Origin of the sequence: Vibrio cionasavignyae (assembly GCF_050337155.1) — a bacterium.
Lineage (GTDB): Bacteria > Pseudomonadota > Gammaproteobacteria > Enterobacterales > Vibrionaceae > Vibrio > Vibrio nomapromontoriensis.
This window is the reverse complement of sequence record NZ_JAKJSR010000028.1, coordinates 1-57,671: the sequence shown is the minus strand read 5'-3', so window position 1 is coordinate 57,671 and position 57,671 is coordinate 1. Positions and strand designations below refer to the sequence as shown.

Annotated in this window: 50 protein-coding genes and 1 tRNA gene (1 of these 51 running past the window's edge); 22 read left to right on the top strand and 29 right to left on the bottom strand. The window is 44.0% G+C overall.

All coding sequences use genetic code 11. The annotated features are described in order from the left end of the window. A protein-coding gene (nhaD, locus tag L4D74_RS20955) for a sodium:proton antiporter NhaD (RefSeq protein WP_428754464.1) crosses the window boundary here: on the bottom strand, positions 1-302 show its beginning. Its footprint begins 1,156 nt before the window's first position; 302 of the gene's 1,458 nt are visible here — the first part of the coding sequence; it begins with the start codon at positions 300-302; its stop codon lies off the left edge, out of view. A 169-nt stretch (positions 303-471) separates the two neighbouring features. On the opposite strand from nhaD, the gene L4D74_RS20950 reads away from it, so the two are divergent. Next, complete coding sequence (locus L4D74_RS20950) at positions 472-1,035, top strand: SPOR domain-containing protein (protein WP_428754463.1); 564 nt, start codon at positions 472-474, stop codon at positions 1,033-1,035. 42 nt (positions 1,036-1,077) lie between these two features. Here the strand turns inward: L4D74_RS20950 and L4D74_RS20945 are convergent, their stop codons facing one another. From L4D74_RS20945 to L4D74_RS20925, 5 genes are all read right to left on the bottom strand, one after another. Further along, positions 1,078-1,944, bottom strand: coding sequence for a glycerol kinase (locus L4D74_RS20945; protein WP_265676003.1), 867 nt, complete (start codon positions 1,942-1,944; stop codon positions 1,078-1,080). A 7-nt stretch (positions 1,945-1,951) separates the two neighbouring features. Further along, a complete protein-coding gene (gene thiE, locus L4D74_RS20940; protein ID WP_265676002.1) occupies positions 1,952-2,587 on the bottom strand; it encodes a thiamine phosphate synthase in 636 nt (211 codons plus the stop codon). 8 nt (positions 2,588-2,595) lie between these two features. After that, positions 2,596-3,387: a hydroxyethylthiazole kinase gene (gene thiM / locus L4D74_RS20935; RefSeq protein WP_428754462.1), complete on the bottom strand. Its 792-nt coding sequence runs from the start codon at positions 3,385-3,387 to the stop codon at positions 2,596-2,598. Positions 3,388-3,639: 252 nt separating this feature from the next. Continuing rightward, on the bottom strand, positions 3,640-5,835 hold the full coding sequence (locus tag L4D74_RS20930) for a TonB-dependent receptor domain-containing protein (RefSeq protein ID WP_428754461.1): 2,196 nt from the start codon (positions 5,833-5,835) through the stop codon (positions 3,640-3,642). Between the two features lie 183 nt (positions 5,836-6,018). Next, positions 6,019-6,975, bottom strand: a complete 957-nt coding sequence (locus L4D74_RS20925) for an AEC family transporter (RefSeq protein WP_428754460.1) — start codon at positions 6,973-6,975, stop codon at positions 6,019-6,021. A 180-nt stretch (positions 6,976-7,155) separates the two neighbouring features. On the opposite strand from L4D74_RS20925, the gene L4D74_RS20920 reads away from it, so the two are divergent. The 3 genes from L4D74_RS20920 to L4D74_RS20910 all read left to right on the top strand — a co-directional run bounded on the left by L4D74_RS20920 (position 7,156) and on the right by L4D74_RS20910 (position 10,411). After that, the gene (locus L4D74_RS20920) at positions 7,156-7,752 is read left to right on the top strand and encodes a TetR/AcrR family transcriptional regulator (protein WP_428754459.1); all 597 of its coding nucleotides are present in this window, start codon (positions 7,156-7,158) and stop codon (positions 7,750-7,752) included. Between the two features lie 83 nt (positions 7,753-7,835). Next, a complete protein-coding gene (locus tag L4D74_RS20915; protein WP_428754458.1) occupies positions 7,836-8,705 on the top strand; it encodes an alpha/beta fold hydrolase in 870 nt (289 codons plus the stop codon). Positions 8,706-9,022: 317 nt separating this feature from the next. Then, positions 9,023-10,411, top strand: coding sequence for an SLC13 family permease (locus L4D74_RS20910; RefSeq protein WP_428754457.1), 1,389 nt, complete (start codon positions 9,023-9,025; stop codon positions 10,409-10,411). Between the two features lie 122 nt (positions 10,412-10,533). On the opposite strand, the gene L4D74_RS20905 is transcribed toward L4D74_RS20910, so the two are convergent. From L4D74_RS20905 to L4D74_RS20895, 3 genes are all read right to left on the bottom strand, one after another. Then, the gene (locus L4D74_RS20905) at positions 10,534-11,148 is read right to left on the bottom strand and encodes an SGNH/GDSL hydrolase family protein (protein ID WP_428754456.1); all 615 of its coding nucleotides are present in this window, start codon (positions 11,146-11,148) and stop codon (positions 10,534-10,536) included. Between the two features lie 134 nt (positions 11,149-11,282). Further along, positions 11,283-11,945, bottom strand: a complete 663-nt coding sequence (locus L4D74_RS20900) for a DUF2057 family protein (RefSeq protein WP_428754455.1) — start codon at positions 11,943-11,945, stop codon at positions 11,283-11,285. Positions 11,946-12,066: 121 nt separating this feature from the next. After that, the gene (locus L4D74_RS20895) at positions 12,067-12,498 is read right to left on the bottom strand and encodes a PACE efflux transporter (protein WP_428754454.1); all 432 of its coding nucleotides are present in this window, start codon (positions 12,496-12,498) and stop codon (positions 12,067-12,069) included. 431 nt (positions 12,499-12,929) lie between these two features. Here L4D74_RS20895 and L4D74_RS20890 point away from each other — a divergent pair, with 431 nt between their 5' ends. After that, entirely contained in the window at positions 12,930-14,123 is a 1,194-nt protein-coding gene (locus tag L4D74_RS20890; RefSeq protein ID WP_428754453.1) for a BamA/TamA family outer membrane protein, read from the top strand. A gap of 125 nt (positions 14,124-14,248) precedes the next feature. After that, on the top strand, positions 14,249-15,124 hold the full coding sequence (locus L4D74_RS20885; RefSeq protein WP_428754452.1) for a LysR family transcriptional regulator: 876 nt from the start codon (positions 14,249-14,251) through the stop codon (positions 15,122-15,124). A gap of 148 nt (positions 15,125-15,272) precedes the next feature. Here the strand turns inward: L4D74_RS20885 and L4D74_RS20880 are convergent, their stop codons facing one another. After that, on the bottom strand, positions 15,273-17,147 hold the full coding sequence (locus L4D74_RS20880; protein ID WP_428754451.1) for a sensor domain-containing diguanylate cyclase: 1,875 nt from the start codon (positions 17,145-17,147) through the stop codon (positions 15,273-15,275). A gap of 159 nt (positions 17,148-17,306) precedes the next feature. Further along, a complete protein-coding gene (gene glgX / locus L4D74_RS20875; RefSeq protein ID WP_428754450.1) occupies positions 17,307-19,268 on the bottom strand; it encodes a glycogen debranching protein GlgX in 1,962 nt (653 codons plus the stop codon). A 433-nt stretch (positions 19,269-19,701) separates the two neighbouring features. Here glgX and L4D74_RS20870 point away from each other — a divergent pair, with 433 nt between their 5' ends. The 4 genes from L4D74_RS20870 (at position 19,702) to L4D74_RS20855 (ending at position 24,496) form a co-directional block, all read left to right on the top strand. Continuing rightward, the gene (locus L4D74_RS20870) at positions 19,702-21,042 is read left to right on the top strand and encodes a carbohydrate porin (protein WP_428754449.1); all 1,341 of its coding nucleotides are present in this window, start codon (positions 19,702-19,704) and stop codon (positions 21,040-21,042) included. Positions 21,043-21,121: 79 nt separating this feature from the next. Continuing rightward, positions 21,122-21,934, top strand: a complete 813-nt coding sequence (locus L4D74_RS20865) for a MalM family protein (protein WP_428754448.1) — start codon at positions 21,122-21,124, stop codon at positions 21,932-21,934. A 263-nt stretch (positions 21,935-22,197) separates the two neighbouring features. After that, positions 22,198-23,436: a tetratricopeptide repeat protein gene (locus L4D74_RS20860; protein WP_428754447.1), complete on the top strand. Its 1,239-nt coding sequence runs from the start codon at positions 22,198-22,200 to the stop codon at positions 23,434-23,436. A gap of 346 nt (positions 23,437-23,782) precedes the next feature. Then, entirely contained in the window at positions 23,783-24,496 is a 714-nt protein-coding gene (locus tag L4D74_RS20855; RefSeq protein ID WP_428754446.1) for an oligogalacturonate-specific porin KdgM family protein, read from the top strand. A 121-nt stretch (positions 24,497-24,617) separates the two neighbouring features. On the opposite strand, the gene L4D74_RS20850 is transcribed toward L4D74_RS20855, so the two are convergent. The 3 genes from L4D74_RS20850 to L4D74_RS20840 are packed head-to-tail and all read right to left on the bottom strand — an operon-like array spanning position 24,618 to position 27,598. Beyond that, the gene (locus tag L4D74_RS20850; RefSeq protein WP_428754445.1) at positions 24,618-25,718 is read right to left on the bottom strand and encodes an ABC transporter permease; all 1,101 of its coding nucleotides are present in this window, start codon (positions 25,716-25,718) and stop codon (positions 24,618-24,620) included. Then, positions 25,715-26,641: an ABC transporter ATP-binding protein gene (locus tag L4D74_RS20845; protein ID WP_428754444.1), complete on the bottom strand. Its 927-nt coding sequence runs from the start codon at positions 26,639-26,641 to the stop codon at positions 25,715-25,717. Before L4D74_RS20845 ends, L4D74_RS20850 begins: the two co-directional genes overlap by 4 nt. Beyond that, positions 26,642-27,598: an HlyD family secretion protein gene (locus L4D74_RS20840; RefSeq protein WP_428754443.1), complete on the bottom strand. Its 957-nt coding sequence runs from the start codon at positions 27,596-27,598 to the stop codon at positions 26,642-26,644. Positions 27,599-28,038: 440 nt separating this feature from the next. Between L4D74_RS20840 and L4D74_RS20835 the strand changes: the two genes are divergently transcribed. The 4 genes from L4D74_RS20835 (at position 28,039) to napH (ending at position 31,199) form a co-directional block, all read left to right on the top strand. Continuing rightward, the gene (locus L4D74_RS20835; protein WP_428754442.1) at positions 28,039-28,992 is read left to right on the top strand and encodes a M23 family metallopeptidase; all 954 of its coding nucleotides are present in this window, start codon (positions 28,039-28,041) and stop codon (positions 28,990-28,992) included. Continuing rightward, positions 28,896-29,330 (top strand): bactofilin family protein, encoded by a 435-nt coding sequence (locus L4D74_RS20830; protein WP_428754441.1) that lies wholly within the window; start codon positions 28,896-28,898, stop codon positions 29,328-29,330. The genes L4D74_RS20835 and L4D74_RS20830 overlap by 97 nt, the downstream gene beginning before the upstream one ends. Before the next feature lie 253 nt (positions 29,331-29,583). Further along, positions 29,584-30,351 (top strand): ferredoxin-type protein NapG, encoded by a 768-nt coding sequence (gene napG, locus L4D74_RS20825; protein WP_428754440.1) that lies wholly within the window; start codon positions 29,584-29,586, stop codon positions 30,349-30,351. Positions 30,352-30,353: 2 nt separating this feature from the next. Then, positions 30,354-31,199 (top strand): quinol dehydrogenase ferredoxin subunit NapH, encoded by an 846-nt coding sequence (napH, locus tag L4D74_RS20820; RefSeq protein ID WP_428754439.1) that lies wholly within the window; start codon positions 30,354-30,356, stop codon positions 31,197-31,199. Positions 31,200-31,302: 103 nt separating this feature from the next. On the opposite strand, the gene L4D74_RS20815 is transcribed toward napH, so the two are convergent. From L4D74_RS20815 to L4D74_RS20790, 6 genes are all read right to left on the bottom strand, one after another. Next, a complete protein-coding gene (locus L4D74_RS20815; RefSeq protein ID WP_428754438.1) occupies positions 31,303-32,085 on the bottom strand; it encodes a hypothetical protein in 783 nt (260 codons plus the stop codon). A 53-nt stretch (positions 32,086-32,138) separates the two neighbouring features. Continuing rightward, positions 32,139-32,492: a hypothetical protein gene (locus tag L4D74_RS20810; RefSeq protein WP_428754437.1), complete on the bottom strand. Its 354-nt coding sequence runs from the start codon at positions 32,490-32,492 to the stop codon at positions 32,139-32,141. Positions 32,493-32,562: 70 nt separating this feature from the next. Then, entirely contained in the window at positions 32,563-33,309 is a 747-nt protein-coding gene (locus tag L4D74_RS20805; protein ID WP_428754436.1) for a Crp/Fnr family transcriptional regulator, read from the bottom strand. 475 nt (positions 33,310-33,784) lie between these two features. Next, positions 33,785-34,387: a 2OG-Fe(II) oxygenase gene (locus tag L4D74_RS20800; RefSeq protein WP_428754435.1), complete on the bottom strand. Its 603-nt coding sequence runs from the start codon at positions 34,385-34,387 to the stop codon at positions 33,785-33,787. A 186-nt stretch (positions 34,388-34,573) separates the two neighbouring features. Continuing rightward, positions 34,574-36,376: a choice-of-anchor I family protein gene (locus L4D74_RS20795; RefSeq protein WP_428754434.1), complete on the bottom strand. Its 1,803-nt coding sequence runs from the start codon at positions 36,374-36,376 to the stop codon at positions 34,574-34,576. 227 nt (positions 36,377-36,603) lie between these two features. Further along, entirely contained in the window at positions 36,604-38,415 is a 1,812-nt protein-coding gene (locus tag L4D74_RS20790) for a PLP-dependent transferase (protein ID WP_428754433.1), read from the bottom strand. A 142-nt stretch (positions 38,416-38,557) separates the two neighbouring features. Here L4D74_RS20790 and L4D74_RS20785 point away from each other — a divergent pair, with 142 nt between their 5' ends. Beyond that, positions 38,558-39,010 carry an Lrp/AsnC family transcriptional regulator gene (locus L4D74_RS20785; protein ID WP_265675972.1) on the top strand — a complete coding sequence of 151 codons (453 nt, stop codon included), beginning with the start codon at positions 38,558-38,560 and terminating at the stop codon, positions 39,008-39,010. Positions 39,011-39,124: 114 nt separating this feature from the next. Here the strand turns inward: L4D74_RS20785 and L4D74_RS20780 are convergent, their stop codons facing one another. From L4D74_RS20780 to L4D74_RS20755, 6 genes are all read right to left on the bottom strand, one after another. Then, positions 39,125-40,456 (bottom strand): anaerobic C4-dicarboxylate transporter, encoded by a 1,332-nt coding sequence (locus L4D74_RS20780; RefSeq protein WP_428754432.1) that lies wholly within the window; start codon positions 40,454-40,456, stop codon positions 39,125-39,127. Positions 40,457-40,761: 305 nt separating this feature from the next. Next, on the bottom strand, positions 40,762-41,244 hold the full coding sequence (locus L4D74_RS20775; RefSeq protein WP_428754431.1) for a DM13 domain-containing protein: 483 nt from the start codon (positions 41,242-41,244) through the stop codon (positions 40,762-40,764). A 198-nt stretch (positions 41,245-41,442) separates the two neighbouring features. Continuing rightward, positions 41,443-42,288 carry a LysR family transcriptional regulator gene (locus tag L4D74_RS20770; protein ID WP_428754430.1) on the bottom strand — a complete coding sequence of 282 codons (846 nt, stop codon included), beginning with the start codon at positions 42,286-42,288 and terminating at the stop codon, positions 41,443-41,445. Between the two features lie 412 nt (positions 42,289-42,700). Beyond that, positions 42,701-43,732, bottom strand: a complete 1,032-nt coding sequence (locus L4D74_RS20765; RefSeq protein ID WP_428754429.1) for an HlyD family secretion protein — start codon at positions 43,730-43,732, stop codon at positions 42,701-42,703. Then, positions 43,729-44,187, bottom strand: a complete 459-nt coding sequence (locus L4D74_RS20760; RefSeq protein WP_428754428.1) for a magnesium transporter — start codon at positions 44,185-44,187, stop codon at positions 43,729-43,731. The genes L4D74_RS20765 and L4D74_RS20760 overlap by 4 nt, the downstream gene beginning before the upstream one ends. 1 nt (position 44,188) lies before the next feature. After that, positions 44,189-44,356, bottom strand: a complete 168-nt coding sequence (locus tag L4D74_RS20755; protein WP_428754427.1) for a hypothetical protein — start codon at positions 44,354-44,356, stop codon at positions 44,189-44,191. Positions 44,357-44,798: 442 nt separating this feature from the next. Between L4D74_RS20755 and L4D74_RS20750 the strand changes: the two genes are divergently transcribed. Then, positions 44,799-44,882, top strand: a tRNA-Leu gene (locus tag L4D74_RS20750). Positions 44,883-44,943: 61 nt separating this feature from the next. Then, entirely contained in the window at positions 44,944-45,558 is a 615-nt protein-coding gene (locus tag L4D74_RS20745) for a DUF2913 family protein (RefSeq protein ID WP_428754503.1), read from the top strand. Here the strand turns inward: L4D74_RS20745 and L4D74_RS20740 are convergent. Together L4D74_RS20740 and glgC are read right to left on the bottom strand one after the other, a co-directional pair. Next, positions 45,547-46,131: a TetR/AcrR family transcriptional regulator gene (locus tag L4D74_RS20740; RefSeq protein WP_428754426.1), complete on the bottom strand. Its 585-nt coding sequence runs from the start codon at positions 46,129-46,131 to the stop codon at positions 45,547-45,549. The two genes, L4D74_RS20745 and L4D74_RS20740, sit on opposite strands and share 12 nt — an antisense overlap. 191 nt (positions 46,132-46,322) lie before the next feature. Then, positions 46,323-47,636 carry a glucose-1-phosphate adenylyltransferase gene (gene glgC, locus L4D74_RS20735; RefSeq protein WP_428754425.1) on the bottom strand — a complete coding sequence of 438 codons (1,314 nt, stop codon included), beginning with the start codon at positions 47,634-47,636 and terminating at the stop codon, positions 46,323-46,325. 530 nt (positions 47,637-48,166) lie between these two features. Between glgC and L4D74_RS20730 the strand changes: the two genes are divergently transcribed. Continuing rightward, positions 48,167-49,060: a DnaJ C-terminal domain-containing protein gene (locus L4D74_RS20730; RefSeq protein ID WP_265675960.1), complete on the top strand. Its 894-nt coding sequence runs from the start codon at positions 48,167-48,169 to the stop codon at positions 49,058-49,060. Between the two features lie 457 nt (positions 49,061-49,517). Here the strand turns inward: L4D74_RS20730 and L4D74_RS20725 are convergent, their stop codons facing one another. Next, a complete protein-coding gene (locus tag L4D74_RS20725) occupies positions 49,518-51,392 on the bottom strand; it encodes a heparin lyase I family protein (RefSeq protein ID WP_428754424.1) in 1,875 nt (624 codons plus the stop codon). Positions 51,393-51,955: 563 nt separating this feature from the next. Here L4D74_RS20725 and L4D74_RS20720 point away from each other — a divergent pair. The 4 genes from L4D74_RS20720 to L4D74_RS20705 form a co-directional block, all read left to right on the top strand. Continuing rightward, entirely contained in the window at positions 51,956-52,732 is a 777-nt protein-coding gene (locus L4D74_RS20720; RefSeq protein ID WP_428754423.1) for an alpha/beta fold hydrolase, read from the top strand. A 594-nt stretch (positions 52,733-53,326) separates the two neighbouring features. Continuing rightward, positions 53,327-55,828 carry a hypothetical protein gene (locus L4D74_RS20715; protein ID WP_428754422.1) on the top strand — a complete coding sequence of 834 codons (2,502 nt, stop codon included), beginning with the start codon at positions 53,327-53,329 and terminating at the stop codon, positions 55,826-55,828. A gap of 728 nt (positions 55,829-56,556) precedes the next feature. Next, on the top strand, positions 56,557-56,868 hold the full coding sequence (locus L4D74_RS20710) for a hypothetical protein (RefSeq protein WP_428754421.1): 312 nt from the start codon (positions 56,557-56,559) through the stop codon (positions 56,866-56,868). A 94-nt stretch (positions 56,869-56,962) separates the two neighbouring features. After that, on the top strand, positions 56,963-57,671 hold a 709-nt coding region (locus L4D74_RS20705), incomplete at its 3' end, for a transposase (protein ID WP_428754420.1).

The window sequence follows — 57,671 nt, the reverse complement described above, 5'->3', positions numbered from 1 at the left end:
TCTAAGGCCGCTTTCGCGACTTCCACTTGATCGAACTCTTTGTAAACGAATCCGATGATGATCCATATAAGACCTGCGGCGAGCAAGACGGGTTTGGATTTTCGTAGTTGCAGGTATTCCTCCATCATCACTAAGGTATAAGCGAGCCCAAAAATAATCAGGGCGGCATAGCCGACGGTCGATTGGGTTAGGTTTAGGGGCTCAGTGGAGGTGATAGTGGAAGCAAGGGCGGAGGTAGAAAAAAGAATGGTGGCAACTAAAAAGAGTAGAAAACAAAAGGGCCGTTGACGCGTCTTAATCATGTTTTGATCCTTCAAAAGCAAATAAAATCAGTCATTAACATTAACTACACGATATTTTAAAATGAAATCAACAAAATCGTTGTGAGCTAACTCTTATCTAAAGAAAACGCTGTTCATTTTTTGACAACCTTCGCTTCTCATCTAGTCTCTTAAAGAATAAGGAGAGAATATGTCACCTAAAGGATTGATACTGCTTCTATTATTGTTTGTTACCAACACAGTTAGCGCAGGCGCTAAGGATTGCTATGTTGTCAGAAATGCGGACGAATCCGGTCAATCTACTGCTGTTCCTACGCTAAATGCTGAGTGCCCAATTGGGAAGGGGAGTTGGGGAGATGCAGAGATACAACCTAAGCCGCAGACATATTGGGTCCAGTGTGGTTTCTTTCGCTCTTCTATTAGCGTAGACAAGTGGAAGCTCCTACAGCAGCGATTAGGTGATCGAGTGTGGGTTAAACCGGAGAAGGAAGGTTCACGCTGTTTAATTGGACCATACGATAGTTATCGCCAAGCCAAGGTGGGGCAATCTACATTGCAGGCTTTACCTGATTACAAAGATGCATTTCTGCGAGCCTTACCTCAAGATATTAGTGTTAAAACGGTGCGCTCCACCAAACGACAATCGTCTGATAGAAAATACGAGACTCCGCCAGCGAATGCAAAGTGGCAAGTGACCACCCCTTATATGATCGCTGGTGAGCATGCTCGGCAAGATTGCTTGTGCTTTTTTTAAATAATAGTGATGCAATGTAGTGTTGGGATGGACACCATTACATTAGTAAGCACGGATCCCAAACGGTCTAAGCTTTAGCGGTAGAATTGTATCGAGCTGCTCTAACTCTTCAGGGAAAATTTCAATGAGATCAAACTCATGGTCGTGATAGAGCTGGCGAGTTTTTTCAATCGTCTTAGTATCGACAGGGCCGTTATCGGTGCCCCAAAACTGAATGTAAACTTTGCCCTGTGGTAGGTAAAAGTCGCTAATTACATCGGTGTCGATCGGAAGTTGGCGCTGATAGGCGTGTAGAACGCTGCCCATATAAAGCCAATTATCAATGATGAGTTCGCCTTTGGATTGGACATAATGGCCATCTAAGGTCCGGTGTTTGGCTGAGAACTTTTGTTTAAACCGAGAAAAAGAGCGGTCGGTTGATTGATTATCTGCGTCGCTGCCTTTGAATTCCCCCACCGATTGCTTCAGCCGCTTATTGCGAAGCAGACTAGGGTGCCAAAGTACAAATGTGGCATCTTTCACCGAGTCGATACGCTGAAATGCGCCCGCTCTTAATCCGCTTTGTGTTACCAGCCATTGCTGCCCTTCTCGCTTAATCCAACCTAATTCGCTTAGCAGCAAGTTGATTTTTTTGGCGGGCATTGAAAAGTATTCGCCAATTTGAGTCGCGCTTAAGTGAGCATCTGAAATGAGAGTATCATCAATAATTAGGTTTGTTGGCCAGACAATAAATCGTCCGTATTTTTCACTTTCTCTATACTCTCCACCAAAGCGAAAGCCAATGTCAGTAAGTAGCCACTTCGACTCATGCCAAGATAGGTAGCCCGCTTGTTTTAAGGTTGTGAATAAATCTTTCGCAACCATGTCTCGGTGTTTCGCTAATGCGGATGTGGAGAGTTTATCGTTCATTGTGATCCTAGAGTTGTGGTGGATGAGCCAATAACCGTGTTAACTCACGGGCAGCTTGTTGCGGAGAGCTCGCATGGCTAATGGCAGACACCAGAGCAATACCATGAACGCCAGTTTGGGCGATGGCAGAGATGTTTGTCTTGTTAATACCACCAATGGCGACAATCGGTAGTGTCGTTTGGTTGAGGGCATTTTCGAGGCCAACTAGTCCCCATTGTTTTTTAATATTACTTTTGGTCGCGGTCGCAAAGATTGCGCTTAACCCAATATAATCAATCGGTAGGTTGTTAGCGTGTTTAAGCTGCTGCTCATTTTCAATAGATAGCCCGAGTAGCTTGTTTGGTCCGAGTAACTGACGTGCGAGTTCGACAGGCATATCGGACTGCCCCAAGTGAACCCCATCGGCGTTAATCGCTAACGCGACATCAACGCGGTCGTTAATGATTAAAGGCACGTTCGAGCCTTCTAACACTTGCTTTATCGCCGCCGCCTTGTTGATAAAGGCGCGTATATCATGATGCTTTTCTCGTACTTGCACCATGGTTACGCCACCTTGAACCGCTTGTTCAACAACCTTGAGCTGAGTTTGAAGATCCTGCTGCTCATCAGTGACGAGGTAGAGACGATAAGGATTTAGCGGCATGTTTATTCCTAGATTTCGTTGATACTTAATCGTTCAGAAAGTGTCTTGGCATCAAGTTGATACAAGGCATCGAGTAAATTGAGTTGCAGTGAACCTGGACCATTTGATTGCTCGGCTGCGATCTCGCCTGCCACACCAAATACGGCGGCAGCGGCAGCACCAGTGTTATCACCGACCGCAGCAAAAGCGCCTGTTACAGCAGAGAGTGAACAACCCATAGCAGTCACGTAAGGCATCATTTCATGGCCATTGTTCAAAGCGATGGTGGAATTAGGGCTAACGATGTAATCCGTTTTGCCTGAAATCACCACGCTACATTGGTATGCATCAACTAGGGATTTAGCGGCGTTAAGTGCAGCCTCACTACTATCCAATGCGTCAACACCTTTGTTGTGACCTTGCTCACCCGCCATGGCAATGATTTCTGACGCATTGCCGCGAATGATGAGGTGTTTTGCCGCTTCTGCAAGTTGACGGGCTGTGGATGTTCTTAACTGGCTTGCCCCGCAGCCAACCGGGTCGAGGACAACCGTTTTGTCGTGTAAATTGGCCTGTTCGACAGCGAAAAACATCCCCGGTCGCCATACACTATCGATAGTGCCTATATTGATGACCAGTGCGCCGGCAAACGCCATCATCTCAGCCATCTCTTGTTTAGAATGCGCCATGATAGGAGAAGCACCGACAGCAAGAAGTGCATTGGCAGTGTTGTTCATAGCAACGAAATTAGTAATGTTAACCACAAGCGGTTTATTTTCACGCACTTGTTGTAGGTACTCGACAATTTTGCTTTTGTTCATTATTCGTCATTTTTTATGGTATGAGGTGGCAAGTATTCTAGCAGAGTGCGGTTGGTTTGCTATGCAATTTAGTTGAGTGGCGGTATGGCATTCAGGTCGATGGACGACACCCTCGTCAATGTTGAGTGGGCGATTAATGTGAGAGCTTGGTCAATAGGTGAGATGTCTGTTGTTGTGCTTAGGTGGCTTGTCTAACAGGAAAAAGGAGGGGAACCTTCACACGCGATCGGCAATGTGAAGGTTGGTAAGTGTCTAAAAATCGTAGGTCATACTCAATCTAACTTCTCTTCCGGGCCCAGGTACACCATTGGAAAGGTAGGGTTGATAATAAATATCGGCAATGTTCTTAACCGTTGCCCTTAGCATCAGGTCTTTCATCGTTTGTGGCTGCCAACTCACGTAGATGTCTTGTAATGTGTACTGGTCACTGGCCTGAGGGAAGTAGATCGAATCTTCCACTTTAGTTTGCGCGTCATACCAACGTAGTTTGTAGCCGGTTGTTAATCCATTGAGCCATGTGTAGCCGAGGCCAGCTTTTATAGTCAATGGTGGGAGCCCATACATATATTGGTCATCGCCGCTGGAGTCGACAATGGAGCCATTATGTTTTCCTTCGATATAGCTCGCTGATAAATCGCTATAAAATCCAGCGAGTCGATATTGAACTTGAACATCAACACCATAGTTTCGATAACCATCTAAGTTCACTTTCCAGCTCTGCAGGGTATTACGATCGTCCACTAAATTCTGTTTTACACGATTCATAACGTCGTTACTGACATCATTGTAAAATCCAGTCACTTCAGTCGATACACTATCATTTTCATTAAATAGTCCAGAAAGATTGTTGATAATGCTGGCTCGATACGCGTGAATTCGCTGAGCTTCAAGGTCACGAGAGCTTGCAGAGGCTTTCGCCCTTGCATATTGAACAGAATATATATTGTCTATCGTCGGCGCTTTCATTTGGTAGGCGTAAGCGAGGTTAAGCAGTGTGTTGACGGTTAGATCGTAGTCCAGTTGTACCCTAGGACTGAATCCAGAGTGTGTCACTTCACTAAAATCATGTCCTGCAGCGGGGTCGTTATAGTCGGGAGCCAAATTGGCTTTGCCTTTGGATACGATGTAGTCATAGCGAATTGACGGTGAAAGTCTTAGATGGTCAGTGACGGTTATATGGTCTGAAACATAAGCAGAATAGGTGGTTTGAGTGCCTGACGGGTCATAGTAAGGAGTGAAAATACCATAATTTTTGGCGGGCTTGTTGTAGGTTTTGGTCGCGTTATGCACGAGCGTATCCCGCTCATTTTTCTCGTATTGGATGCCCATGGTCAGAGTGTGACGACCTAATGTCATTTCATTATTGATATCGATATAGTCTCGTTGATATGACGCCCATGACTCATGTCCATAGGCACCAATAGAGACGAACATTTTTTTCCATGCGACATCAGGTCTTCGCCAGTGACGTTCATTGTTAGACCGTGCAGCGACCGCATTGAGGTTCACCAGTTTTGAATTAGGGTTGTATTGATAGCGTAGAGAAGTGGTACTGTCTTCATACTCGTTCTGTACGGTGTAAGCATATTTAGCGGCTTCAAGGGAGCCATATTTCTTGATATTCCAGTCGCTAATTTTAGCAAACTCACCTCTGCGATTCGCCCAAGGTTTACGACCGTTGTCTGTGTATCTAGTATGGCTTAACTCAATAAGGTGCTGATTCGTTTCGTAGCCAAGTTTCATCAGACTGTTGTTTTGCGTATAATCAGAATATTCCAATGCATCGCCGCCAGCGATTCGAATGTCGTTGGAGTCTTTCCACGTCCCAGATGCTAAGAAATACAGTCCTGAATTTGTTTTCCCAAACGCGGTCAAACCGACATGTTTTTGGTCGTCGTTGTCGTTGTATCCAACATGTGTTCTCACACCAATATTTCGATTGGGTTTTAGTAACTCATCGACGGATTTGGTGCGGATACGAATGGTACCACCGAACTTTCCGCCTGATTGGTAATCATGAGCACCCTTAACAATCTCTGCATCACCGATGAGGTACGGGTCGAAAAAGAACGTACCATAGCGATATTGTTGAAAGCCTATTGGTGCGCCATCAACATACATGCCAATATCACTCGGATCAGAAAACCCCCAAATATTAATTTTCTCTCCGCCAGATCTTGCTCCACCGTCAAAACTTGCGCCGGGTATATCCTCAAACAGTTCAACAAGATTGGTTGGTTGCTCAATTTCGATTTGCTCCCGAGCAATGAGAGATTCTCCCGGCTTATCTATGGTTATTGGGCGGCTATAATTGGTGCCATAGACCTGCATGACTTCTGTTGCAGTCTTGGTGTCATTTGAGGAGTGGCTGGGTGATTCTTGGGCAAGTAATGGAACTGAAAAAATGGAAGTAGCAAGTAAAATGAAGTGGTTAAATGTAGCATTCATTATTGTAATATTTATCGTATTGAATAGAGGGGCAAATAGTACTGCTCATAACCCAATAGATCAAAATGATAATCATTATCATTACATTTTTTATACTCTCCATGACATTCTGTGACATTTGTTTGGGCTCAAAGAAGGTCAGTTAGACGTAATAAGAGCGATTGATGGTATGCAGTGCGAGTGTTAAAGCAGATCGAACGACGATAAAATTACAATACCTAACGTACATGTGATGGCCGATAACACAGTTGTGAAGGCAATGATATTAGCGGCGAGTGCAGAATTACTCCCCATTGCTCGTGCCATGACATAGCTAGCGGCAGCAACAGGAGACGCGTTCATGAAGAAGATAATCCCCATTTCGATGCCCTTAAAGCCCATTAGATAGGCGGCAAGGGTAATGCTGATTGGTGCCAATAGAAGCTTATAACCGGTCGCAAACCACGACGCAGCTTGTTCATTTTTCATTGAGTTAAGGTTTAGCGATCCCCCTGTACACAGTAGAGCCAATGGTAATGTCATGCGGGCGAAGTAGTTTCCGGCATCCACCGCTATCTCGGGCACTGGTATGGAGAGGCTATAGAATACGATGCCAAATACAATGGCGATGATGAGCGGGTTTTTGGTGAGTGTTCTAAGCATGACTTTTCCCGCTTTTGTCCCAGATGCTTCTGAGCGAGGTGTCAGGCAGATAACGGCTTGGACGTTATATAGAAATGTTGTGGCGGCAACATACAGCGCGGCGAGAGCAACCCCTTGGTCACCGTAGGCATTTGCCACATAGGCTAGCCCAATAATAGCGGTGTTAGAGCGAAATCCACCTTGAATAATCACGCCTTTGTCAGGTGAGTTTCGAAACCAATAATTAACAGAGAGTGTGGTAAAAACAAAAAACAAGATGCTGGCAATGAGCCCAAAGCCAACAAATTGGCTAGCGGCAGAAAAGTCATGCTTAGCGGTCACTATGCTTAGAAATAGCATGGCAGGCAGTGTGACTTGAAAAACCAGCTTTGAAGCCACATAGATAAAATTTTCGTTGATCAAACCAATGCGTTTGAAGATGACACCAAGAATAAGCATCAAACAAATTGGACCGGTTATTGATAAGGAAAAATGCAGCTGCTCCATAAGAACATTCATAACTCAATCCATGTTTGCTAGGGGACGTCGATGCGGCTATTTTAAGCGGCTATTTTAATGAGTGATAGTGTCCCATAGGTAGACCGACAATTAAACGTGTGTTGATAAATATAATAACGGCCTGTTGCTAAATAGCACGACCGTGCTAAATTAAAGGCAATGATTCGACATGAGGTGAAAATGAGTAAGGGCAAACTAACCAAAGAACATATTCTTTGTCAGGCTTTTGAATTAGCGAGCCGAGAGGGGTTAGAGAGCCTAACTATTGGCGAGCTTGCCAAGCAGTGTGGCCTGTCAAAAAGTGGTTTGTTTTCGCATTTTAACTCGAAGACGAATCTACAAGTTGCCGTAGTAGAATACGCTGAAGTTACATTTCAGGCGCGTGTGATTGGTCCAGTTAGAGCCTGCGAATACCAACACATTCGGCTGAAAATTAATCACTTAATTGATAATTGGATAAGCTGGAACCAGTCGTTTCAAGGAAGCTGCATGTTTATTGATGCATGGCGTGATAGCCAGCAGGATGATTTGCAATCGGCATTGCGTAGTACGATTCATCGCTGGATAAACTACTTAACGATTCAAATTGAAAAAGGAATGGCAAGCGGTGAATTTAAAGCGGATTTGGATCCAAAGCAGGCAACGTTTGAACTCTACGGGCAGTATCTGAGTGCTCATGTGTTTTATTCACTTGTCGGTGAGCAGGAGAGCAGCCAGCGTTTTAGTAAAAGTGTTGAACGTTTGATGGATTCTTGGATGGATGATTCGAGAAATTAAATGGTTCAGAGGTTAATCATTCACGAGAAAATATTTACCACAAAAAAGCACGATCGTACGAATCGAGAGAAAGGAAGTGAGTCATGAGCGACAAAATCTATTTCAACACATCAAAAAAATTTAGTTTTAAGAAGCGACTGGTGAATCTTACCACTCGCACGCATCATAAATTGGCACCGAACCATGCGAAAAATATCGCGAAAAAGTTGTTGTTAACCCCAGTGCGATCTAAGCCAAAAAATGCTCAACCTGATGGGTTGGTTGTCGCGGATGTTGTCACGCGTGAAGGGGTTCTAAAAACGTATCGTTTGGGTCAGGGACCTGTGTGGATTTTGACGCATGGCTGGTCTGGTACGGCAAGCCAGTTCTATCCATTGATGGAGTATATTGCTCAGCAAGGTTATACCGCTTTAGCGTACGATCACCCTGCCCATGGAGAAAGTGAAGGTCAGTATGGGCATATTCCAGCTTTCATTGGTGGTTTAGAAGGACTTTTGGACAGTGAGGGCGATGTCGCGGGTTTGGTTGGGCATAGTATGGGAACTGCTGCAGCGCTTGAGTGTAAACATGCAAAGCTGGTGGATAAACCTTTATTGCTTATCGCCCCTGTCTTGGATTATGTCGATAACTTGTTTGGTAGTGTCGCTCGATCGGGTTACTCAATGCGCCTTTTTGAAGCGGTGGTTGGGGACATAGAAGACCAGTATCGCTACCCAATTCAATCTATTGATCCTTATCAGAAACTGTCACGTCGGCAAGCCGAAACTATTATTGTTCACGATAAGAAGGACAAATTTACCAAGTACGATGTGTCAGAAAAGGCATCAAAAGAAATGGATCGCGTCACTTTAGTGACGACTCAAGGTCAGGGGCACGGTCGAGTGATGCAATGCCAAGAAACAAAAGAAAGTTTTGGCCGATTACTGGCTAGTATACCTATTCCTATGTCGTGATCGCGAATTGCGTAGTGCTTAAAAAATGAATAGGGATAACGTGTTAGGTGAACTTGTTGCAAATATATCCGTATTGTTGATGTGGTTAACAGATTGATAAATTTGTATTATGCGCTTGATTGGCTATGTGGGATCATGATTTGGTTCCGCAAGTCTTAACAATCGAGAATCAGCGCTTTGCCCCGATTTTAATTTTTATAATGGGCATGGTTAGCGTAAATGATCGCACTTAGATGCCGGTTTTTATTGAGAACTTGTGGTTTTGGGGAATTCACCCCGGGGGACTCCACCCCAGTTAACAAAAGGAAGCCATAATAATGAATAGAAACGATAGTGTCCCTTTGCCCTCTAACACCCGAGAATGGTTTTTAAACCGCAACAGCCTGATTATTCTTGCAGATATCGCGCTGTTTTTTGTCCTTTATAAAACTCTGCCATTTGACCCTAATGTGGTGCTTGGAATCAGTATCCTTGCCTTCATTGCTGTGCTCTGGCTGACGGAAGCGCTGCATGTGACCGTCACTGCAATACTCGTCCCTATCATCGCGGTCTTGTTTGGAGTGTTTGATACTCAGACTGCGCTAAATAACTTTGCCAACTCCATCATATTCTTGTTCTTAGGTGGCTTTGCGCTTGCCGCTGCGATGCACCGACAGGGATTGGATAAAGTGATCGCCGATAAAGTACTGGTCCTTGCCAAAGGGCGGATGAGCGTCGCGGTCTTTATGCTATTTGGTGTGACTGCAGTGCTGTCGATGTGGATCAGTAATACGGCGACAGCGGCGATGATGTTGCCATTGGTATTAGGTGTACTTAGTAAAGTTAATGAAGAAAGTGGCCACAATACTTATGTGTTTGTTTTATTAGGTATTGCTTACAGTGCCAGTATTGGTGGTATTGCAACCATGGTCGGTAGCCCTCCTAACGCGATTGCTGCGGCTGAAGTCGGGTTAACGTTTACCGATTGGATGAAGTTTGGCTTGCCTACGGCGATGATCTTATTACCAATTGCGTTGGCGGTACTCTTTGCCGTGTTGAAGCCAAAACTAGACGGTGAATTCGAAATTAATCATCAAGCGGTAGAGTGGGATAAAGGTAAAATTGTTACGTTACTTATTTTTGCCTTAACCGTTTTCTTTTGGATTTTTAGTAAGCCTATCAATGCCATGATTGGTGGTTACGCGAAGTTTGACACTATTGTCGCATTGGGGGCGATCATCGCGGTGAACTTTGCTCGCGTCGTTCATTGGAAAGACATCGAAAAGACAGCTGACTGGGGCGTGTTATTGCTCTTCGGTGGTGGTATTTGCCTAAGTAATGTCTTGAAAGCGACGGGGACCAGCGTCTTTTTAGCTAATGAACTGAGTGATCTCATTTCTCAATTCGGGTTATTGCTGATTATTTTTGTCATCGCAGCATTTGTGGTGTTCTTGACTGAATTTGCCAGCAATACAGCCAGTGCGGCATTGCTCATCCCTGTCTTTGCGGGGGTGGCTGAAGCCTTTGGGTTATCACCTGTTGTGTTATCTGTACTTATCGCTGTCGCTGCGTCGTGTGCATTTATGCTGCCCGTTGCCACGCCTCCTAATGCGATAGTTTTCGCTTCTGGCCACATCAAGCAGCAGGAAATGATGAAGATTGGTATTTTGCTAAACATCGCTTGTATTATGGCTTTGACGGTCATTGTCATGATGTTCTGGGCGTAGGGCTCAAATCCTCTTCTTATTGGTTAGTCAGTAAGAGGGAAAGCGACTGACTATTCGCACTCTTGTTACAGATAGTGTGCTTGACGTTAGTCGCTTTGATATTTTCCTAATGGTCTTGAAAGTTACCTTATTAGCTTGGCGATAATACCTTGGAGCTGTTCGAAAATGACGTTAGCACCAATAGCAGATAAGTGAATGCCATCATTTTGATAGAGCGCCGTATGACCATGCTCTCGTGCATAGGCTTCAAACGCTTGATAAATATCTACCACTTCAATGCCGAACGGGCCGTGCCCATACATAGTGACTAACCGTTTACTGTGTTCTGTACTTAATGCTTCGATCGCATCTCGAATACGGGTAACCGTTGCCTGTTGGTGAGAAAATAGTGGTAATGATCCAACAGGGTCAATGGGTGAGGTAATCATGACAACAGGTTGAATATTATGATGTTGCGCTTGCGCAATCATCGAGTTGTAATTGCAGGCAACTTCATTAATTGGCGTATCCCAGTTTAGGTCGTTTAGACCACCGAAAATCACAACAATATCGGGTTGTTGTTCGATAACTTGTTGTTGAAATCGTGACAGCATTCCTGTCGTGGTGTCACCTGGAATTCCTAGGTTGGTAAATTGAACCTCGGGAAATTTAGACACTAGGGAGTCAGACCAATTTCGTCCTTCAGTCAGTCCCCAGCCTGCCGTTAGGCTATCACCAAGTAAGGCTATTTTTTTCATTCTTATATGTCCTTATTGTCCTTTGGTCGTTGAGATAACGACCTATACCACGCTATAGGGAATGTGGTGGTGAAAAGTCTGGATTGAAAAAGCCGCTTTTTAAAGCGGCTTTCCGGTATATCTCAGCGGAAGATCTAGTGTTGACTCACGTATTCCTTAAAGCGAGCTTTCGTTTCATCATCTGCTTTGTTGTACCAAAAGATGAGCATTTCTTCAGCTGTGGTGTCGCCTGCGGGAGCATTGACATTGGCGGGTAAAGTGGCAGGGGTAGCCGCTGCAGTTACCGCGACAGCACCTGTAGCGGTAATCGCTGCTACGCCGCCCTTGCGGTTATAATCTTCAGCTTCACGGCTGTAATCACGGCCAATTTGCATGCCATCTTTAATGAGTACATCTTGTTCTATGGCAATTACGTTTCCTTGCTCATCCTTTAATGTCCACGCAAACGCATCGATATCTTTTTTAGCTTGTCGTTCGTTTTGATAACTTGGGACTTCGAGTGTGAGCGTGGTATTGCTTGCGTCAAATCGTGCAATCACCGCTTTACTTGGTACGCTGACACGTTCTTCTCGATTAACGTCAAAATACGGTTCAAAACGGAATACGATTTGATTGGTGCCGTCAGGAAGTGTTGCCGTTTTTCCTGAGGAGAAAAAACCGTTTGACTTAGTGTCGGCTTCGCCAGCATTGACGGATAGTAGGTCAACAGAATCAGGAATGTTTATTGTTACGTCAGCAATAGCGAATGTGCTGCAGCTTGCCAAAAGAGCGCAGGAAAGAATGTTAAGTGCTTTCATTATGGTGTGTCCTTCAAGGATTATTCTCAACAGTTTAGCGCATCTTAGCTTGCCCTCATTGCATAATGAATGCAATGAGTTACTGATGGAATGAAAATAATTTGACAGAACTTGCTTCTATTTACTCGCTGCTGCTTTGTATGTCGGGTAACGGATAGATATTGTCATACATCAGGTTGAAGAAATATGAGTAAAACAGCGCAATTACGACAAAGCCGATGTCAGTCACGATCGCGTCGATAAGCGATAAATTTAACGACCAAGCCAATAATGGGATGGTAGTAAAGAGTAAACCGAACTCAAAAAGTATGGCGTGGATAACACGCTGAGTACTGCTTTTATCAGTTGAACCGTTCAGCCGGTAAAGAACAGCGTCAAACAAATAATTGTAGATAAAATTCCATAGCATCGCGATTGCCGATAACGCCACCGCGGTTATGGTTGCGGTTTCCGCACTAGCACCAAATATAAACATGCATATTGGCGCCGCAAGTAGTAGCAGAAATAGTTCAAATAATATCGTGTGCCTTAATCTATCTGCGGGAGTCCGCATTGCTTTCCTTGCTTCCATTTACTCGATCTCTGTCACAATTCAAAATATTTTGTAAAGACTATACGATTTGTTTAACACTTGGAAGGAGAAAGTATCTACTTTTCGAATTGGTCGGAGGTGTGTTTGCTCTAATAGAGGGAGCTACTCTATGTTGCTGTATAATAAGGATTAATTTAATTTTTTCTATATATACAACAGGGGTGGGCTATTGATGCAGTGAATTATCAATCGTATTTTAGCTTAACCCCTAACCTTTTGTGGGATTATCTATATGCATTGTTAATGGGTCGGCTTTATCTACGGATGGTATTTTAGTAGCATCTTCGTCGCCTATAGCTTTGGCACACACAAAAGGTACTGTTTAGGTATAAGTACCATGAAGAAAGGAATCTCAGTGTGGTACGTAACGAACACGACTAATTGAGATTTCTGTGCATACATTCCTTATCAAGACTTCACTGCTATCCCTCTCTCTCATTACTGTTGCGACTTCTGTTTGGGCAGAAGATGCCGCAAAGGTTGAAAATCATGCTGCCGAGAGTCGAGAGCCCACACCACAAAATACAGGTGCAAGTAGCACGCCTTCGCAAGAACTTGCTAGCCATCAGCCTCAGGTAGCAGGTGAAGAAGCCCTACCAGATAGAAAGTTTGCAGCATTTCCTGTTCCGATTACTGATGATGCATTAGGGGTTGGTCTTGGAGTTAATGCGATGTATTTGCATGACCGAGCGGAAGGGGCAACAAACCCTTCTACCAGTATGTTTTATGGTCAGTATACTGATTCTGGCAGTGGCATGGCGATTGTTGGGCATGAACATGTTTTTGCGCATGATGCATGGCGTGCTGGATTTTGGGCGGGGCATTTTAGTTTGAATTTAAAATACACTGGCCGAGTCGGGATGCAATTACCAAAAGCTGCAAAATATTCAAGCTACTCGAATTTTGTCTATGGTGAAGTTCGTAAGCAGATTATCGATGACTTGTATTTTGGCGTTCAAGGGCTATGGAGTGGCGGTAATGCAGATTTAAAAGAAAAAGCAACGGCGGAAGAAAAGCGCGAATTTGAACGTCAAATGAGTGGCAATAATAGTGCTGTTGGTTTTCTAATGACCTACGATTCTCGTGACAACATGATGGGAGCGAGTCAGGGTTTAAATGTCGACTTGAGCACATTACATTACTCTAAAGATAGCCGTACAGGTAAGCGTTTTGATAGATTAGACGCAGAAATTAGTCAGTACTTTCCAGTGGGTGAGGATGTGTTCGCTTATCGAGTTATTGGTAAAGAAATGCTTGGAGACACTCCAGAGTATGAATTCGTCACACCGGATTTACGAGGCGCTGATTGGAATAAATATCGTGGTAGTGCGATGTATCAGGCTGAAGTTGAATACCGCCGTAAGTTCTCAACATTATGGAGTGGCGTGGCTTTTGCTGGTGTTGCAATGGTTAAGAATGAGTATAAAGGGGCGTCGTATAGTGTGAAATCAGACGTTATCCCGAGTGCAGGGGTGGGTGTTCGCTATTTGTTGAACGCAAAAGAACGATTTTCGATAGGTGCTGATGTGGCTGTGTCTAAAATGGGCAACACGAGTTTCTATATTCGATTTGGTGAAGCGTTTTAATTGATTCATCCCTCCGGTTGATTGAGTTTATCGGTTGTATTGGTTCGAGTTATAAGTTTGGTGCAATTATTGTGCTATTGTTTTACGATGACATGGTTATTAATAAGTGATTCAAAGGGTTGAATATGCTGAATATTGAGCAGCTAGTGGCATTTGTTGCAGCCGCAGAACAAGGTTCTTTTTCTGCAGCGGCGAGACATCTCGGAAAAAGCCAAAGCTCGGTAAGTATTGGAGTGAATAATCTCGAGGTTGATCTCGGCATTACGCTGTTCGATAGAAGTACTAAGTATCCCAAGCTCACCCCTCAAGGGGAGCGGATGCTTTCACAGGCAAAAGTGCTGTTGCGACAAGCAGAGCGAATTCGCAATTACTCCCGAGCAAGTGTAGAGAATGTCGAAGATACGTTAAGAATTGCTATTGATCCGCTACTGCCATTTAGCTTGCTTGAGTCCGCGATTGAGAAAATGTCACAACGGTTTCCATTTACTCATGTGGATGTATCTCGCCTCGGTGCTCATCATCTTACGGCCGCAATTTCTAATGACGATATCGAACTTGGATTCAATATCGCAGCTGACGCGGTGCCAGAGGGTTTAGATTTTGTCTCTATTGCTAATATTGAGTGGGTATGTATTTGCAGCCCAGACTCTATTTTTGCTGATATGACGCAAGTGAGTAATGAAACCTTAATCGGCGAAAGACAAATTGTTTGTCGTAGCATGATGCAAAACCCGGTGTTGAACGCTCAAGGTGCGTTTTCACAAGATATTTGGCAAGCAGACGATCAAGAAGATGTGATTAAGCTGGTTGAACAGGGAATTGGCTGGGCTATCGTGCCGAAAGACTTCATTGTTGAAAAGCAAGCATTAGGCACATTGATCGACTTCAGACCAGAATTCCAACGCTATGAAATGCTGAACTCCGCGGATGTGCTTTGGAAGTCAAACGCACGATTAGGGCCGGCTGCAAAGTACCTTTGTGAAATGCTCGGCGTGTTCTAGTTTAATTTCCTCCCTATTGGCGCATAGAAAGACTTATCAGAAGAACTGATAAGTCTTTGTTGTTTTATGGTTAGCCTTAGCTATTCAGTCCCATCATTTCTTCACAGAAACCAGCACTCATCCTAATGGCTGAAGGCAAACGACGTGATTACTGGTAAAAACAGACGATATTACGTCCTTTTAGTTTTGCTTGTGTTAACGCTTGCTTGGCTCGACCATTCACTGCGTCAGGCGTATCTGCCACTCCTGCAGTACCAATTTCTGTGGCACCAATAGTAATGGATGTTTGTATCCATTTATCATGCATATAGAGTGGTTGTTTCTCAACTAATTGTCGCAACCAGTCCAATTGTTTTTCTGCGTCGTCTCTACTACTGGCGTCAAAGAGTAAAGCAAAGCCGCCATTCTCATCACGAGCAAGACAAATGGCATTTGGCTTTTTGAAGTTACGCTTAATCATATCGGCGACGTACAAAATGACAGCGTCTCCTAGCATATCGCCGTGCTGCTGGTTAATGTCACTAAGCCCCTTGATATCGATTAAAGCAAAAACTGCGTTACTATTTCGGAAATGTAATAGGATCGCATTGCGCATGGTTTGTTTGTTGTTGAGCCCCGTTAAGGCGTCTTTACTGTGTAGTTTTTGGAACAATAGTAAATTTGACAAGGCAACTTCAGAAAAATCTCTAATAGCACGCAACACTCCCCCAAATGCGAAGAATGAGCTCTTAAGGTAAATAACGCCTATTAATGTTTCTCTTTGATACAAAGGTAAGGTGTAGTGACGACCTCTAATTTGTAGTTTTTGGGCGACAATATCTAACTTTGTATTATATGAATAGTTGAGTTCTCTACGCGTTAACACCGTTGGTAAGACGTCCGTATGATGGATGACCTGACTATTGCCGTGAAAATCGATAGTCTTAAAGTTACTAGACTCACTGTCATAGAGGCAAAGTTGTACGCCTTTATGAAAGGTAAACTGGTTAAACACTGACTTAAGATCTTGTTTAAATTTAGAAATGTCAGATGAGGTGTTGAGTTTTGCCAGTGATTTATTGAGTTGGAAAGTAATATAGTTAATGGAAAGTATCAAAAATAGCAGTGATAGCAACACGATGGCGGTCAATGATATTTGGTACGAGGTGAAGAGGATATCTGCTCTGTTGGTGCCCGACACAAACACCCAGTTCATTGGATTATGCGCATCAAAAACGCTGACTTTGTATTGGCCATTATAATAATACTCGTAGGTACCCCGTTTTTCTTCTTGGTTTAGTCGCTGTCTGAGTCCGCCAGTAAAGCCGATAGAGGGCGATGCGACTTGTAAGGGATTAGAGTAGTGTTCGTAGGTTCCTCGCTTTTCCGCGAGATCTAATTGCGCTTTTAATCCGCCAGCATAGCTAATGGAAGGTGAACCAATTCGTAATGGGTTTGGATGGAATACTAGGCGCCCAGTTTCGGCATCAATGACAAACACGTAGCCATTCTTTAACGTTTTTAAGTTCGCCAAGTATTGGGTCGTGTGTTGGACATCAAATTCTATCCATACTTCGTTCTCATTGACGTTGTTCGCTTGTTTAATTGCAAAGACCCAAAAACCATTTTCCTTTTGATAAATACTGGATACCGCGTAAGTCTTAGAGGTCGCTTTGTACTCATGCCATTGGATAGTACTAATGATGTTTGAGGAAACAGGTGCTCCGTTCACCGGTTGATAGAGTTTGCTACTGGGATTAAAGCGCACAACATTTTTATATAGGTAAGTATTAGAGAGAACGTCATTAGCTAACGCATTAAAATGAGAAGAATTAACGTTATTTTGCAGTAGGTCTACCTTGCCAAATGTGGCTTCAATTTGTGCCCAAACTAACGCCGATGCCATTTTAACATTGGATTGAGATTGTTCTATCGCGAGATCTTGCGAGCGTTGATATTGTTGATAGGAGACGAAAAATAGGGTAGCAATAAGAGCAAAGCAAAATGGACGAAATACCCGTAATAATAATTTTGGTAAAAACATATACTATTCAACTGATTGAGCAAGTACCTGATATTACTATTGGTAGTCGGTATTTTTCAAAGGAATATTACACTTTTCGATGACATTACTACTTTGTTTTGTTCATTAAAACAAAAGAGTCTAAAATTTAGACTCTTTTGTTGAAATTAAATAATATTCTTATTGGCTAGGTGAAAAATATAATATTGCCATCGACATCGGCGCTTGCAAAATTTCACCTTCAGCATGTCCTACTTCAGATTCCGCAATGTGGGTATCACAAATAGTTTTCCAGCATTGATTTCTGTCGTTGGGGAGCGAAAAGCGTGCAGGTGCTTTGGTTTGGTTAATTAAATAGAGCATTTCATCGCCGTCTTTGCCTATCCCAAGGTGAAGAGCGACACTGCTTAGTCGATTCCAATCTTCCATGCTCATTAACTTACCGTCTACACGGCTCCAAAATATTCGGTTGTTGTTGCGGTTTTCTCCGCTGAACGCTCGAATAAACGGCACCATGTATTGTTGACGGGCAACGATCATATTTGCGAGCCAAGTTTTAAAGTGCTGTTTGGCTGCACTTTGCTCCCAATTTAACCAGCTTAATTCGTTATCTTGACAGTAAGCGTTATTATTGCCTTTCTGAGAGTGAGACAGGACATCGGCCGTCAAAATGTGCGGGATACCAAAAGAAAATAACAGCGTTGCCATAAAGTTTCGCTTTTGCTTTTCCCTAGTAGCTAAAATGATCGGGTTATCAGTCGCGCCTTCAACGCCATAATTGTCAGAGCGATTATCACCATGACCATCACGATTATTTTCACCATTGGCTTCGTTGTGCTTATGCTTATAAGAAACGAGATCCTGCATGGTAAAACCGTCGTGATAAGTGATGTAATTGACGGTGAGCTTATATGGCCAATTAGCGGCACTGTATAGGTCGCGAGAGCCCATAATACGCGTCGCAAACTCTTTCAAATACCCTTGATCCCCACGCCAAAAGCTACGCGTGATATCACGCAGGCGGTCGTTACATTCGTTCCAGCCAAATGGAAAATTGCCTACTTGATAGCCATTTGGTCCAATGTCCCACGGTTCGGCGATGAGTTTTGTTTGTTTCAGAGTTGGGTCTTGAGCGACAGCCCTAAAAAATGCCGCATCTTGGTTAAAGTTGTCACCATTTCGCCCTAATGTCGCCGCAAGATCGAAGCGGAATCCGTCAACTTTAAACTCTTCTACCCAATACCGAAGTGTGTCCATAACAAGATTCAGTGCTGGCTGATAGTTAAGATCAACGGTATTGCCGCAACCAGTAAAGTTGGCGAAGTATTCACCATGTTTGAGGTAAAATTGGTGATCCAGTGCTTTCAGGTTGAAGACTGGGCCATTATCGCCACTTTCCGCAGTGTGGTTGTAAACTACATCCAAAATAACTTCAATGCCGTGCTGGTGAAGCGTTCGAATGGCAGTTTTTAGCTCAATAACGGCATCATCGTCTGCATATCTTGGATCGGGCGCCATAAATACGTAAGGGTTGTAGCCCCAGTAATTGACCTTATCCATATCGAGCAGGTGAGGTTCATGCATGCATGCCGCGACGGGTAATAATTGCAGTGAGGTTATGTTTTGCTCGCGATAAAACGCCAACATATCGTCACTAACGAGCCCTAAATACTTCCCTTGATGTTCTTTGGGTACGCGCTCATTGAGTTTGGTTAGCCCTTTTACATGAGTTTCAAACAAAATCATCTCTTCACGAGGGATTCGCGGTGACGTTGAGTCTTGCCAATCAAAGTTATCGTCAACGACGACACATTTCGGCAATAGTGAGCTCTTGGAATCATCGAAAGGAGGAATGTAATGCAGGGGCTTATCCAGTGCTTTTGCATAAGGATCGGAGATAAACTGAAGTGAATCTGACTTCTCGATAACGAAATTGTAACGTTGACCCGCATTTATCCCCTCAACGCGAGTGTATTTGATACTTGCATATTCTTCATCGAGCGAGAATAGCTGATAGGAATCATCGCCATTAAATATCGCCAGCTTGATTTGTTCACAATCTGGCGCATGAATAGCAAAATTACATCCCTTGCTATCTAAAGAAGCCCCTAAAGGGTAAGGACTTGACTGAATTTTTGTCATAAGCGTTATTTTACTTTTTAGTTGTTGCTGACAGTATTTGTTTTTAACAGTTAATAGGTTTGTCAACTTTAGGTCAAGCCTAGATCACAGAAATTTAAATGTAATTTTATTTCACTAATTTTGCGAATTCGTTAAGAAAAGTGACATAAAGCGTACTTTGCGCGTCAATACATTACCAATATCCATACTACTCCCCCCTAAATATGTGATCAGGGCAAAAGAAACGACGTACGGTTATTTTTCTCATCCTCTCTCATCCCCCCCTTTATAAAACTAAGGTGGAGGACGTGTTTCACCTATGACTTCGTTAATGTTCATTTCGTTCAATGAACTCGGGACCCTAAAACCGATATTTCAAGTGTTGAGGGCGTGGTACTGCCTCCATAGCCCTCTACAAGAATGAATATAACAATAAGTTAAACGGAGTTTTCTAATGAAAAAAGTAAGTGTAATCGCTGCTGCAGTGGTTGGTGTACTAGCGTCAGGTTCCGCTTTTGCGGGTGATTTACAATTTAATGGTTACATGCGTGCAGGTATCGGCATGAATGCTGATGGTGGCGCGGCTGCTTCATATGGTAACGGCGGTAGCGGTCACGCTGTTGGTCGTCTTGGTGATGAGGTTGATACTTACGCTGAGATTGGCTTAGGTAAAGAAGTGTACAACGAAGGTAATACGGCGTTCTCAATCTATACACGTATGTCTTATGCGACCAAAGAAGGTAACGTTGACCGTCAAGGCAACTCAATGCAACGTGTTGGCGATGGCGGTCCTTGGGACAGCGGTAATACATCCCTTCGTGAAGCCTATGCTAAAGGCGATTTTGAGAATTACACCATTTGGGCAGGTAAGCGTTTTTACCAACGTAAAGATATTCACATTCTAGATTTCTATTACTTGAATAACTCAGGTTACGGTGCGGGTGTTGAAAATATTGATACAGGTATCGGTAATTTCTCTGCTGCAATTACATCGTCTGCGGAAGATTGGCAAGGCGACTACAGCAACGGTATTCACGGCGATGATTGGAAGCGAGCTTATAAGGCAGATTTCCGTCTAGCGGGTATTGAAGCAAACAAAGATGGATCTATTGATCTAGGTTTCATTTATGGTATGGCGTCACTGAGTGATGCACAGAAAGATCAAGCTAATAAGCCAGATGCAGGAACGGGGCCTACGGGCAACGGTGATGTAGCCGATAATACCGGTATGTTACTGACGTTCGAGCATACTCAAGGCAATTTCTTTGGTGGCTTTAACAAGTTTATCGTTCAATATGGCACTGATGGTCTAGCGGTTGGTGGTTTTGATAACCACGCTGGTGAAGGACTGAATGCGGTTGAAGGTAAGGGTTATCGCTTCATCGATTGGGGTGTGATTGAGCAAGAGAAATGGAACATGGGTTACTCATTCATCTATGGCTCAAAAGATATCGATAAAACGACATCAAAGACTACTCATCTTGATGGTAAAACCGATTTTTATAACGCGGTTATTCGCCCTGGGTACAAATGGAATGACCATTTAGCGACAGTGCTTGAAGTTGGTTATGCCAATGAAAGACGTACTTCTAGCCTGATGACAACAGATTCAGGTGAGTGGAAAGACCTAACGAAGGTGACACTGGCGCAAGAGTGGAACGCAGGTTCAAACTTCTGGGCTCGTCCTTCTATTCGTGCTTACGTATCACACTACTCGGGTGATAAAGTACAAGAAGATACCAACGGCAATAAAGCAGAAACCATGGTTGGTGTTCAAGTTGAAGCTTGGTGGTAATGCGTAACGTATTAGCATAAAAAGTAATACAGCCAGAGTGATCTGGCTGTATTGATATAACAGAAGTAGGGGTATGTTCATGAAGTTTTGGTGGTTACCGATTTTGACAACAGTTGCGATTGCAGGCTGTTCGAGCACGCAGGAGGTGTCGAACTCTGTCGAGCCTGAGCAACAAGTTGTGACTAGCGTGGATAAAATCAAGTGGATGGACTTGAACTTACCGGTTGATATTGAAGCTAACATAAATGAAAGTTCACAGCTTTTACTTGAAGGTAATAGCGCTGGACCTATCATGGGCTTAGTCGTTGACGGTACTCGTGGTAGTTTAGATATTGAAGTACAAACCTTAGTAGAAAATGAGCAGAGCCTATACGCTTCTTCAGTCAAGATTACCGATAATTTAGGTAACCTATTAGCTGAAAATAATTTCGAACAATTTGAGTATCAGCAAAGCAAAATGCTTGATCCTAATAAGTTCGCGGTGACAATGAATGTCATCCCTAAAATGGGCACCACCAAAATATATATTTTGGTTTACACAACCAAGCAATCATTAGACAGTACCTCAACGGTGACACATCCCGCGAAGATTTTTGCTGAGACGAAGGGTACAGTCCCTCCAGTAATTCCAGACCCAAGTATCGAACATGGCTTGTATGGCAAGGTTAGAGTTAAAGTTACTGCGAATGATTTCGTAACCCAGCGTGTGGTCAAAGAGCAGGAGTATGTCCCTGAGGCCGCAACCAGTTCGGAATATTATACGTCCGCTATCCAAAAAGCCGTTGCAGAAGACAACATCCCTAAAGCACTCAGCTTACTTGATGAAGCTAAAGCCCTAAATATCGAAGGCGCTCAAGAAGTCTTCGTGAAGGCAATTAACAGCAAAAAATAGATAGCTTGATATTGTTAAGCCTCGGATAGCGCATGCATCGCCCAAAGCGACTTGTGCTCCGGGGTTTTTTTATTGCTTAGAATTATTTACAGGGTCTAGAATTTGTCGCTGGGCAAGGGTTAAAGTGTCGTTTTGGCTTTGGATTGAGCAATTACAGGGGAAAAGATGTAAAACCGTGTGGCGGATCGTCAAAGATGCTTCATTTAATGGTAAACCTGCCGTTACTATAACTAAGTAATTACACTTAATGAGCTTTCTATTTTATGTCGACACTTTCTATCGCTATCGGTGCAACAAGCCTTTCGCTCATTTTGGCGTTTGTTTGGATGTTTTCCTTATCTAATCGCAAAAAGCGATTAGAGCAAGAACGCATTGCACGAGAAGCAGCGTATCGGCGGACGATTGAAAAGGCTCGACAGCAAGAGCGAAAAGAGCGAATTTTCAAAGCCGAAACCGGTCATACACCAACCATGCTCTTTTTAGCGAAAGAAGCCGAACGGAAAAACATCCAAGAAGCCTTGTATTGGTATCAAAAAGCCGCGCAGTTAGACAATATCACTGGTATGTATGGCATGGTTCGTTTAAGTGAGTCTAAACGCGAAGATATGGTGCTTCGTGAGCAAGCCAATTACTGGCGTTTGTGCATTGCTGGAGCAGAAGGCGATTTACACGCAAAGTTTGAGGCAGCGAAAGCCTTGGTGTATGGACGAGGCGTGGAGTGCAATATTCCTAAAGGTATTGCGGTGATTGAAGAGGTGGCGCAAGAGGGCAACCTAGAAGCGATGCTTTTTATGGGAGATTGGAGCGTATCACCAGATAACCCGCTGCCTTCCCCAAAGCAATCGACGCAATGGTTCGTGCAAGGCGCAGAGAAACAAAATACAGAAGCCATGACCAAGCTTGGGCTTAACTACCTAAAAGGGGTGGGCGTAGAGCAAAGTACTGAACGCGGTTGTTACTGGTTAGAACGAGCGGCGGAAAAAGGTAGCGTGGAAGCGATGTTTTTTGCCGGCGAAGCGTGGCGAGATATTGCGCCTAACGGTGCGGCCATTGCTTATATCTGGTTGTTTATGTCGGCGCATTTAGGGTATGAGCCCGCCAAAGCAGTGCGTGATAGTGTTGGTTCGACACTGGGAGTGGATTCGGTGGTTGGATTGCAGTCGTTGGCAAAACCGGTGCTAAAAAAGCTGCAATTAAGTTCAATGGTCAAGCACTCACTCATCAAAGCCCTGAATAAGCTATATAAACGTCAATTGCCGTTATTTGAATTGGAAGATAAGTTAGGCGAGGAGAGAGAGAATCTGGACAACCCAGCATTTAGTTCCTGCAATGAGAGCCAAATGAGCACGAAACACAATCAAACACCGATGGCGGACGATGATATTTCAGCTCGTGACTTGTCAAATATGACGTCTGCAGTAGGGCATGAGTCCTCAAGTGAATCTATAGAGCCGAGTTTCTCTAGTAGCTATTCAAACTACCATCAGACATTCGGCAAATAGTCGTTATTAGTTCCCGATGAACGCTAACTATCTAAAATAGTTGAGTTCAAATCATAATTGAAACAAATTCTTTTGGCATTACTCATCTAGAATCATTTATGATTCATTATTGTGAGTATGTTATTTTTTTTGGTTTGTTTTGTGTTCAATTAGTCACCTTTTGATGCTTTTCTTGTGACGCTTATCACTTAAACTTTTCTGTTGACACTTTCATGACATTGCAAGGGAACAAAACAATATTCTGAGCTGCGTTTAGTGTTGCAATCAAGGATGCTTGGCAGTGGCCTTGTTGTTAGCACGTTAAATCTGATGCCGTTGGCATTCCTGTTCTATACGGAGCTTTATCATGAAAACTTTAAAACTGACTCTAGCAGCAACGCTAGTTGCTGCTGTTGCTCTTCCTGCAAGCGCAACTTATGTTGATGTTCGTGGCGCATACAAGACAGAAGCAAAAACATACGAAACTCGTGTACGTGCGGGCTTTGATTTTGCAGAAGATTGGCAGATCCACCTTGAAGGTACACAAGCTCAAGGTGATAAACTGTTCAGCAATTCTGGTAAAAGCGTTGCAGCATTTGAAACAGAGCTTAACTACAACTGGGCAATCAACGACAACGTGACGTTGACTCCTGGTTTTGTATACTGGAATGGTTCAGACCACACAGAATACCGTCCTTACCTAAAAGCGACGTACGCAACAGGTAACTTCTACACGGCAGCACGTTACCGTTACCAAGCGGCGACAAACAGCGTTACTGGTAAGACAACAAACGACACTAACCAAGTTGACGCTTGGATTGGTTACAACGTTTCTGACTTCAACCTAGAATATAACCCAGCGTACATCAACCAAAAAGATGGCGGCGCATACACTAACGGCGCAACGGGTGAGCAGGCTGATACGAAATGGGAACACACATTCCAAGTTAAATACACTGGCTTTGAATCTTGGGCTCCTTATGTTGATTACCAGATCTTGGACAAAACGTTCCGCGATCCAAACACAAGCTCTATCAAATCTGAAAACCGTATCCGTGCGGGTGTAACGTTTAACTTCTAAGCGTTATTGAATCGCGGTTTACGTCGCGACGATAAAAATTCTAAAGGCAGTGCGTATCGCACTGCCTTTTTCGTGTGGGTAGCAAAATAGTGTGCTGAAAATAGGGCGATATAACAAGCGGTTAATCCAAGCTTTTTTTAAATCGAGACGCCGCGACGGCCATCCCGACTACCGTAAAGCACGCTAACCAGAGCGAGTCTCTCCAAACATCGGTTAAATCGGCGCCGCGCAAAATGATGCCACGAATCATGCGCATAAAATGGGTGGCAGGGAGCGCTTCTGCGACCCACTGAGCCGCTGCTGGCATGGCTTCATAGGGAAACATAAAACCGGACAGCAAAATGGAGGGCAGCAAAATGAACACTGTCATTTGCATGGCTTGTAGCTGAGTCTGTGCGATGGTGGAAATGACCAGACCAAGCGTGAGGCTGGCGGCAATAAAGAGTAAACTGCCGAGCAATATTTGACTAAGAGCCCCATTGATTGGGACATTAAAAATAATGTAACCAAGTCCAAGAATAATAAAGATTTGAAGCAGTCCAATAAAGATATAGGGGACGATTTTTCCCACCATTAATTCAAGAGAATGAATAGGTGTAGTAATCAACAGCTCTAAGTTTCCGCGTTCACGTTCTCGAACGATTGCCGCACTGGTAAATAAAATCATCGTCATTGTTAAAATGACGCCGAGAAGTCCAGGAACAATATTTACAGCGGAGCGACGACTGGGGTTGTAGAGTAGCGTTGCCTCAAAGGTTTTAGCTTGATTTGGTTGATAGCCTGCAATAGAAAAAGCTTTAATCGGCATAGTTTGAAGTGAAAGTAATGCCGAGCTTATCATGGTATCAGAACCGTCGACCAGCCATTGGCCTAGTATGTCATGATGGGTAATGCGCTGTCCTAAATCGGAAGGGAGAATTAGGGCGGCACGAACCACGCCTTTTTTAATGGCGGCTTCTGCTTCAGGAACGGTTGCATAGTGGGTTTTAACCGTAACGACTTGGGTTACTTTAATCGCTTCGGTGATGATTCTTCCCGGGGCTGAACCACTTTGGTCGACAATCGCGATGGGAATGTTTCTAACATCAGTATTCATGGCAAAGCCAAAAAGCAGTAATTGAATGAGAGGGATCATGACAACCATACCAAAGGTGATTCGGTCGCGTGATAACTGACGAATTTCTTTCACCATGATGGCGCTTATTCGAGATAGGCTTTTCATTGTCTTCCCTCCCCTGTTACCGAGACAAAGACGTCTTCAAGGCTCGGTCTTGCGGGCGTCAGTTCGGCGTGCTGAAGTTCAGGAAATTGGCTACGTAGCCAACCGATAGGATCCACAACGGATTGGTTAATCAAAATGCGCAGGCGGATCCCTAACTGAGCGGCAGAACGTACCTCGGGTCTTTGCAGCACTTTTTCTTTCAAGGTACGAAGTTGGTTAGCTTTGACTTCAATGATATTGACGCCCATATTATTCATCAAAATTTCTGGTTCATCATCGGCGCGCATTTCACCCGCTTCCATGATAGCGAGCCGATGGCAGCGTTCAGCCTCGTCCATGTAGTGTGTCGTGACGAGAATGGTGGTGCCTTGATCACTAAGATCAAACAGTTGCTCCCAGAATTCTCGACGATTCTCAGGATCAACCGCGGAGGTGGGTTCATCTAAAAACAGCAATTCGGGCTTGTGCATCGTGGCAGCCGCTAAGGCGAGCCGTTGTTTTTGTCCTCCACTCATGCCATTGACACGTTGTTTTTGAAGGTTCCTTAATCCATAGACCGTGAGTTGCTCATCCAGACGCTGTTTACGTTGCTGCGCAGTCATCCCAAAGATCTGCCCGATAAATTGCAAATTTTCATTTACCGTGAGGTCATCATAGAGCGAGAACTTTTGAGTCATGTAACCTATTTTGAGTCGCAGTGCTTCCGATTGTTCAGGAATACTTAAGCCTAATACTTCAATCTCTCCGGCAGTGGGTTTAAGCAGCCCAGTAAGCATGCGAATTGTGGTTGATTTACCGCAGCCATTGGGGCCGAGAAAACCATAGATACTGCCCTTTGGTATTGATAGGTTAATGTTATTGATAGCCGTGAAGTGGCCAAATTTTTTCACCATGTTTTGCGCCGAAACCGCGAGTTCAGACATTTATTTCAACCCTTCTAAATCAACTTGAGCAGGGACACCACTTGGTAGAAGCTCAGCTTGGCTGCCAAGGTCAACTTCCGCGAGGTACATCAAGCGCGATCGTTCATCTTCCGTCAGCGCATAGTAAGGCGTAAAGGAAGGTTCCGAGGCAACCCAGCGAACCTTGCCGATCAGTGCTTCTTCGATCCCGTCAACATAAACGTTGACCTCAAGACCGGGAATAAAGTTAACTCGAACGGAAGCCGGAACATAGACTCGTGCGTAGGGAATACGGTCAGCGAGAACCACGGCAACAAATGCCCCAACAGGGACGCGTTCGCCAAGGTTGTAGGGAAGGTTATCTAGTACGCCATTACGGGTTGCAGTAATGGTCAGTTCGTCAAGTTGTTGAGTTTGTAGCGCCACTTCTGCATTGGCTGCGGCTAAGGCAGCTTCTGCTTGAGTAATGTCTTCTGGGCGAGTCCCTGCTGTAAGTTTAGAAAACTCTTCTTGGCTGGAGTTCAGCTCTGCCCTTGCTGCATCGCGGTTCGCGACGGCTTGATCTTTTTGTGATTGGCTTGCGAGTTTTTTACGTACCAGTTCTGATGCCCGAGAATAGTTTTGTTGCGCTTCCGTCAAACGTGCTTGTGCCATGTCCACTTTTGCTTGGGCGGCGGCAATGTCTTCGGGTCGTTCTCCATTGGTTAAGCGAAGTAAGTAGGCACTCGCTTTAGCTTGCTCGGCGATAGCATGAGCAAGGATGGCTTCTTGGCGTTTTGTATCCAGTTTGACAAGCACATCCCCAGTGGTGACGAGACTGCCTTCGCGAATGGGCAGTTCACGGATAATCTCACTGGCAGTAGCAGAAAAGGTGATTCTATCTCGCTCAAGCGTGCCTAGTGCTTTGTTTTTTTCTTCAGATTGGCAGCCCAGTAGCGCGAATATCAATGGCAAGATGACGAGAAATAACCGTTTCATATTAAGACCTTCTTGTGTCGTTATACTATCAATATTAGAAGCCTTCTTGCTGTTTTCTAGCTAATTTTCATGAAGTTATGATGTGAGGCTGATTTTTAATTAATCATTTACGGACGGTGATGACAGAGGGTGTACAGCCGATTGAATCTGAAACGGATGGATGTATTGTCCAATAACAGAGGGTGTTGAGGCTTACCCCTGTTATCTAAATGGAGGGGAGGGCGGTTCATTTGGCTAGGATATTAAGGCTAACTTATTATTTTCATTAATTATTTGACACCAAGTCACGTCCTGACATTTCCCAATTTCTTTAGACTAGTACCAAGCAACACGATTGCGTAAATTAATGGCCAATGTCACCGCTAGGCGTGACATCGCACGCTGTGGTCGTGCCTCCTTTAGCCTTGTTATTCTCAGTCATGGAAAAGATAGACTCGTACATGAAAGACCAGCTAACCATATCAATTTCAACCATTAATGGCTCAACGCATTGGCAATTGAGTAAACGGATGCGGCGCAGCCTTAAAAGTTTAGCCAGTGTCACCGCAGTTGGCGTAGTGTCTGCGTTGCTCCTCATTTGGCATTTGTACAATAGTGTCGATGATGCGCAATTGAAACAGGCAGAATTGACTAATGAATCTCAGAGCATGGAAAATGAACTGGTTAATCTGCAGCAGTTAAAACAGGCCTTAGAGCAAGATCTATCCGAACGTGAGGATAGGATTACCCATGTTTCCGAGCGGCTATCTGAGTTGGAAAATGTGCTCGGTGTTGCCCAAGATGGCAGCGTGCATGAACTGGATTCTCGCTTAGACACGGCAGCGATTCATTCAAATGTGCGTATGACAATGTTGACGCAAATACCGAGCGGTTCCCCTGTGGGGAAGCAGCGTATTTCCTCGCAGTTTGGTAAGCGAATTCATCCCGTATCTAAAAAAGCTAAGATGCATCGGGGACTGGATTTTGCAGTGAATACGGGAACAAAAATCTATGCGCCTGCTGACGGTGTGGTTGAGGTTACAAGGAAAAGTCGTAAAGGCTCAGGCAACTTCTTGCGCCTCCAGCACGCATTTGGCTTTTCTAGTTCCTATTCGCACCTGAAAAGCTTTAAGGTCAAAAATGGTCAGTTTGTCCATAAAGGTGAATTGATTGCACTTTCAGGAAATAGCGGATTGTCTTCTGGTCCGCATCTTCATTACGAAGTGAGGTTTGTGGGCAGAGCGTTAAACCCAAAACCATTTGTGGATTGGGGAGTGAATGAATTTGAAGAAATCTTTGAAAAAGAACGAGGAATACGATGGGAATCTTTAGTAAAAACAGTGGAACAACGAGCCGCGCAACAACTACAACTCTCATTGCCAAAGGCTGTACTATTAGCGGAAAACTCAAACTAGAAAATGATATTCAGGTTGATGGTTTCTTAGAGGGGCAAGTCAATGTCGAAGGTGCCATTATCATCGCAGAGTCTGGGCGAGTGAAAGGCGAGGTCTTTGCTAAACATATTATTATCAATGGGTTGTTTGAAGGGGATTGCCACGCTGACCATATTCAGATTTTGTCCAATGGAAGAGTAAAGGGAAAAGTATGGAGTAACAATCTTAGTATTGATCCAGGGGGAAAATTTTTTGGTGAAACGGCTGAGCTTCCCAATAGTGATGTTGTCGATCTTGGTACAAAGAAAATCACGGATGCACCGAAGCCTAGTAAAAGCGACAATGTTAAAACAGCGTAGCGTCCCATTTTGTTTGCGGGTAATACATTTTTATGACTGGCTATAGTTAATTTGTATACTGGATATAGTTAACTTGTATTGTCGGTAAATACTGGTGATGTGATCGGCGCCACTTAGTTAGCTTGATGTAAATCAAGCAACCGGATGTATTACCAAAAAGAGTGATGTCAATCGAATTAAATCACATTAGATTTATGGCATGAGTTAAACGTATAGCTCGCTTGTATGGGTGGGCTTGGTTGAGGCAAATGCGATGTCACGTTCGAAAACCTCGGAAAGTCGCCGACGATTTCTAAGAGATGCCACCAGAACCGCAGTCGGTGTTGGCGCTGCCGCTACATTACTGGGTTTACAGTCTAAACAAGGTCAAGCAAAAACAAGCGGGGGCGTGCCTATCCGCCCACCAGGTGCGCTGGAAGGCAATAGGTTTGATGAAGCCTGCTTACGCTGCGGCTTGTGCGTTCAAGCATGCCCTTATGATACGCTTAAATTAGCGACCTTACTGTCGCCTGTTGCCTCAGGCACCCCTTACTTTACTGCAAGAGATATCCCTTGTGAGATGTGTGATGACATTCCTTGTGTTGTTGCATGCCCGAGCGGTGCGCTCGATCATGCGTTGACCAATATTGATGACTCTCGAATGGGGCTCGCAGTATTGATAGATCACGAAGAGTGTTTGAATTGGCAAGGTCTTCGCTGTGATGTGTGTTATCGGGTGTGCCCTCTGATTGATGAGGCAATAACACTTGAGCCGATACGCAATCAGCGTACGGGCTACCATGCAAAGTTTATCCCCACAGTACATTCAGACGCGTGTACCGGATGTGGTAAGTGCGAGCAAGCTTGTATTACGGAAGTTCCAGTGATCAAAGTAGTACCGATCGAACTCGCGAAAGGTCATATGGGGGATCATTATCAGCTTGGTTGGGAAGAGAATGTCGAGCTTCGTGATGGTACGTTCCCTGAAACACCAGACATTGCGCCAAGTGAGCATATTCGCATCAATGATGGGAGAAAATAAGCATGGCTAAAAATCTCGCAAAAGATGCCGGTAAAGACGCAGTTCGTGAACTGGGCTGGTGGAAAGCGCATCGCTTTTTATTGCTAAGGCGTGTCTGTCAGTTGTCTATTATTGCCCTCTTTATGATTGGCCCTACATGGGGTGTGCTGAAAGGTAACCTCTCGTCGAGCCTGCTATTTGATACCATCCCGCTAAGCGATCCATTATTAGTCCTGCAAACTCTAGCAACCGGGCATTGGCCGGAAGTGAATGCCTTAATAGGCGTGGCTATTGTCGTTGTGTTTTATATGGTCATTGCGCCAAGAGCGTTTTGTGCATGGGTTTGTCCGTTAAATTTGGTGACGGATTTGGCGGCATGGTTAAGAAGAAAGCTAAATTTTAAAGCCAGTTATAAATGGTCAGCAAAGATTCGCTATTGGCTGATCCCCGTTATCTTACTCGGCAGTGCTGCCTCGGGTTCATTGTTATGGGCGTGGGTTGACCCGGTTGCGACGCTGCATCGCGGGCTAGTCTTTGGCATGGGGGCGGGGTGGATACTTATCGTACTAGTGTTCTTGCTAGATTTAGTGCTGGTTGAGCACGGTTGGTGTGGGCATCTTTGTCCGCTTGGCGCCACTTATGGCGTCATTGGTCGTAAGAGTGTGATTCGCATAAAAGCAACGCATCGAGAAGCGTGCACCAAGTGCATGGACTGTTACAACGTCTGCCCTGAACCAGAGGTGCTTAGACAGCCCCTTAAGGAAGGCGATCGCCGTGTGATGAGTCAGGACTGTATCAGTTGTGGGCGCTGTATTGATGTCTGTGCACTCAACGTGTTGGAGTTCAAGGTCAAACCTAAAGCTGATTAACCGTATCACGGTATCAGACACCTACCCGGCAAGAGCCGATGGGCACTATTCGTGTCGGGTAGTATTTGCTCCTGCCTTAGATAGTCTATTACCCATAATTAATTTATTGCCAATTGATGGGTTTCATATGGCAATGACGGTCTGGTGAAAAGACAATTAACCAGGCACTTTCTTCCCAGTTAACATAGGTATTATCAATCGCTTGATAATTAGTCGATTGAACATTAAGGCATTGAATACTTGGCTGTCCTTCTCTTTTCAATTCTAGTGTTAAACTTCCTGCGTGCTTTGGCACAGTCAGTGGTTGTGACAGTGTTTTTCCTTCAAGCCCTTGGATGATTTGAGTGCCATTGAGATAAAGGTCCGATGCAGTGTGTTGATTAGGCGTAGACGCATCGATGACAAATACGGGTACCGTCTGTTCAGATTGAGTCACAACCGGTCTTTGGACGGTATACAGTGAATAGTTATTAGTGCTGCTATCGCCAAAAGCAAAGACCCAATAAGGTTGTTCTGCGTCGGCAATAATTTGCGTGCTTGCTTTCACGAGTTGTGTATTGCGGTCAAGCAGTGCAATGGTGATTTCTTGATTGTTTAACGTATCAAAATAGTAAGAAATCGTTGAGCGCGCACTGCTACTAAACAATATGTGTGGTTCAGTTAGGGTTTGCTGGTGGTTTTCATTGCTGTAGGCAACGACATGCGCTACTGAAAAGTCACTTCCGCCATAGACATAATCAAAGACATGCAGATCTTGTCGCACCTTGAATCCATCAATGTCAGGTGTCACGTTGACTCCGCCGTCACTGCTTCCACCGCCACAGCCATAAAGAAATAGGCTAGTGGTAAGCAGTACAAAAATGTCGAATGAGCGAAAATTATGCATAGTGTTGTTCTCGAGTTAATAAAAGGTAAAAGCAAGGTGAGGCAAAAGCGTGGTCATTTAGTGAGAAAAAGATCGCGGCTTTTGATATATAAAGCCATCCTTGGGCATCGAAATGGTTTGAGGATATGTCGCCATCTTGGTTTTGGGCTGTTCGCAGTAACGGAATAATGGCTGGTCATATAATCTAATGTCTCTTCAATCACTTGATCCCATTGCGAGTCAAATGCAGTGGTAAGTTGGCTAGATTTAGGGGACGTAGACCAGATCTTATTGCTGATTTGTGGACAAATATAAATATTGCCCACTTCATCAACAATGACTTCCCCTTTTAATTGGTTATCCCGAAATTTTTTATTTACGTCATCTTGTGCATCGGTCTTAATTTCGATTGAATAGATATATGGCATGTTATTTTCCTATGGTTATACGCAGCCCTCAGGTGTCATCCTGATAGGCGTCTTTAATGTCATTTAGTGATTAGAGAAAGTGGCGAGGGTCTCTAATACTTAGGTCAATACCATCCAGTTGGTTTGATAATTGCGAAACATCATTAATGATGATCTTACTTCGATTAAGCTCGACAAGGTGCTCTCGTTCAAGTTGTTTCATGACTTCATTGACCCGTTGCCTAGCAATCCCCGTCATTTCACTGAGCTGCTGTTGCGAGAGCGCTATTTCATTGCAGGTTCGATGTTTGTCTAAGTGCGCCAAAATTTCTAGGATCTGATAGACCACTCTAATGTTAAGGGTTTCACTGTTTATAAGTTGGCTTTGCAGCCATTTCGCTCGTGATTCAAAGGTGAGCGAATAAAACCATTTGTATATTTCATGACTACTGTGGGCAATATTTCTTAATTGTTCATTATTAAAGTTCACCACTGTGCATGGTTCTATTTCAATAAAAACAAATGACGACAACGACGATGTACTATCAATATAGTTTCCAAACCAACCACCTTTTCCGATAATAATACAGTTTGCGGTTTTTAAGTTTGGTGTTTGAATACATACCGCCAATGTGCCTTGTTCAAGAAAGTTAACGCCTTGATTAATGAGGCGAGAGTTATCTAAATCCCGCTCTACAACCTGTTTTCGCTTAGCAAGTGTGACTAATTGTTGTTTTAAAGCCGAGGAAAGCTCCGTCGTCCACCTTAGGTTTTGACTGTCTACATTGTCGGTCATGCTTTCCTCACCACTATTCATCAACGCTGTTTTCTCTATCACAATCTACCATCGCTAGTGGCTGATTTATAACGAAGTATACTGCTCTACATTGAAGTATAGTCTCCTTGTATTCGCTTCGCTTACGTTGTCGAGGTTTTGTACTCATGCCTTGATGTTGCAAGTAGTATAAAAGCAACCTAGTACAAGAAATATCCGTTAGCGGACACTTCTCAATAACAATGAGAAAATAGCCCGAAGGGGGTAGTTTCTGGCTCCTGGAGTAACCAGTTTTAGTACTTAGTACTTAGTACTTAGTACTTAGTAGTAGGTAGTAAGAAGTAAGAAGTAAGCGGCTTAAGTTAGGAGCTCGCGACCAAAGAACCAAAAGCGTGGAAAGCGCAGGATATGAAAGAGTTGGGCGTAAAGTTAAGCAGTGTGGACGTGAACCTACAATTAAAGCATGACATTGTTTTGCCGTGGATTAGCCTCCAATTCGACCGCTGTGGGTAGAAGGTCGAAAAGGAGAGGAAAAATGCTAGTTCGCAATATCGAGTTGGTTATCTTTCACGCCATTCGTTCTAAACCAGCCAGCAATGCTAAATCGCTCACGGTGAGTAGGAAGAACTTCATGCGGAAATTGCTCTGAGAAGAAAACCAGTAAACGTCCGGATTTTGGCGTAATGCGAGTGAGCTCGTTGTCATCAAGATCGTAAACGACTAAGTCACCACCATCTTCTTTTGACCATTCATCATTCATATAAAATACGGTCGTGAGACGACGGTTTTCATTGTCACGAAAGCAGTCTAAATGTTTTTGATAAAAGTCGCCTTTTTCATATTTAGCGAAATGCGCTTCGTATTCAAACAAGCCGAGAAAGAAGTTTTGATTGGCGGCTTGGCGGATAATTTCCATCTTGCTTAAAAATTGTTGTACAGGCTCGCCAAGATCCTTGGATAGCCAACAGATCTTATCACTGCGAATCGCGCTTTCTCGCACTTCTTCATCGTTTCGGCCAATACAGGCTTTTTTCCAGTTTTCAGGCAAACACGCTTTCAGTGCGTCTACTTGCTCTGGAGAGAGAAAGTCATCCCAGATGTAATAACCTTGGGAGTTTAAGGTGTCGATAAGCTTTTGCATGATTGGCGCCGTGGTTGTCAGAAACAGGAGGGCGCTTTATAGAGAAAACTAAGACTGCTATCAATTCAGGTTTGTTATCGTCACGGTAGAAGAGAGTGATAGCCCCCTTGATAATGGCATCAAGGGGGAGAGGGGCTTTATAGTCTCATATTGATTATAGAGCCCCGATCTACATAGGGTGAAGCTCTAGAAATCGATACGATATACCGAGGTCGTGCCACTCACTTCGTTGCCAACGGCAATAAAGTGCTGACCTTGGCGAGTGAAGTATTTAATGGATTCTGGACCTAAATCACCAGCTTTTGGGTTATAGACCTCATTGTCACAGTCACCGTCGTCTACTTCGGTGCACACTGGTTCGTCGAAGTGGCGATTATTGACGTACTTTAGAAACTTAGCTTGAGCGGGCTCAGTGACATCGTACACCATGATGCCTCCGTGACGTTCTAAACCAATGAACGCGTATGCGCGGCCATTGATTGTCGCGACGTCTATGGCTTCAGGTTCCACCCCTTTATCATCACTGCGGTCGTCGGCAGAGTGATTGTTGTCATTCGTGCTGTTGAAGTGGGCTTTCTCTTGGCTTAGGACAACGGTCGCAAATTCGTCACCGCTGTCGAATACTCGTTCCCCTGCATCACTCCAAATAGAAAATGAACGTGCGCCAAACGCTTGGACATTATCGCTAGCAGCTAGCTCGCCTTCAGACGTAATCACTTTTAAGCGTGCAAGCTGGGTGTTGTCCTTGAGTGCGCTGGCGAGCGGGTGATCGGCCGCCACATTAAGTTTTTTGCCGCGGACTTCATCACTATAAGCGATACAAAAGTCTTTGTTATTGGCATAGTCACTGACACTTTGGTCTTCGTCGCCATCCCACTGATAACCTAATTGGTCACATTGTTTTTGAGTCGTGTCGAATCCGTATTCACGTCCATCCCCTTCGTTGGCTGTCACAATATACGTTGAGCCATTAATGGTGTAGCTGGCGATACTGTCTGGCATGTAAAGCCCTTCGAGCATGGCGTAGTGCTGTAAGTTACCGACGATTTTATCTTTGTTGGAAGCATCAAGTTTCGCGCTTTGCCATGATTTGCCACCTAATCCGTAGATAGCGTCGATAGTGGCAGAGCTAACATCGATCGCACCAAGGGCGTTATTCTCTTGTAAGGCGACAAAGATCTTTCCATTGTCGGTAAACGTTAGGTACTCAGGTTCTAAGTCTTGTGCAACGGTGGCTTTAGGGTGCCCAATACGGGTGTTAGCGTCGAGCTCAGAATGACGGCTACTCCCCTTATTGAAATCTCTAAAATCGATTTGAGTGACGACAGCATCCATCGGGCCAGAATTAAGATCCACCAACGTTACCGAGCCTTCGGGGTCGATAGAGTAATCGGCGTTAGGCTCCCCTTCATTCGCTGCCGCAATATAACGACCATCTTTGGAGAAACTGACCATATCTGGGAGTGCGCCAGCTGAATAGGTTGTGATGAGTGCAAGCGTATCGGAGCGGTACAGGGCGATAATACCATTCTCTTGTTTGTTCGCATTCTCTATAGCGACAGCCACTAAGCCTTGATGTGCTGAGACACTATTTGCAGCACCAATAGAGACACCAGATTGATTGGCGGCAGATTGAAGATCGATGACACCCGTTGATTCAGGCAGGCTTTGTTCATTAAGTGATAACACATCTATTTTTTTCGCTTGGGCGTTTACGACATAGAGTTTATCGGTACAAGAATCGTAACTGACAATTTCCGCCGCTGATGTCGCAAACGGGGCGTTTGCGATGGATGTACCGATTAATGATAACCCGCTGAATGTCGCTTCAGTTTCGGTAGGGGTTTGCTGCTCTTGACACTGAATGTTGAAGCTGTTGATTGCGTTAAAACCTGCAGTAGACTGATGATTTTCTGAAGGCTTTGAGCAGCCTGACATAGCGGTAATCGCGACGGTAAGCGCAGTGAGTTTAAGGTAGTGACGATTCATGTTTCCTCCGTGAATAATGCAACTTTGGATAACGCTCATAAACAAAAACAGAGCGCTCGATGACCATAAACATATTTTGTTACGCTTTGGTGACTTTTACGGAAAACAATGAAGCCCCTCCCGGAGAAAGGGAGTGACAGAATGCTCAATTACTTAATTTATCGAGTGATAAGCGGAAATTAGCTCGGTAGGAGTGCGCGTCAACACTCCTACCGTCATCGAAGAGGCTATGCGATTAACGACGTAAATCGTGGCAGGCTTTGTGCGAAGCGTTGGTGTACATCTAGGTAGGTTTGTATATAGACTTCGTCAATGGTATCGGGGCAAGGAAAGCTGCTAGAAAAGTCCATGTGTTTGCGGTCAATAGACAACTTTGCAGCCTCGATGATATGCGCAATGAACATGCGAGGATCTTCAAGTCCAATGGAGATTCGCATGGTCGTAGGCTTTATTCCAGATTCAGCCAGCGCTTCGTCGCTGAGCTCAGAGTGCGTGGTGAGGGCAGGGCACAGCGCAACGGTATTGGTTTGTCCTAAACTAACCTGCATCCCAATAGCGGGTTCAAGCATGTCGAAGAACTGTTTAAATACGTCACGATTGATTGGGGCACGATTACCGTTTCCTTCCATATCAATCGTAAACAGTGCGGCAGGCAAGCCTAGGTACATATTGTTTTGGCAGTGCTCATAATTGTCACTGTCAGGAAGGGCTGGGCATGAGACGTTGATGTCGGGGTGCCTATCAAATAACTTGGCTAACGTTAACGTGTTAATCGTCTTTTGAATGACTCTCATCTCATAGGTTTTCATGCCGTTGAGTACTTCAAAGGCTTTATCGGCATCAAGAAATGCCCCCTTAATGTAGTAGACGTTCCAAAATAAGGTTTCGTTCCAAGGAATAATCACCTCTTCGCCATTAGGCTTAGTGAACGGAATGTCCTCACCTTTTGGTGCAAACATGGTTTCATTGCGTCCGATGACAACACCTGCTGTCGTGGTACCTGAGCCAGCCAACTCTTTCGTGTACGAGTGGATAACAAAGTCAGGGCGCTCCATGACATCATCGCGCTTTAATACCGGGTGCAGCAGAGGGGTTCCAACGGTTGAATCGACAATGACGTCCCATCCTCTTTGGTGGGATTCATAGCTGATTGCGGCTACGTCTAAGACGTAGCCGTGCGGATTACACGGAGACTCCAAATAGACGTAGATTTTTTTCCCGTTGGCTAAGCGGTCTGCGTATTTCTCCGCGAGGTCATCTAGGCGAGTTGCGAAATCATCGCCCCCGTAACCATCTACCCATTCGACGGCAATATTGAGGTTTGAAGACTTGCCAAACCAATCTTCTAGTAGCTGATAAGATCCGCCATAAATATTGCGTGATGAGAGCACAATGTCTTCGTAGCCAAGTAAGTGACTAAATAAGCCATCGATGGCGGCCATTCCTGAGTTAAAGTTCCAAGCTAGGTATTCGTTCGCTCGTTCGCCCGCTTCAATATCAACCATATGATTGGCTAACGCGATAGACGTTGGGTTGAGTAAACGCGAGTAAATGTCGTGTAATGGCTCTTTACCATTGAAGGCGTCTTCAATCCATTCAGTACAAGCAAATAAGTAGGTTGCCGTGCGAGTGATGACTGGGCTTGCGGAGAATATCGCTGAGACATTGTCGAATATAGGGTAGGCACCTTTCGACGCAAAATGACCATTGTTGGTGGCAATAGATTGGTACGTGGAGCGCATAGGGTTTTGTAAATTATCGAGAATTTTTGCAATCTGAAAAGATAGGAAGCGCTTGGCATTAAACCACGCAATACGGTCACTCTTATCGAGCTCTGATAATCCATCTATCGTCAGCGCCCATAAGTCATGAGTTTTATTGTTTGCTTGATAGAGCGTGGTCGCGAGTTCGACCAGAGTCGTGCCATATTCACTGTTTGGGTCAATGCCAAAATGTTTAGCTTGCTCAATGGCAAGTGTTTGCGCTTTCTCATGCTTAGTGGTTTTTCTTAGGGGGCTAAGTTGGGTTGCGATGTTCATGTCTGGTTCCTTTTGACTGTTCTCCTTAAAGTCTAGAAATTCTCAGTGGCGAATGATTGCGAGTTTCCACTCTTAGTACTAATGTTAAGCAATATTATTGCGTATGAGCGGTAAAGATTGATGGATAATTGCGAGAATGGTCATGGATGATATAGATAAGCGAATTTTGAGTGAGCTGCAGAGTAATGCACGGCTGTCTAATCAAGAGCTTGCTGATAGAGTATCGTTGTCACCTTCCCCTTGTTTACGTCGTGTCAGGGCATTAGAAAAGCGCGGTATAATTAACGGTTATCATGCCAGCGTCGACCAAGAAGCGTGCGGGTTGCCTATTACGGTGTTTGTGTTGGTAAAATTAGAAAAGCCGACGCAGGAACAGATGCGGCATTTTGAGCAACATGTGGCGCAGCTCGATGAGGTGTTGGAGTGCTTTTTGATGACGGGAAACCACGATTATCTACTTCATGTCGTGAGTGGTTCTTTAAAAACCTACGAACAATTTATTCGTAGAGAGCTAACGAGACTGCCTAACATCGCAGCCATAGAATCCAGTTTTGCGTTTGGTCAGGTGAAGCGTAAAACGAAGCTGCCCATATAGCTTAAACACCATCAAACTTTAGCTCCATCAAACTTAAGCACCATCACTCTGCTTCATCGTTGGTTTTGAGTGCCTGACACCCAAAACCAGCGATGTTATTTCGTTAGTCGATGACTATTGGCCGATCACCATTTGTCCCAGTACATAGCCTGCGCAACATGCCGAAACCACACCGATAAGCCCGACACTCATGAATGAGTGGTTAAAATACCATTTGCCAATTTTCGTCGTGCCAGATGAGTCAAAATTCACCGTAGCAATATCGGAAGGGTAGTTGGGGATAAAGAAGTAGCCGTAGACAGCAGGCATTAAACCAATCAGTAGTGCGGGTTCAAGCCCTAGCCCTAAGCCAACAGGTAGCATCATACGTGCCGTTGCTGCTTGGGAGTTGACGACAACAGAAACCGTAAATAGCGCAAGCGCAAACGTCCACGGGTAGTCCGTGACCATACCAACAATCCCCGATTTAAATTGTGGCATCGCGTATTGGAAATACGTATCAGACATCCAAGCAATACCAAAAATGGCAATCGCTGCGACCATACCAGACTTAAACACAACGCCGTTAGGGACTAAACGTGGGTCGGTATTTGTGGCAAGGAGGATAATGCCACCAAAACAGAGCATCATCATCTGAATGATCACAGCCATGCTTATGGGTTTACCCCCGTCTGTAATGGTGCGAATCTCAGGTACCATCGCAATTATCACGATCACAACGATTGATAGCAAAAAGATCAATACCGAGTTTCTTGCAGAACTTGGGAGGACTTCATCAAGCGATGTAGCCGTGGTATTTAGGATGCGCTCGCGCCACTCTGGATCTTTTAAGCGTGATTGATACTCAGGATCATCATCAAGCTCCTTGCCGCGTTTCATGCTGTATAACGACATGAGCAAGGTACCAAATAAGGTAGCAGGAACGGTCACCATTAAAATAGACAGTAAGGTAATATTGGTTTGGATTTGTGAAAGCTGCGCGAGGTAATAGACAACGGCGGCAGAAATTGGCGACGCGGTGATGGCAATCTGAGAGGCGACGGAAGAAGCCGCCATTGGTCGCTCTGGACGGATGCCATTTTTAAGTGCGACATCACCAATAATAGGCATAATGGAATAAACCGCGTGCCCAGTACCAAGTAAAAACGTCATAGTGTAAGTCACAAATGGCGCAATGAGAGTGACACGCTTTGGGTTTTTACGTAGCAGTCGTTCGGCGACTTGAAGCATGTATTTTAAACCGCCAGCGGCTTCTAAAATAGACGCGCAGGTAACCACTGCTAAGATAATTAACATCACGGTGACAGGAGGAGACGTCGGTGGCATCTTGAAGATGAACACCTCAATGGTTAAGCCTATACCGGATACAACACCAAGACCAATCCCACCTTTCCTCGAGCCAATATAGAGCATGAGAAGCAGGAACAGAAACTCGAGATACAACATCACTATTTCCTTATTTACATTTTGTAACAGTAAGGTAATTATCCATTATTAATGTATGGATATTTGAATGGAAGATCACATAACGTCTTGAACTTATGTTGGAAATTTAATTCTATAAGATGCGTCACTCTATAGGTGAGATTCGTGAATGAGGTGTAAATTAACTGTGATTAATGGGCAGGGATTAGGTTGCAATAGTGAAAACCATTACACCGAAAGAAAACCACGACGTTGAATAGTGAGTGTTTCATCACGAATATTGGACAGCAAATGTTCGGTTATTTATCGTTATTTAGCGCTGTCCATTACGTTTGATTTGGCGGGAATAACTGAGCCGATGTAATGAATTCTCCAAAGGTTTCGCACCAAACAATGGCGGTGGTGTAGTGGGTTAAATCGGTATTCTCGGGCAGAGAAAGTAGGAAGCGATCGAAGGTTTTGATGTCCCCAATATTGAGCATCGTTGCTTTATTGGCATTGAAGTCACTTTCAGTTTCCACATAAGTCGGTGATAAATACAGTTTGTAATCTGGACCCGGGGCGAGTTCACCGATAAACATAACGCTGTTGTGGGTGACCGTAACTTTACCTTCCCCCCAGTGGAAGAAGTCGCTGTCCTCACGGTCTTTAGAGAACTCACCGACCATGATTACTTGCTCAGTCGGTAACGTCGCCGTGTTGAACTCGGGGGAGTCCGGCTGTATCAAAATAGGCAGAACGTAAATACCCAGCATGAATCCAGCGAATAATGCCGCTAAATGGGTACACAGTAATATCACTCGCTTCAAAATTGTTCTCCGACTGGTGTTTCTTTTATTGTTTCGAACGGGCTTTCTATTTTTATCGATGATGCCCTAGCTATCGATAATGCCTTACTGAAGGTGGATAACTTAACCATAGAACATTTCAATGCAGAGCCTCAAACAAATTCGTTTCTATTGCTATGTCGGTCGCATTCAATTGGCTAGCAACGGTTCAAATCGTTGTTATTGGTACTGGTGATTCTGAATGGCATTTCGAATCAACTGACGAGTGGCTTTATGTTGATCGTCATTGAGGAAGCGGCGGTGATAGATCATTCGAAATTGAACGTCTCTTAACTGAATCGGTATATCGATAACCTTGAGGTTAAGTAGTGGCGCCATATGTTTAGCAAGGGAGACGGTGGATGCTCCGATTAAATCTGTCGTCGCAGCAAGCGATAACATACTCGACAGGGAGCCTGTCTGCGCTTTGATTCGTCGGGGTGGCATGGCTCTTTCCGCTAGGAATTCAAGCATGACCACGTCATTTCTGCGAATGTTAAGTGCAATGTGTTCCAATTTAAAATACTGCTCAAACGTCAAACTGTCGCCAATACTCGGATGATCGTTACGACAAACACAAACAACAGGTTCACTGAATATGTCTTCTACAACATGAGAATGACTTCGGCTGGTGGCAACATCGATAACCAAGTCGACTTTTTGTGAGTCAATATCGGCTAAAAGTTGTGACTCACTAAGCGGGGGCTCTTGAAAAGAAAGGCCCTTAATTTCACAAACTAAGTGCATCAGACTTTCGCTACAATAGACTTTGGTAATGTCTTGGCTTTGCTCGATAGTTTCGAGTACCGCTAGAGGGCCGGCTATTTTATTGGCAAGTGCTACTGCAGCGCCTGTTGGAGCAATACTGCGGCCAGAGCGCACAAACAGTGCTTTGCCCACCACGGCTTCTAGCCTTTTTAATGCTGCACTCACGGCTGGCTGAGTGATCTCCAGAGCATCGGCCGCACGTGTAATCGAGCCGTGTTTGTATATCGCTTGAAATGTGATGAGTAGATTAAGATCCATACGGTGTTGCACTCCATGAGTTTTTCTAGGCTTATCACGAACGATGGTACTATCTGTCGTAGTGTTGAGATCGTAGCTTATTCATTAATATATCAAGGTTAATTTTAGGTCAAGGGGAGAGGGCGTGTGGTGACGGTGAATAGTGAGTCGAACAGAGTGATATTCAATCCTTAGAATATCAGTACTTTACGTTTGTTATTTCCCATCATACCTTCGTTACCTATTTCTACTGACTGTTAATGGCATGACACATATTAAAAGCAAAAGTTATAGGCAAAAAAAACACCTCAAAAAGTGAGGTGTTTTGAGCCCAATGTCCTGTTCCAAAACTCTGCAGAGTTCAAGTTTTTATTTGAGCTCCAATGGGTTAATCTGCTAAGGCTTTACCTGTTATGACCTAATCTTCTACAGATTAAATGGCATTTAAGTAGGCTTTTAATGCCTTTAATCGGACGGTAGCGCCACCTATGATATCCATGAAGCCGAGTTTAGAAGACGGTTTGTCTGCCGAGACCCAACCAGAGCCAGTTGCGCCAAGTGGCACGTTATAGCCTTCAGGCTCTTCAAACTCGATAACAATAGTACGTCCGTGTGAGCCGGCATTATTGCCAACGTGTTGGCGGACTTGCTGGCTAGAACCTATTGCAGAGACGGTCGCTTCACCGGTATTACTGGTGATGCTATGAACGCGTCCCCTAAAAATTTCGCCTGGATGGGAGTTGACAAAAAATTCGGCAAATTGTCCCTCTTTGATATGGCGGTATGTTTGGTCGCTAACGCGCATTTCGACAAATTTTCGGCCTGTGTCATATAAGAATAAGTTACCGGTACGAGATCCTTTGGCGATGTTAATTACGCCAACAACCCCATCAAATGGCGCTCTAACTTGATTGCGGTCATTGAGCCATTGTTTTTGGTTAATTTGTGCTCTAATGCTGTCGGCATCAGAGTGGGCGGCCATTAAGTCTGCGTTGCCTTGTTGAATTCGCGTATGCAGTTCATCACGCTCTTGTTCTGAGCTGAATTCATCCAAACTGATTAGGCGTTGGTGATTCTTTTTATCAATGATGATTTGTTCTTCAATGCTGATAATTCTATGTTCACTGGCAATGAGCCGTGAGCGTAGGCTTTTAATTTCTTCATCGGTATCTTCTGACTCTAACGTATACAGTAAGTCGCCTTTTTTAACACTTTGGTTATGGGTGACGTAAATGTCTTTAACTTGCTGCCCAAACAGTGGGCTAAGTACCGCATGAGGAGCTTTAACGGTTGTACTGTCAGTCAGATCGGCGGGAGACCAGAATCGGTGCGCAGTAAACAGTAAAAACGCCAGAAACGCACCAAAACCAACGCTTAGCACCGCGTTTCTCAATGTCCACTTGATGACACCAAGTTTAACCAGCAGCCATATAATCAGGACGTAAGGGAGCATGATCTCTTTCATTTCACTTCTTCCTTCTTATTACCGTAGATACCACTGTTGATTACTCGGCTCACTGCTTTACCAACGGCTTCCCAATCAGTAAACGCTATGATGATGGCTAGCACCCACCAAAGCTTATCGATGAACAAACCACATAGAGACAACGCAAAGACTAAGTTAGCGTGTGCACTTTGCATGTATTGACTGCGGTGTACGGCAACTTCGTGGAGCTGCCAAAGTAAATAGAGCACATAAGCAACAATGGATAAGGTGATGACAAAAATGATGCCCATGAACATTTCAGAGTTGAGTAGACCAATGATAGTCGGTTGACCATTGGCAAAATGATCGCTGGGCAGCGCTTGTCCATGTATGGTTGAAAGCAAAGAAAAGGCGTAGCTTAAGGTTAAAAAGCCACCAATAATGAGTGTCGCCTTAAGGCTGAATCTTAAGGACTTAATAATAAATGGTTTCATGCTAGGTTATCCGTGTATCGATAAGAGAGCGAAAGTAAACGGGGAGGCGAGTCACTGCTAGTTTTGTTTGCGAAGGAAACCCTTGTACGAATAAAACCCAATCATCTTTAGGAAGAATATCGGTGGTTTTGGATTTTGAAGGGTGATGTTGGTTAAATAGTCTGAGCATAGTCATTCCTATATCAGGCTATCCTTAGCGTGCATGCGAACCGTTAAACCTCTAAAAGATCATTCAATGGCTATAATCTATTGAGAAGTCCAGTTGTGGTGAATCGAGAACGGATGAGTGGCAAGCAAGTACACTGCTGGTTAACGATTCTTAGTATGAAAATATCGTATTCTATTTGCTTGCTGGAATACATTTGGTCAACTAGGGTTCTGACATCAATTTCATTTATGTATTGCGTGCGGTCATTGGTAAGTTTGAGGGTAGACTTAAGGAATTTTGTGTTGCTAAATCATTCAAACTGATTATTTGTTCACCAAACAAACGGATTTCTATGTTTTTATCTAATGAAATGCTATACAAGTAAAATATCGTCAGTTAACATTCGTTTGTTCCAGAAAATTGGAACCAAAATGATAACAGACGGAAGTTTGTACTCATTGATGCCGAGATGGTGAAATTGGTAGACACGCTAGCATGAGGTGCTAGTGCCTATGGTGTGAGGGTTCGAGTCCCTCTCTCGGCACCATTCCTTTCCTTATTTGTACACAGAGCACATAAGTACACAGACTACAATGCAGAACAACGGAATCGGTTCAAAGCACATCAGTACGTCTAGCTCAGATTCAATTCAACAATTGACTGAGGTGTCTCTTCACGCCCTTTTACACCTAGAATTCAAAAAACTTGAAGCAAAGTCTGCACATCTTGATCGTGATAAATGCAATGATTTGCTAGTTCGTTGGTTAAAACCAAAACTTAAAAGCAATAAGTACAAAGCCATTCGCAAGCAACTTAAGACGATGAGCCTACAAGCGAAGAAGTCTCAAGTTGATCTAGAAGAGGTGTTGTTGGTTGGCATTGAGGCGAAGCCTGAAGCCATGCAACCGCATTTAGATAGTTATTTGCTGCTTATTCGCGAGATTGAAAGAAAACTTGGTACGACAGCGCTACTTTCTAGTCCAAGAGACGTCGATCTTAAGCATGATGAAGATAGCTGTTTATTATGTGTGTTATCTGAAGACCTTAATGGTCACTTTGGTACTAAAAATCAGCTAGTTAGCAGTATTTCTATTCTCTTCCGTGGTACGGTTCGTGAAAAGCATTTATTCCTTGGAACTATCTATGCCAATGATGTTTTTGCTTATCAACTCCAGTATGAAGATGAAAACTTTGTACGGATTGAGCTTGAGTTAAATCATTAACGTAAAAATGTCATCAATGAGTGATTGGCTTTGCTCTGGTCGAGACTGATTGGCGCGCACGTAGCTTCTAATACCCATAATTTGTATCTGAACGTATTGTCCCAAGCGTTGGGCATCGAGTGAGGGATTAACTTCACCGCAAGCTTGCGCAGCTTTGATCACTTTTTCAAACTCTCCTTCAATTCTTTGCAGCGCTTGCCTGGCACAGTTAAGTAATTCTGCGTTGTCTTCGGTAAGTTCTGCGATGGTTTTTGCCAGCATGCATAAGTGACTTGGTGCGGGTTGGTCATTAGGAATGACTGCAGCGCTGACAAAGCTCTTTAAGCCTAATAAGGGAGAAGGAGAAGCACAGACCGTGTCCGTCAGCCGCTTAATGCTTTGCTCGGCGTAATGCTCTAATGCCACTTGAAACAGCCCGTCCTTGCTGCCAAATTCCGCATAGATACTGCCAGGTCGCATATCGATTGCGTCTTGCAAGCTACGCATAGAGGTGGCGTGATAGCCTTTCTCCCAATACAACAGCATAGCATTATGTATGACTTCTTCGCGTTGGAACTTAGCCGTTTTAGCCATGTTGCACTTCTCTTATTTGAACGTATGTTCAAATTTTAGCGTGAACCTAATATGAAGTAAAGTGAGGGTGCTCGTACTAGGAGGCGGTAGAGAGAGTGTAATTTGTCTTGATTTGATGGGTCTTAGTATGAATAGAAAAAGAGCCACGATATCGCGGCTCTTTGGTGGTCTTAGTCTTTGATCATTAATAATTAAGCCGTTGCTTCGCTCTCGCCTTTGAGTGGCAGAACCACACTTTCTACTAGCTTATCAATCATTTCGTTCGTCACTAGCACGATGCCATTTTCTGAAACCGTAAAGCGAGCTTTATCTTGCTCGGCATCAAAGCCGATGATCATACCATCAGGAATCTGACAGCCCTCACCAACAATGACTTTTTGAAGTTTACAATCCATTCCTACGGTGGCGTTAGGCAGAAGGATCGAGTCAGTGACTTCTGCACGGTCTTCCACTCTTACGTCAGATGAAATGAGACTGTGTTTGATCTGCGCGCCGGAAATGATCGCGCCAGCACACAGTACAGAGTCGATAGCAAACCCACGCCGCTCTGGTTCATTGAATAAAAACTTCACACCTGGGCGCTGTACTTGGCTGGTCATGATTGGCCAGCTGGTATCGTAGAGATCAAGCTCAGGCGTTGGGGCAAGTAAATCCATAGTTGCAGCGTAGTATTCTTCTACATGACCCACATCACGCCAATAGCCGTTGGCACCAGGGTGACCTTTTTCGCTAAAAACGTAGCCTTTTAACTTACTACGGCCGATAAGGCTTGGAATGATGTTATGACCAAAGTCATGCTTGTAATTTGGATCGTTAAGCGCCTGTTTTAATTCGTTATCAAGTACATCCAGATTGAAGATATAGATACCCATAGAGATCAGAGCTTTGCTTTCATCATTTGGCATCGACGGTGGGTTACTTGGCTTTTCTACAAAATTAATAATGTCACCGTCTTGATTAAGCCCCATCACACCGAATTCTGACGCTTCCTCGATCGGTTTTTGGATACAGGCGACAGTAACGTCTGCGCCACTTTCCACATGGAAATTGACCATGCGTGAGTAGTCCATTTTGTAGATGTGATCGCCACCCAAAATTAGAATTCGTTCTGTTTGATCGTGTCGTTTAATGAGGTCTAAGTTTTGGTAAATCGCATCTGCAGTACCGCGGTACCAGTCTTCACCTACACGTTGCTGGGCAGGAATGATGTGTACTCCTTCATTTAGCGCCGAGTACGTCGATTGCCAACCAGTTTGGATATGAGTGATCAGATCTTGCGCCATATACTGCGTAAGTACACCCACTTTTCGGATACCTGAGTTGATACAGTTGGATAATGCAAAATCGATGATTTTAAACTTACCACCGAATGACACTGCTGGTTTTGCAACGCTAGAGGTGAGTTCTTTAAGCCGAGTTCCTTTTCCTCCTGCGAGGATCATAGCCGTTGTATTACGTAGTCGAGCATTGCTCGAAATATGAGAATATTGGTTTTCCTTTGGCATTGTATTACTCCTTTTATTACAAGCGCAAAGACGTGCGGGGGAGTGTAAACGTGCTTTCTTCTAGCGAGAAAGTTAGTGTTTATTTTTAGTTCACCCAATAACGTCATATAAATAGCCCCTCTATAAGAACAGAGAAACGTTATGCGATCCATGTCATATTAAATAAAGCGATTAACAAGCATTGGATCTTGGTTGTAGATCACAGAATGCCGTATCAATAGTGAAACAATTGTTGTCAACGTGTTTCAAACGTAACCGGTTTGGTGCGTTTTGTTTTGTCTAGTTATCAGTATGCACCGTATATGCACTTCGTTACATTTATATGACATCGATAGGAATCAGTAGAGAGACTTGTTTCAAACGTTGGAGTGTGAGGTAGGCGACGTTTATCGCTGGCAGCGAAACCGAGTTCTCACGGTAATAAAGAGTTGAGTTATCCGTAATAATACATAAACTTGTCGGTATTCAGAGCGTGACCGATCGCGAGCACGCTCTTTTTTGATTTAGATGATGAGTAATGAGGTTTTAGCATGTCTAAAAAAGATTATTACAGCGTGCTAGGGGTCTCGAAAGGTGCCTCCGAACAAGAAATAAAAAAAGCTTATAAACGGCTAGCAATGAAGTATCACCCGGATAAAAATCCAGGTGATGCGGCGGCAGAAGCGAGCTTTAAAGAAGTCAAGGAAGCGTATGAAATCTTGACGGATAAAGATAAGCGACGTCAATACGACCAATTTGGTCACGCGGCATTTGAAAATGGCGGGCATGGCGGACGTGGTGGTCACCATGGAGGATTCGATGACATCTTTGGTGATGCATTCCGACAGCGCGGGCAAGGTTTTGGCGGCGGTTTCGGCGGTTTTGAAGATATGTTCTCTCAAGGACGAGGGCGTCAACCTCGACCTCAGCGTGGTCAAGATAGCGAGTTTACTCTAACCGTTGACTTTGTCGACGCGATTCAAGGCGCAGATAAAGTTGTTGAGCTACCAATTAACGGTGAGCATAAAAAGATCAACGTTAAAATACCCGCGGGTATTAAAGACGGTGAAAAGATACGTTTCTCCGGTAAAGGTGGCGCGGGGTCATACGGCGCACCAGCAGGCGATCTGTTATTGATTATCGCCACCAGAGCACACGCGTTTCTTGAACGAGATGAAAATGACCTCATCTGTAATACCCCCGTCGATATGATCACAGCGGCGTTGGGTGGTGAGATTGAAGTCAACGTGCTTGATAGTCGTTTTAAACTTCGCATCCCTGCTGGGACTCAGCACGGGCGAAAATTCAAAATGACAGGGAAAGGGGTGACCAGTCGTAAAGGAGAAACAGGTAACTTGTTGGTGAGAATTCAGATCAAAGTGCCAACGGATCTGAGCGATCAACAACGTTCCTTGTTAGAACAGTTTAAAGAGACGATGCAATAGCGTGCATTCGGCGCGTTTATTCGTTTTCGCTTAATGTGTTACGTGTGATTTGATAAAGACAGCCAACTTTCGGTGGCTGTCTTTTTGTTTTTCATGACCTGCGTTATTGGCCAATAGGCGCTATGCTTATAAATTACACTAAAATTTAGGTCCCTATCTCGCCCATCATTTTTTAAGTAAAGCAGATATCGACATGCCCTTTGCATTTCACAACCAGCCAAGGAGAGAGCAATGACGATGGTGTTCAAAGCCCTTATTTTGGGATTGCTGTTTGGTTTTGTCACGAAGGAAGTGCTCGCCCAAACATCCATGTTTTTGGCCTGTTAGCCAGCGAGGGCTTTAAGACTTAATGACGAGCAGCAAAGCGATGATGCGCAAGCTGTACTGCTCTTAAGTATTACGTAAATAGGTGCTACGTAAATTGCTGTTATGTAAATGGCTGCTACGCGAGTTCAGGCTATTGAGTCGCATCAAAAGGATAGCGATCTAACCCGTTACTTACTCCATCTTCATCACTATCATTAAAGATACCGTCTACCGGGCTTGCTCCCCATTCTGCAAGTGGGCGATTAATCGCTTTGGATACCGAAATATTGTCAAAATAGATCGTTTTAGGGCTTCGAATTTCGGTATACATGCCAAATTTCATATAACCGTCGTTGCCAACCAGTAACGTTTTGCCTGCTCGATCAAGTTTCAACTCACCATTTACCCACACTTTAACATGACCATCATCTCCAAGTGATTTCTTGAAATACACACGAATATCAGTCCATGTATCTTGCGGTGCTGTACCTAGGTCTACGACGGGCTGACCACTTGAATGGTACGTAAGTGCAAATTTACCATCGTTGCTTAACCTGATCGCCGCATGAGGCCCTGAACTAAATGATTTCCACTGAGTAATGATTACGGAATATTTCGTCACAGTTTGCCATGATGCATCGGGTCGAATACTGGCACTATAAAAGGACTCCTCCCCAGGTGAGAAACGGTAAATGCTGCTCATAAACGCGGCTTCAGAGCGATAGGCTGGCGGTTCACCAAACACTTTTAGAACTCGGTTCCCCGTCCTTGCCCATGGCACGGCTTGTGTTTCGTAGTAATGGTAACTGGCTGGCTCCTTAGTGAGGGAATCGAAACTACTGGAAAAAGAAGGGGTAAGTTCTCCTGGCAATTCAGAGTGTAGGGTCCCATTCTCCCAACCCGCGGTGTAAATTGGAGCTGCATCTTCTATAGGAGTGGTACGGTTTACTTGAATATCAACAACAGCTGAAGCTGAATGGTTAAATCCATCATCAACAAAGTAACTAAATTCATCCAGACCAACAAAGCCTGTGTTAGGCGTATATAGAACGTGCTCATTTGTGACCGTTAGCGTGCCGTAACGAGGTTCGCGGTCAATGATAATTTGTAGTTCATCTTGCTCTGGATCGACATCATTACCCAATACGTCACACAACAGCTGTTTATTTTTCAGTCCATCACAGGAGTCAGGAACGACCATCGTCACTTGGTTTTCCCAGCGGTTAGGATCGAGGGGGTAGTCGTCCATGTCGTCATTGACACCATCGCCATCATCATCAAGATCTTGATTGTTGCCAATCCCATCTTGATCGGTGTCGAGCCATTCGTTGGGATCGTTTGGGAAGGCGTCTTCGGCATCGACGATACCATCTCCGTCAGAGTCTTTAGATAAAGGTGAAAGCTCAAATTGCAATTTATCGACTCGTACCGAACCATCTATCGCATGTAGTGTGAGGGTGTGCTTACCCTGTGTGAGATAGAGCGTTTGCGGTGTAGTCGGTTCAAATTCGCGAACAATTTGGGTAGTGGATAAGAAAGGTAGGTGAGCGAGAACGGTGTCACCTTCAGTGAGCTCGAGTCTTTTTGGTGTGCTGGCGGTGGAGCCTAGCCAGGCAGAAAACTCATAATATGCCCCTTCCGGTACCTCTACGGTGTAGTTCATCCATTCATTACGGGCAAACCAACCTACATGAAGATTACCGGAATGGTTTGAGATATCGATTTCGTCATTACGGTAGTTCTTACCTCCACGGTTTTCTTCTGTGGTGTCAAAGAATGCGATACCTTGACCACCCAAGTCATAATCCTCAGCTTCTATAATCGTAGGAAGCTGGTGAATGGGTAAAGCATGTTTAGACGGATCCCATGGATATACATCATCACTATCAATGATGCCGTCCCCATCGGTATCTAGTGTATTCGCGCTTACCGCGAATGATGTCGTTAAAGGGGCAAAAATCATGGCGGATCCAGCAGCAATATAAAGTAGGGAAGCAAGCCGATTTTTATTTTTTAATGGTGTCATGGCATATCCTCGTTTAATTCCAACCACGATGTACTGCACAACCAAAGGTCGCGGCAGTTCATCGCTCATTTCTAATGTGATTAGGCGGCGAAAATGTGAATTAATTGAGTGCACTCATGAACAAGGTAGTGAATTTGGTATTAATATCAAACTAATGTCATATTGATGCAGTGAATGTGTTCTGTGCAAGATGAAGTGTTTTACCGACTAAAAGATAGTTCTGTCATTAAGGTGGTGTTTATACAATATAATTATAATTGACTAATGTTATTAAAGGCTTGATGCACTATATTACTTATGTAATCAGGAGGTTATTGTTAGCTAAATGCGTTCTGTATTTAAGTTAATTATTATAAGTGCCGTCTTTGTGGTCAGATAGCTGGCAAACTCTTTGTTTGACAGGCTGTCCCTATAATATGTTGATTTTTACCGTAAACTTATAGTGTGAGTGAATAAGTTGGTGTTTTGACTTCATATTGATAATTTTGAAGCAGGATCGCACCGGATTAGCCTAGCGGTGGTTGTACCAGTTTGATATGCTATCTCTAACGTGGAGGGGCACTATGAAGTGGAAAGTGGTCGTTGCGCTAGGCGCTGTATTAACCTTGTTAGGGTGCAGTAAACCCGATGCCGAGCCAACAAAAAGTGAGCTATCAAATCATCAAAGCCAACAGGTCGTCATTGTTCATGGCTTAGGCCGTAGTGCTTGGTCAATGCAGACGATGTCAGATCTGGTTTCAAAACAAGGTTATCAAGTGTGTGTGGTCGACTACCCAACGCTCCGCCGATCAATCGATGAGACTTTGCAACAAAGTGCTAGCGCGATTTCAGATTGTATTACGCAATTTGAGCAAGCAGACTTTGTTCATACTAATCAATCAAAAACGCATTTTGTTGGTCACTCGTTAGGTGGGCTTATGATTCGCTCGTATTTAGCTAATCACCCCGACTTTGTCTCATCTAAAGAGATGGGAGAGGTGGTGTTTTTAGGCACACCTAATCATGGTAGCGATGTCGCCGACTTTTTTGTGGACAATGGTTTGTTGTCATTGTTAGGTGAAACGGCCACGTCATTGACCACGGATCCAAACAGCTTTCCAAATAGCCTGCCACAGCCTAACTATGAATTTGGTGTCATTGCAGGGACACAGAGTTATCCCGTTTTTAGTGGTATGTTTGATAATTCTAATGATGGGCTAGTGTCAGTTGAGTCGACCAAACTGGAAGGCATGAAAGATTTTGTTGAAGTGGACATTAAACACGACAAGCTAAGACGAGATCCTTACGTGACACGCCTTATCTTAAGCTTTATCTCAACCGGAACGTTTGACGCTTCTTAAAGGTCACAATATTGCTCCGCTTAATCAGTAAATCATGAGGGGAGTTAAACTCCCCTTTGTGTTCATGAAGATAATTCACTGTGATAGCTGAATGAAATTGATATAACTAAAGTACCCCAAGGAAGAGGGAGTACGACATGGAGTTATTGATAAAACTGGAATACATTGCCTTGCAAATCTGGGCAATATTTTTGATAAAAGCGCTACTGTTTGGTTAGCGTGGTATAAGTAGCGTTTGAGTATCCTATTTTGGGTTCTCATTCGATACGGCGCTACCTATTTCCCCCCTCGGCTCTATGTCTTATAAATGCCACTCTACTGGATAGGCTGTACTTGGTTTTGCCCCGAAATCGCTTAGATCAAATACTCTATAAAATTTCGTAACGTGCGTTTTCCCTACCAAAACTAATCCGATTTAGAGAGGCATATAATCACCTCATATACTAGACAGCATTGTGAAATAATATGTGATGAAATTTTTTCGCTTGCTTTGCGCTGACTAAAACGCTGCTCACAATTAAATTTAATTATTTTATTTCAGCGCTTTAGGTGGTAAGTTTTCGCCTTTATTTGTTTGATTTATAGGTTTATCTTGTGCGGTATTTTTCTATTTTCCCTATAATTGCAGCGCTTGCTGGTAGTCCAAGTTTAGCTGCCGATCCACTATCAGAATTTCAAAATGAATTACAACAGCCGAAGCTTAGTGCTGAGCAGCGACTTGCGCTGGCTGAATCTATCACCAAGCATACCGCTTGGAGTGCAGGGGCATTGGCACAATTCTATTACACGGGTGAGGGGCTAGAGTCGCCGAATAAAGATCGTGCGTTGGCAATGTTTGAATTGAGCGCACAATTAGGCGATGCCTATTCAGCTTACAGTGCATTTTTAGGTCATCTCCAAGGTTGGTCAAGTCAATCAGACCCAAGCAAAGCGTCACCATATTTATGGCAAGCCGCAAAAGCCGATATTAGACAATCTCGAATGTATTTAGCGGAAGGTTATCGAACGGGCAACTATGGGTTGCCTCAAGATTTAAAAGCTGCGATGCAATGGGCTAACACGACTGAAGTGCCGCCGCAAATGCATTTGGATATGTGTCTTCAAGAGGACGCTTTATATCTAAGCCAGCATTGTGTTAATGAATGGGTTAAACCAGCCGCATTGCAAGGCGATGCGATAGCAAGTTACCGCATGGGATTACAGTTTCAGCATGGCATTAGTATGTTGACTCCAGATCTAAATGAGGCTAACACTTGGTTTGAAAAGGCTGGTAACTACGGACCTGCGTTATTCGCTCGTGGTGATCTTTTATTTGCTCAACAAGGAAATTCTTTTTTCAATAAAGACGATAGCGAGCAGATGAAATCATTGTTGTTCTCTGCCGCTCAGACGGGTGAGCTACGCGCGTTTACAGAACTCGCATATGTGATGATTAATGGCGGTGAATCTGATTCTGCTTTGACGTTACTAAGTCAAGCCGACATAGTTGGATCGTGTGACGCTGAATGTAAGTATCAATTGTCAGTGCTGCTTGAAAAAAGTGAGCCCGAAAACGCTGAAGCATATTTACAAAGTGCGATGAGTGAAGGTGATGCCAACGCTTTGCTTGAAACGGCACTTAAACAAGCCCAAGATTTACCCGATACTCGCGCTAAAATCTACCAAGCAGCAATTAAAGGCAATGTAACTGCAATGCTATGGTTGATGGATAGAGCAAATGAGTCGGGTGATAAAGAGCAAGCGATTATTTGGCGTCAAGAAGCCGCAGCTTTTCAAGACAGGTATAGTCAGTTTGAGTTGGCCTTGCACGCGAGGAAAGAGCAGTGGTATGAAGCTTCTAGCTATTGGAAGAGCAGAAACGGGTTTTCTAACCGATTTAAAGATGACGTTAATGTCTTAGCTGATAGCGGACGTCCTGAAGTACGTGAGGATGCCATTCAATATACGAAACAATTTGGCGGTGATCTGAAAAAGCGTTATCAAGAGTTGAACGCTCAGCATGATGAGCCAAATTATTATTTAGAACATAACCGCTTACTTAACCAACTTAAGCGTGTTCGCTTTCGTGAATACTCATTATCACCATGGAGGATTGTCGCTGAAGCCCCTGATGTACCGCAAATAGAGGCTTATAACCGTGGTGATATGAAAGTGCCAAGGAGGCATAAAGATGGGCGTTTAGCCGTGGATGGAGCTTGGAATCCGCCCGAGAAACTACCGTTTAAATTATTGGCTAATAATCAAAGTGTGCAACAAAGCCATTGTGGATACTTATTTAATCGTGCGACAGGGGATCATCTTTTAATCCACCGCTTGAAAGGGGGATGTCGTCCTGAACCAAGCATAGTGACTCGACTTGAGCAAGAAGGGGCGAAAAAGCTAGTTCATAACGACGCGGCTTCAGCTGCTCTATTTGATGATGGAAGTGTTGTTACTTGGGGCGGTGCAATGGCTGGTGGCAGTCCTATTCTTGCGGCATCTAATTTTGAAGATTCAGCCTATCAAAGCCTTGATGATGAACTCAAAGTTTATCGTCGTTTACAAGCGAATATTGTCGATATCGCGCCCGTGCAAAGCCATTTCCTCGCTTTAGATAGCTCAGGGGATATTTTGCTTTGGGGACCAATGGCTTATCATTTTGGTGGTGAAATTCAAGGCGAGTATCAAGCACTGGCGGCGAGCCCTGATAGTGACCGCTTTTGTGCGTTGAGTCGCAACGGTGATGTCGATTGTTGGGATTTAGGTGGCGGCGCTTCACCAGTAGTAATTGCTCATAACAAGGCTCGAGTGATGAAAGTTGAAGGTACTTTTGACACTTTTGCAATGCTTGATGAACAAGGGCAATTGACTTTACAATCGATCGTTATGAATCAAAATACCGATGATTTAGTACCGACGCTTGATAAAAATAAGCGCTGGAAAAAGCTAGAACAAGTGATTGTCTACGGTAGATTGCGAACACTACTGGTTGATACGGATGATAAACTCTATTACATAAAACAAAATCATCAAAAGTTAGAATTAAAATCGGTACGTAATATTGGCAAAGAAACGTTATTCATTACTTCAAATGAAACAATGGCATATTTGAACTAGGCTGTTTCTTTGCATGGTAAGGGCCTCTTTAGCTGTATAAGGTTAAAGAGGCTTTTTTATCTTATTATCTAGCTATGGAGATGGCCTTACCTTCAATTAACTTGCTATAAATTACCAAACCACATGAAAAGTCTGCGTGACGAAATTTCGCGTTTAATCTTGCGCTCGAATAAAACACCGATTCATAATCGGCATTTGATGAGCTTAATAAGATCAGATTGTAAGGAATGAAGCATGCTGCAGTGGTTAAAAGCAAGATCAGGAAAAATGTTAGTCGTGATGTTCTCACTATGGAGTTTGGTCGGCTACGTCTTGTACCCAGCAACCATTGTTTAATATAAATCCATCTTACCAGTAAAGGCTTCAGGCCTTACAGCTATTGCTGGGCAGAAGGTTTAAGATACTTTTTCTTACTTGAACTGATGCCACTAAGTCATTTTAGCTAAGAAGCTTTTTTCCAGAGACGTGTTATGCCGCCATGCTTTGGGACAGAAGCGACTTAACGGTTTAGCCCACGGTCATTGATTTTGCTCGCTTTGGGACAGTAGTACGATAAATGCAATGAGTTTTCTATAAACGAGTATTGCAGAATATGAAATAAACCAATAGTCTAATTAGTGAGCGATGGCGGTGTCATCGTGCCACAAGGCGAAGTTCTGAGTATCTCAGGGTTTTGCCAATACACAATTTTTTTGAGGTTCTGTAGGGAACTTAAGAGGAAATACTAAATGACTATTCTAGCTCCAGAGGAAGTGCTACCTCGCGCCAATTGTACTATCGTGCGCCATGAATCATACGGTTCTACTAGTACAAATCAAACTGAGATCGTATGCTCTATCAAGGCAAACTTTGATAACGACTCTCATCTCCAAGCCTTTACAATTGCTGTTCATGCCAACCCTGAGGGGTCGCCACAAGAGCAAGAGCTGGCTTACCTCATTGAATACAGTGATGGGCATATAGAGTTGTTTGATAAGCACTCGATGTCGATCAATCGCTCTCCGAGAAATGGGTTGAAAGGACATGCACCCAAAGCATGAAATTAGTTTGATTTTATTGAATTCGCCAACTCACCAACAATTCCATTAAAAGAGAACTGCTAAGTTACTTAAAACCTTTATAGCGGATCTCATTTTGACAACAGCTAGGAAACAGCTTATTTCCGTTGATGCTACCTCGTATTACCACTGCGTATCACGTTGCGTGAGGCGTAGCTTTTTGTGCGGGGAAGACCCACTCACTAACACGAGCTACGAACATCGAAGAGAGTGGATGGAGCGAAAAATTCACGCTCTGACACACGTATACTGCATCGATGTTTGCGCCTACGCCATCATGAGTAATCACTATCACTTGGTGCTTCATATCAATAAAGACAAAGCGTTAGCATTGTCACTACACGATGTGGTCGAGCATTGGGGGCGTGAACATAAATTACCGGCACTCATAGAACGTTGGCAAAATAAGCAACTCACTCACCAGGTAGAAGAAGACAAGTGTATTGAGCTCATTGAAATATGGCGAGAAAGGCTGTGGAACTTAAGTTGGTTCATGAAAGAGCTCAATTACGACATTGCGTGTAGGGCGAACCGAGAAGATATCTGTACAGGGCACTTTTGGGAAAGCCACTTCAAAAGCCAAGCGTTGCTTGATGAAAAAGCACTTGCCGCCGCAATGGCGTATGTCGACTTGAACCCTATTCGAGCAGGTATTGCTAAAACCCCTGAAACGTCGGAGTTTACTTCGATAAAAGCCAGAATCGATGCGCTGGATAAAAACTTAACGACAGCCCCATGTTTGCACCCTTTTATCGGCAATCCGACGAATAAAATGCTAGATGGTA

Coding starts and splice junctions, on each gene's coding strand:
- L4D74_RS20730 (WP_265675960.1), top strand. CDS start 48,167: ATGTCTAAAAAAGATTATTACAGCGTGCTAGGGGTCTCGAAAGGTGCC.
- glgX (WP_428754450.1), bottom strand. CDS start 19,268: ATGACAAAAATTCAGTCAAGTCCTTACCCTTTAGGGGCTTCTTTAGAT.
- L4D74_RS20920 (WP_428754459.1), top strand. CDS start 7,156: ATGAGTAAGGGCAAACTAACCAAAGAACATATTCTTTGTCAGGCTTTT.
- L4D74_RS20915 (WP_428754458.1), top strand. CDS start 7,836: ATGAGCGACAAAATCTATTTCAACACATCAAAAAAATTTAGTTTTAAG.
- L4D74_RS20780 (WP_428754432.1), bottom strand. CDS start 40,456: ATGTTGTATCTCGAGTTTCTGTTCCTGCTTCTCATGCTCTATATTGGC.
- L4D74_RS20800 (WP_428754435.1), bottom strand. CDS start 34,387: ATGCAAAAGCTTATCGACACCTTAAACTCCCAAGGTTATTACATCTGG.
- L4D74_RS20815 (WP_428754438.1), bottom strand. CDS start 32,085: ATGCATAATTTTCGCTCATTCGACATTTTTGTACTGCTTACCACTAGC.
- L4D74_RS20880 (WP_428754451.1), bottom strand. CDS start 17,147: ATGTTTTTACCAAAATTATTATTACGGGTATTTCGTCCATTTTGCTTT.
- napG (WP_428754440.1), top strand. CDS start 29,584: ATGTCACGTTCGAAAACCTCGGAAAGTCGCCGACGATTTCTAAGAGAT.
- L4D74_RS20850 (WP_428754445.1), bottom strand. CDS start 25,718: ATGAAAAGCCTATCTCGAATAAGCGCCATCATGGTGAAAGAAATTCGT.
- L4D74_RS20835 (WP_428754442.1), top strand. CDS start 28,039: ATGAAAGACCAGCTAACCATATCAATTTCAACCATTAATGGCTCAACG.
- L4D74_RS20770 (WP_428754430.1), bottom strand. CDS start 42,288: ATGGATCTTAATCTACTCATCACATTTCAAGCGATATACAAACACGGC.
- L4D74_RS20930 (WP_428754461.1), bottom strand. CDS start 5,835: ATGAATGCTACATTTAACCACTTCATTTTACTTGCTACTTCCATTTTT.
- L4D74_RS20855 (WP_428754446.1), top strand. CDS start 23,783: ATGAAAACTTTAAAACTGACTCTAGCAGCAACGCTAGTTGCTGCTGTT.
- L4D74_RS20945 (WP_265676003.1), bottom strand. CDS start 1,944: ATGAACGATAAACTCTCCACATCCGCATTAGCGAAACACCGAGACATG.
- L4D74_RS20840 (WP_428754443.1), bottom strand. CDS start 27,598: ATGAAACGGTTATTTCTCGTCATCTTGCCATTGATATTCGCGCTACTG.
- L4D74_RS20845 (WP_428754444.1), bottom strand. CDS start 26,641: ATGTCTGAACTCGCGGTTTCGGCGCAAAACATGGTGAAAAAATTTGGC.
- L4D74_RS20865 (WP_428754448.1), top strand. CDS start 21,122: ATGAAGTTTTGGTGGTTACCGATTTTGACAACAGTTGCGATTGCAGGC.
- L4D74_RS20895 (WP_428754454.1), bottom strand. CDS start 12,498: ATGCGGACTCCCGCAGATAGATTAAGGCACACGATATTATTTGAACTA.
- L4D74_RS20870 (WP_428754449.1), top strand. CDS start 19,702: ATGAAAAAAGTAAGTGTAATCGCTGCTGCAGTGGTTGGTGTACTAGCG.
- thiM (WP_428754462.1), bottom strand. CDS start 3,387: ATGAACAAAAGCAAAATTGTCGAGTACCTACAACAAGTGCGTGAAAAT.
- L4D74_RS20760 (WP_428754428.1), bottom strand. CDS start 44,187: ATGAAACCATTTATTATTAAGTCCTTAAGATTCAGCCTTAAGGCGACA.
- L4D74_RS20925 (WP_428754460.1), bottom strand. CDS start 6,975: ATGAATGTTCTTATGGAGCAGCTGCATTTTTCCTTATCAATAACCGGT.
- L4D74_RS20720 (WP_428754423.1), top strand. CDS start 51,956: ATGAAGTGGAAAGTGGTCGTTGCGCTAGGCGCTGTATTAACCTTGTTA.
- L4D74_RS20910 (WP_428754457.1), top strand. CDS start 9,023: ATGAATAGAAACGATAGTGTCCCTTTGCCCTCTAACACCCGAGAATGG.
- L4D74_RS20830 (WP_428754441.1), top strand. CDS start 28,896: ATGGGAATCTTTAGTAAAAACAGTGGAACAACGAGCCGCGCAACAACT.
- L4D74_RS20900 (WP_428754455.1), bottom strand. CDS start 11,945: ATGAAAGCACTTAACATTCTTTCCTGCGCTCTTTTGGCAAGCTGCAGC.
- L4D74_RS20755 (WP_428754427.1), bottom strand. CDS start 44,356: ATGCTCAGACTATTTAACCAACATCACCCTTCAAAATCCAAAACCACC.
- L4D74_RS20725 (WP_428754424.1), bottom strand. CDS start 51,392: ATGACACCATTAAAAAATAAAAATCGGCTTGCTTCCCTACTTTATATT.
- napH (WP_428754439.1), top strand. CDS start 30,354: ATGGCTAAAAATCTCGCAAAAGATGCCGGTAAAGACGCAGTTCGTGAA.
- L4D74_RS20710 (WP_428754421.1), top strand. CDS start 56,557: ATGACTATTCTAGCTCCAGAGGAAGTGCTACCTCGCGCCAATTGTACT.
- L4D74_RS20860 (WP_428754447.1), top strand. CDS start 22,198: ATGTCGACACTTTCTATCGCTATCGGTGCAACAAGCCTTTCGCTCATT.
- glgC (WP_428754425.1), bottom strand. CDS start 47,636: ATGCCAAAGGAAAACCAATATTCTCATATTTCGAGCAATGCTCGACTA.
- L4D74_RS20740 (WP_428754426.1), bottom strand. CDS start 46,131: ATGGCTAAAACGGCTAAGTTCCAACGCGAAGAAGTCATACATAATGCT.
- L4D74_RS20885 (WP_428754452.1), top strand. CDS start 14,249: ATGCTGAATATTGAGCAGCTAGTGGCATTTGTTGCAGCCGCAGAACAA.
- L4D74_RS20790 (WP_428754433.1), bottom strand. CDS start 38,415: ATGAACATCGCAACCCAACTTAGCCCCCTAAGAAAAACCACTAAGCAT.
- thiE (WP_265676002.1), bottom strand. CDS start 2,587: ATGCCGCTAAATCCTTATCGTCTCTACCTCGTCACTGATGAGCAGCAG.
- L4D74_RS20905 (WP_428754456.1), bottom strand. CDS start 11,148: ATGAAAAAAATAGCCTTACTTGGTGATAGCCTAACGGCAGGCTGGGGA.
- L4D74_RS20765 (WP_428754429.1), bottom strand. CDS start 43,732: ATGAAAGAGATCATGCTCCCTTACGTCCTGATTATATGGCTGCTGGTT.
- L4D74_RS20950 (WP_428754463.1), top strand. CDS start 472: ATGTCACCTAAAGGATTGATACTGCTTCTATTATTGTTTGTTACCAAC.
- L4D74_RS20810 (WP_428754437.1), bottom strand. CDS start 32,492: ATGCCATATATCTATTCAATCGAAATTAAGACCGATGCACAAGATGAC.
- L4D74_RS20795 (WP_428754434.1), bottom strand. CDS start 36,376: ATGAATCGTCACTACCTTAAACTCACTGCGCTTACCGTCGCGATTACC.
- L4D74_RS20785 (WP_265675972.1), top strand. CDS start 38,558: ATGGATGATATAGATAAGCGAATTTTGAGTGAGCTGCAGAGTAATGCA.